Genomic DNA, 55214 nt, shown 5'->3' with positions numbered 1-55214 from the left:
CGCTGGAGACGGTCGCCGGGGACGTCCGCGCGGCCGGCGGGACCGCGGACACGGCCGTCGTCGACGCCCTCGACGAGCGGTCGGTCGAGGAGCACGCGGCCGCGGTCGTGGCGGAGGCGGGCCGGATCGACGTCGCGGTCAACGTCATCGCCGACGCCGACGTGCAGGGCACTCCGATGCTCGACATGACCGTCGAGGATTACCTGGCGCCGGTGGTGCAGTCGGTGCGGTCGAAGTTCCTCACCTCCCGCGCCGCCGGCCGGCACATGGCCCGCGACGGCGGTGGCGGCGTGCTGCTGTTCTTCGGCGGGTCCGGTGAGCCGCCGCGCGACTACTACCTCGGCGGGCTGCAGACCGCGTTCGAGGCCGTCGAGCAGATGCGCCGCCAGCTCGCCACGGAGCTGGCGGCGCACGGCGTGCGGGTGCTGACGCTGCGCACCGGCGGCGTGCCCGAGGTGATCCCGGCCGGCGTCCCAGGCCGCGACGCCATCGAGGCGAGCATCACCGGCCAGACCCTGCTGGGCCGGCCGGCGACCCTGGAGGACGTCGGCAACCTGGCGGTCTTCGCCGCCTCCGACCTGGCCCGCACGATGACGGGCACCGCACTGAACATGACCTGCGGCGCGATGCTCGACTGAGCCGCTACGCCGGTGCGGCCCGCCGTCGGGTGCGGCGGGCCGCCACCACGCTGATCACACCGGCGAGGAGCCCGGCGGTGACGTAGCTCAGCGTCCAGTTCTGCATGAACGCGTGGGCGCCGAGAGCGCCGTAGCACAGGAACAACAGGGCGACGAGGCCGAACGGCACCGCGAACGCCAGCCGCAGCGCGGGACCCGCCGGCGTCCAGGCCGGCGTGCCGAGCGCGGTCCAGCGGCGCGCCACGAGCAGGGCGGCCAGCAGCGCGACGCCGATGAGCGCCACGACCACGAACGGGAACCCCGGCCCACCGGCCGGCACCGTGTTGAGCTGGCTCCGGTAGAGCGCGGCGCAGTCCAGGCCGGGCGTGGCCGGCACCCACGGCCGCTCGCACATGTCCCGCTGGCTGCCGAACCGGTCGGTGGCGATCATCAGCTGTGCGAACGGCCGGCCGAGGAGCCAGGTGACGGTGCCGCTCACGCCATACCAGGCGAGGGCGGCGCCGATGACGGCCCACGCGCCGACGGTGAGCCTGCGCAGCGCCGCCCGCAGACCCGCCGGGGCGGGCCGGACGACCTGCCGGGCGATGTCGGTGGCGGCGCCGAACCTGGCGACGGCCTCCCGCTCGGCGGCCATCGGGTCGAGGCCGCGGGCGATGCCGTCCTCGGTCGCGGCGAGCAGGTGGGTCTCGGCCTCGGCGAGGATCCGGCGGCCGGGCGCGCCGGTGCCGGCCAGCCGGTCGAACATCTCGTCGAGGTACTCCTCGACCGGGTGCTGATCCCCGGTCATGCCGGCACCGGGCCTGCGGCGGTGCCGATCACGGACTGCACGCCGCTGACGAAGCTGCGCCACTCGCGCTGCTTCACGGCCCTGGCCTGCCGGCCGTCGCTGGTGAGCGCATAGACCCGGCGACGGCGGGGCACGGCCTGCTCCCAGTGGCTCACGACGAGACCGTCGCGTTCGAGGCGGTGCAGCGCCGGATAGACGGTGCCCTCCGGCAGGTCGAACGCCCCCTCGGAGCGGTCCCGCAGCGCGGCGATCAGGGCGTAGCCGTGCACCGGGCCGGCGTCGGCCAACACGGCGAGCAGCAGCAGGTCGAGATGACCCCGGACATCCATACCTAGGCAACCTAGGTATGAGTGTCGTCGATGTCAACTACTGTCGGACCGGTGCGGACCGCGCTCCTCGTCCTGGCCGGCGCCCTCGGTGGGGTGATCGGCACGGCGGGCGGGATCTCGTCGCTCATCACGTATCCGGCGCTGCTCGCCGCCGGCCTGGGCCCGGTGCAGGCGAACGTGGCCAACACCGTGGCGGTCATCAGCGGGGCCGTGGCGTCGGCGGCGGCGTCGCGGGAGGAGCTGCGGGTCCACCGGCGGCGGCTGCCGTGGTGGGTCCTGATCGCGATGGTCGGCGGCACCGGCGGTGCGGTCCTGCTGCTGGTCACTCCGCCGGGAGTGTTCGCGTGGATCGTGCCGTTCCTGATCGCGTTCGCCGCCGTGCTGGTCCTGGTGCGACCCGCGGTGGACAAGACCGCCGCCCCGGCGGCCGCCGCCGCGGGCACAGCGGCGGCCGGGTCCCGGAGCCGGCTCGCGACGGGACGCCCCGTCGCGACGTGGCGTCCCGTCGAGACCTGGCGGCTGGTCGCCGCCGCGGCGGCGCTGTTCGCGGTCTGCATTTACAGCGGTTACTTCGGCGCCGGGGCCGGCATCCTCACCCTCGCCATCGTGCTGCTGCTGGTCGATCCGGAGCTGGTCCGCGCCAACGCCGTGAAGAACGCCCTCACCGCCTGCGCCGGCGTCGTGCCCGCGGTCGTGTTCGCGGTCGTCGCCGACGTCGCCTGGTGGGCGGTCGTCCCCCTCGCTGCCGGCTCGGCCGTCGGCGGCGCGCTCGGCCCCGCCGTCACCCGCCGCCTCGACCCGCGCGTGCTGCGCACCGCCGTCGCCGTCATGGGTTTCGGCCTCGCCGCCTGGCTGCTGGTGCGGGCGGCCGGCGGGGCATGACGACGCACTGGGTCCTGCTCACCGCCGCCCGGCGCTGACCGGCGGCCGATCCTGGGTTTCGGCCTCACCGCCTGGCTGCTCGTGCGAGCCGCAGGCGGGGCATGACGACGGACCGGGTCGTGCTCACCGCCGCCCGGCGCTGACCGGCGGCCGATCCGGCGCACCGCCCGCTCGGCGCGCCGGATCGGCCGGGCCGGTCGGCCTCAGCCGGCCCACTCCTTGGCCAGCAGCTCGAAGGAGCGGACCCGGTCGGCGTGGTCGTGGGTGATGGTGGTGACCAGGAGCTCGTCCGCGCCGGTCACCCGCTGCAACGTGCGCAGCTGGGCGGCGACCTGGGACGGATCGCCGACGAACTGGGTGTCGAGGCGGTCCTGGACGAGGGCCTGGTCCTCGTCGGTCCACGGTGCCGCGGCGGCCTCGGCCGGCGTCGGATAGGGGATGGCGCCGGCGCCGGTGCGGATGCTGCGGACCCAGTGCCGGTACGGCGACGCGAGATGCCGCGCCTCCGCCTCGTCGGGCGCGACGACAACGTCGGCGGAGACCAGGACGTACGGGCGGTCCAGCACCGGCGACGGGCGGAACGCGGCCCGGTACGCCTCCACCGCCTCGAGCACGGTCGCGGGTGCGACGTGGTAGTTGGCGGCGAACGGCAGGCCCCGCTCCCCCGCGACGGTGGCGCTCTGCCCGGCGCTGGAGCCCAGGATCCACAGCTCGACCTTCGCGCCCTCGCCGGGCGTGACGTGCACGTCGAGGTCGCCGCGGGTGTAGGTGCCGGCGATGAGCGCCTGGATGTCGTCGACGACGTCGGCGAAGTCCGGCGCCGTCGCACCCGGCTGCTGCAGCAGCTCCGCGAACAGCGCGAAGCGCGGCTGCACGACCAGTTTCCCGAAGTCGAACGCCGGCGGGATGAGCAGGCCGTCGACGACCCGGGCCGGCTTCGGCGCCGGCGGCGGCCCGGCCAGCGCGGCCAGGGCCTCCGTGCGCCGCTGCCCGGACCGGCCGAGGCCGAGGTCGAACCGGCCGGGGTACACCGCGTCGAGGAGCCCGAACTGCTCCACCACCGACAGGGCCGTCTGGTGGCCGACCTGGACCGCGCCGGACCCGACCCGGATCCGGTCGGTGGCCGCCGCGATGAGGCCGATGAGCACGGCCGGCGCGGCGCTGGCGACACCGGCGGCGAAGTGATGCTCGGCGACCCAGAAACGCTGGTAGCCGAACGACTCGGCGCGCTTGGCGAGGTCGATCGTGTTGCGCAGGGCGGCGCCCGCGTCGCTGCCGGAGCTCAGCGGGGCCAGGTCGAGAATGGACAGTGGAACGGTCATGACGGCACCGCCAAGGGTGGGAACGGGCGACTGGGGATCTCACGGCGCAGCACGGGAGCGACCTCCGCCTGGAAGAGCTCGAGGGAGCCGCGGTGCTGCTTGTCGGTCAGCCCGTCGGCGTCGGCCTGCACGTGCATGACCTCGTGACCGAGCCGGGCGTGATACCGGTGGACCTTGTCGATGATCTGCTGCGGGCTGCCGACGAGGATCGAGCTGCGTTCGATCGCGTCCTCCAGGGTGTGGAAGACCGGCTCGACGCCGACGCGTTTGAACAGCTCCAGGCGCTTGTTGAAGATCGGCCGGTAGACGTCGATGGCGTCCTGGGACCGTTCGGCCACGTACGTCCCGGCGGAGCCGGCGCCGACGAGCGCCGTGGACGCGTCGTGGCCGTGGAAGGCGAGCCGTTCACGGTAGTACGCGACCAGCTCGGCGTAGGGCTCGACCGGGTTGGTGACGTTGGCGGAGAACAGCGGGTCGCCGTGCAGGGCGGCGAGCTCGACGGAGGCCTTGCTGGTGGCGCTGCCGTGCCAGATGCGGATCCGCGGCTGCAGCGGCCGCGGCCACGCCTCGGCGTCATCGAGGGACGGGCGGAACCTGCCCGACCAGGTGACCTTGTCCTCGCGCCACAGGCGGGTGAACAGCTCGTAGCCCTCGCGGTTGCGGTCCCACTGGTCGTCGGCGGTGACGTGGAACAGCTTCGCCTGCGCGGCGCCGTTGCCCTTGCCGACGATGAGTTCCAGGCGCCCGCCGGACAGGTTGTCCAAGGTGGAGTAGTCCTCGAAGGCGCGGACCGGGTCCAGCAGGCTCAGCGTGGTCACGGCGGTGAACAGCCGGATGACGCTGGTGCGGGCGGCGATGTGGCTGAGCACGACCGGCGGTGAGGAGGAGATGAACGGCCGCTCGTGGCGTTCACCGACGCCGAAGCCGTCGAAGCCGAGCTGCTCGGCGAGGACCGCGTTGTCGACGACCTCCCGCAGCCGTTCGCGGGCGGGTTTGTGGCCGTCGGTGACGATCAGGGTGATGGCGAGGAACTTCAACGCAGGACCCCTTCGGCGAACGTGTACGCCTCTTCCAGGTGCGGGTAGCCGGACAGGATGAACTCCTCGATGCCGACCGCGCGGTATTCGTCGATGCGGGCGGCGACCTCGGCGTGACTGCCGACGAGCGCGGTGCCGGCGCCGCCGCGGACCAGGCCGATGCCGGCCCACAGGTTGGGTGCGACGACGAGCCGGTCGCGGTCGCCGCCGTGCAGGTCGAGCATGCGGCGCTGGCCGACGGAGTCGAGGCTGCGCAGGCTCTCCTGGCGCTGCCGGATCGTCTCGTCGTCGACGCCGGCGATGAGCCGCTCCGCGTCGGCCCACGCCTGGTCGGCGGTGGCGCGGGTGATGACGTGCAGCCGGATGCCGAAGCGGATCGGCCGGCCGGCGGCGGCCCGGACCTTCTCGACCTTCTCCGCGACCTGCTCGACGGGTTCGCCCCAGGTGAGGTACACGTCGGCATGCTGGGCGGCGAGCTGGACCGCGGCCGGTGAAGACCCGCCGAGGTACACGGTCGGGATCGTCGGTGGCGGCTCGCGCAGCAGCCCACCCTCGATGTCGTAGTGCGCACCGTGGTGGTCGACCCGCGCACCGGTCCACGCGGCACGCACGACGTCGAGGAACTCCCCGGCCCGTTCGTAGCGGGCGTCGTGGTCCAGGGGGTCGCCGTAGCCGCGCTGCTCGGCGGCGCTGCTGCCGATGACGACGTTGAGCAGCAGCCGCCCCGCCGACAGCCGCTGGAACGTGGCGGCCATCTGCGCCGCGAGCACCGGGGTGATCAGCCCCGGCCGGAACGCGACGAGGAACTTCAGCCGGCGCGTCTCGGCGATGAGCGCGGCCGTGGTCAGCCACGCGTCCTCGCAGTGCACTCCGGTCGGGGTGAGCACGCCGGTGTAGCCGAGCTGGTCGGCGGCGCGGGCGATCTGGGTCAGGTAGTCCAGGGTCGGCGCCCGATGGGTCGCGGAGCGCGGCAGCGGCGTGGTGTCCTGCGCGCCGATGATCCCGCCGTGCGTGCCGGCGCCCACCGCGTGATCGTCGCCGCCGGTGGGGAGGAACCAGTGGAACACCGGATCGGGCAAGGTGTCAGACATGGTCGAGTCCGAGGTGCCCGCGCAGCGTCGTGGTGGTGTACTCGGTGCGGAACACGCCACGCTCCTGCAGCAGCGGCACGACCCCGTCGACGAACTCGTCGAGGCCGCCGGGCACCAGGTGCGGCACGAGGATGAACCCGTCGGCGGCGTCGCCCTGCACGAACTCGTCGATGGTGGCCGCAACGGTCGACGGGGTGCCGATGAACGTCTGCCGGCCGGTCACCTCGATGATGAGGTCCCGGATGCCGAGTCCCTTCTCCTCCGCGGTCGCCCGCCACTGCCGGGCGGTGGCCAGGGGGTCGTCGAAGAGGCGGGTGCGGCCCTTGATGATGGAGTCGTCGTCCAGGACCGGGTCGAAGACCGGCAGCGGCCCGTCGGGGTCGTGGTCGCTGAGGTCCTTGTTCCACAGCTGTTCCAGCAGCAGGATCGCGGTCTGCGGGCTGACCTGCTGCCGCCGGACGTGGTGCGCTCGTTCAGCGGCGTCGGCCAATGAGGAGCCGAGGACGAACGTGCTGGCCGGCAGGATCTTCAGCTCGTCGGGGCGCCGGCCGTGGCGGGCCATGCGGCCCTTGACGTCGGCGTAGAACGCCTTGCCGGACTCCAGGGTGCCGTGCCGGGAGAAGATCGCGTCGGCGTCGCGGGCCGCGAACTCGCGCCCCGGGTCGGAGTCGCCCGCCTGGATGATCAGCGGCCGGCCCTGCGGGCTGCGCGGCACCGTGAAATGACCGCGGATGTCGATGTGTTGTCCACTGTGGACGAATTCGCCGGGGTCGCCGGAACGGGTGAACCTCCCGCCTTCCCGGTCGGCGACGATCTCGGCGGCGGGCCAGGTGTCCCACAGTTCGCGGGCGGTGTGCAGGACCTCGGCGGCGCGGGTGTACCGGTCGGCGCGGTCGAGGTAGCCGCCGCGGCGGAAGTTCTCGCCGGTGAACGCGTCGGAGGAGGTGACCACGTTCCAGCCCGCGCGGCCGCCGGACAGGTGGTCCAGCGAGGCGAGCTTGCGGGCCAGCTCATAGGGCTCGTTGAAGGTGGCGTTGACGGTGCCGGTGAGCCCCAGGTGGGTGGTGACGGCGGCGAGCCCGGCCAGGACGGTGAGCGCGTCCGGGCGGCCGACCACGTCCAGGTCGTGGATGCGGCCGCGCTGCTCGCGCAGCCGGAGCCCCTCGGCGAGGAAGAAGAAGTCGAACTTCCCCCGTTCCGCGCTCTGCGCGAAGCGGCGGAACGAGTCGAACGCGATCTGGCTGCCCGCCGCCGGGTCGCTCCACACCGTGGTGTTGTTCACGCCCGGGAAGTGCGCCGCGAGGATGACCTGCTTCTTCGGGTTCGTCATGCGGTGACCTCCGTGCGGGCGTAGCGGTTCTGCGCGGCGGGCAGGCCGAGGTGCCCGCGCAGCGTGGTGGCGGTGTAGCCGGTGCGGAAGGCGTCCTCGGCCTGCAGCAGCGGCACGAGGTCCTCGACGATGGCTTCCAGGTCGGCGGGCAGCACGCCGGGCCGCAGCCGGAACCCGTCGATGCCGGTCTCCCGCCACGCCAGCAGCAGCTCGGCCAGGCCGGCGGCGTCGCCGGTGTAGATGTAGGCGTCGCTGGTGTACGCCGCGCCGTCGAGCTGGTCGAGGCGGGCCTTGCGGTCCGGGTCGAGGAACACCACGACGTCGGCGAAGACCTTGGCCGGTCCGAGCGAGCGGACCTCGGCGACGATCTCGGCCGCGTTCGCCACGCTGGTCGGCGTCACGTACAGGATGTCGGTGCCGAGTTCGTATCCGGCGCGGGAGTGGGCGAGGGCGGTGACGACCGGCTGGCCCTGCGGCGGGCGTGGCGTGATCGACGGGCCCTTGACGCTGAAGTGCCGCCCGGTGAAGTCGATGTAGTGCAGCTTGTCCCGGTCGATGAACCGGCCGGTGGCGACGTCGCGGATCTCGGCGTCGTCCTCCCAGCTGTCCCAGAGCCGGCGGACCACCTCGATGTGGTCGGCGGCCTCGGCGAACAGCTCCGCGATGTGCGCCTGCGTGGCGGGCTCGTCGAGGTGGTCCAGGTCGAACGGCGGGAAGCTGCGGCGGCCGAAGTGCGCGGCCTCGCCGGGGCGGCCGGACACCTGCGCCCGCCATCCGGCGCGGCCGGTGCTGAGGTAGTCGAGGGTGGCGAGCTGGGTGGAGACGTGGAACGGCTCGGTGTGGGTGACGGTCACCGTCGGCACCAGGCCGATGTGGGTCGTCACGGGGGCGACCCGGGCCGCGATGAGCAGCGCGTCGAGGCGGCCCTTGACGTGATCCGCCCGCCCGTCGAGCCCGTCGTAGCGGCCGGACTGCAGGCCGAGGGAGTCCTCGATGGTGACGAAGTCCAGCCCGCCGCCCTCGGCGAGGCGGACCAGGCGCAGCCAGTACCCCGGCGAGAACAGCTCATCAGGGAACGTCGACGGATCCCGCCAGGCGGCTGGATGCCACCCGGCGCCGTCCAGCGCGACGGCCAGGTGCAGGTGCCGACTCATGCCGGGATCCCTTCGGGGCGGTGTGCAGGGGCGTCCCAGTCGAGAAGCTCGTTGCCGGGCGCGGTGAACGTGGTGAAGTCGGTCGTGTCGCGGAACGCCGGCACCGTGTACAGGTCCCGGGCGTAGTCCCACAGGTGCGGGAAGTCGGCGAGGCCGGCGCCGTAGCGCACCAGCGTGACGAACAGCCGGATGTCGGCCTCGGTGATCGCGGGGCCGAGCAGGAACCGGCGGGTGGCGAGGCGCTCGTCGAGGGTGCCGAGCGCGTCGAGGAACGCGGTGCGGCCCGGCTCGTCGGTGCGGCGCACGCCGTGGTTGACGGCCGGGTTGAGCCACGCGTCGAGCTGCTCGATCTCCTCCCGGTGCGCCTCCGGGTAGGTGTCGATCACCGGCGTCGCGACGTGCCGGAAGCGGGTGGCGAAGTCGATCCCGATGCCCTTGAAGTCGTTGCTGACCACCCGGGCCGTGGCGCGGTCCCACAGCGTCGGGACCGAGACGTGGCCGTCGAAGTCCTCCTCGGTCGCGTCGTACGCCTGCCGCAGCAGCGTGAAGCCGTTGACCGGGTCGGGGCCGTACCGCTCCCGGAACGCCCAGCCGCGGCCGTCGCGGACGTTGTCGACGTAGGACACCGTGACGACGTCGCGGAGCCCGGCCAGGGCGTGGGCGATCGTCACGCGCTGCGACCACGGACAGAACCAGCCCGCGTAGAGGTGATAGCGGCCCGGCTGGGGGTCGTCGACCACGTGGCCGGCGAAGCGGTACAGCGGGCGGGGGTCGTCGGGCCGTTGCAGGATGCGGTACTCGCCATGGGCCGTCGTGTCGACGGGGCTGGCCAGACGGCTTGAGCGGGGCAGTTTCGGCATGGTGGTCCTCCGTGGATCCGGAGTGCGATAGCCGACTAATCCTACGTGCAAGATATGGAATTATCCAGAGGTACGTGAGATGGCCGACAGGACTGCCCATCGACCGTTGACAGTCACGCACAGCCACTGCTGCACTGGCCCGACGAGACGCCGCTGACCACCCGCGGCGCCGCCCGTCGCTTCGTCGCGAGCCTCCAATGAGGTCGCGAACTCCCACTGAGGATGTCCCATGCGTAGATACCTTGCGTCCCTTGCCGTCGCGGCCTTACTCCTCGGCGGGTGCAACGGCGCCGCCGCCGAGGACACCACCGCGGCCGCAAGCAGCGCGCCCGTCCAGGGCGGCAAGCTCACCTGGGCGATCGAAACCGAGCCGATCACCTTCAACCCGCACCAGTACGCCCAGGCCAAGGCCCGCCTGCTGGTATGGAACAGCTTCGAGGCCCTGCTCACCCACGACGACAAGGGCGGCTACCTGCCGTGGCTGGCCACGTCGTGGGAGGCGTCCGCCGACGGCCTCACCTACACGTTCAAGCTCCGCGACGGCGTCACCTTCCACGACGGCGAGAAGTTCGACGCCGCCGCCGTCAAGGCCAACCTCGACCAGCTGCTCGTCGCCGGCTACAACCCCAGCGTCGCCACCACCCAGCTGAAGAACTTCAAGGACGCCGAGGTCGTCGACGCGCAGACCATCGCCGTGCACCTCAAGCAGCCCGACGTACTCATCCTGGACTTCTTCGCCTCGCCCCAGGGCGCGCAGGTGTCACCGAAGTCCCTCAAGAGCCCCGACCTGAAGGCCGGCGGCCCGTCGGTCGTCGGCACCGGACCGTTCATCCTCGACCGCTACACCAAGGGTCAGGAGGTCCACTACAAGAAGAACCCGGCCTACGCGTGGGCACCGTCCAACGCCGGCCACCAGGGCCCCGCCTACCTCGACGAGATCACCTACCGGTTCCTCAAGGAGTCCTCCGTCCGCGTCGGCGCCCTGACCTCCGGCCAGGTCGACGTCATCGAGGGCGTGCCCGCCACCGAGCAGGAACTGGTCAAGAGCGACCCGAACCTGACCTTCGCCAAGCAGCTCAACAGCGGCACCGCCTACAACCTCTACTTCAACCAGACCCACGCGCCGTTCGACGACGTCCGGGTCCGCAAGGCGTTCCGCGACGCGGTCGACGTCGACGCCGTCCTGCAGGGCGTGTACCGCGGCACCGCGACCCGGGCATGGAGCATCCTGAGCCCGTCCAGCCCGTTCTACGAGGCGTCGGTCGAGAAGACCTACGGCAACAACCCCGCCCAGGCCAACAGCCTGCTCGACGAGGCCGGCTGGAGCACCAAGGACAGCGAGGGCTTCCGCACCAAGGACGGCAAGCGCCTCACCGCGCGGATCGTGCTGTCGGCACCGTTCGTGCGCGACAAGCGCGACATCCTCGCCCAGGCCGTGCAGGCCGCGGTGAAGCAGACCGCCGGCATCGACCTGCAGGTCAAGGTCGTCGACCAGGGCACCGCCACCGACGCGCTCGCCAAGAACGAGTTCGAGGTCTTCGACAACTCCCGCGCCGACACCGAGGCCGGCGCCGCGCTCAGCCTGATCGTGCCGAAGGGCGCCCCGATCAACCGGCACGGCTTCACCGACCCCGAGCTGGAGAAGCTGATCGTCGAGGCGCAGGCCAGCAGCGACCCGGCGAAGCGCAAGGCGGCGTACTCGACCGTGCAGAAGGTCTACACCGACCAGGCCGTTCTACTGCCGCTGTACGCGCCGGCCGACCAGGTCGCGGCGCAGAAGAAGGTCGGCGGGGTGGGCTTCGAGCCGACCGCGGGTGTGCCCGGCAGCGCCTACAACGTGTGGATCGGCAAGTAGCCATGCTGAAGCCGATGCTGAAGCCCGTCCTGCGGCGGCTCGGCAGTGGGGCGGTGGTCCTCTGGGCCGCCGCCTCCGCGGCCTACCTCGCGCTGCGGCTCGCCCCGGGCGACACCGTCGACACGCTCGTCGGCGACGGCCCCGACACCCCGCAGATCCGCGACCAGATCGCCAAGGACCTCGGCCTGGACCGGCCGGCGGTGGTGCAGTACGTCGACTACCTGTGGCGGCTGCTGCACGGCGACTTCGGCCGCTCGTACGTGCTGCAACGACCCGTCATCGACGTCATCGGCAGCCAGATCTGGCCGACGGTCAAACTGACCCTCCTCGCGACCGCGTTCAGCGCCGTCATCGCCGTCGGCCTCGCCATCGTCACCGCCGGCCGGGCCCGCTGGCTGCGCGGTCTCGTCTCCGGCATCGAACTGTCCATCGTGTCCGCGCCTGGGTTCCTCATCGGCATCCTGCTGCTGAGCGTCTTCTCCTTCCAGCTCGGCTGGTTCCCGGTCTCCGGCGACCGGGACGCCTCCGCGCTCGTGCTGCCCGCGGTGGCCCTCGCGCTGCCGATCGGCGGGCTGCTCAGCCAGGTCATCCGCGAAGGTCTCGAACGGGCCCTCGACGAGCCGTTCGCGGTGACCGCCCGGGCCCGCGGCCTGACCCGGTTCGCCCTGCTGTGGCGGCACGCGCTGCGCCATGCGCTGCTGCCGGCGGTGACCCTGGCCGGGACGCTGATCGGGTTCCTGCTCAGCGCCGCCGTCATCGTCGAGCGGGTCTTCGGCCGGCCCGGCCTCGGCGAGGTCGCCACCGAGGCGGTCGGCAACAAGGACATCCCCGTCGTCCTCGCTGTGGTGATGCTCGCCGCCGCCATCTACGTGGTGCTCAGCACCCTCGCGGACCTGGCGTACCTGCTCATCGACCCGCGCCTGCGGAAAGGCTGACCCCTCATGTCGATCGCCCTGCCCGAACAGGCCACCGCGCCGGCCGCGAAACCGGTCGCCCCGAACGCCCCGGCCGCACCGTCCCGCGGCCGCCGGCTGGCGCCGGGCCTGGTGGCCGCGGCGCTGGTGCTGGTGCTCGTCGGCATCGCCGCCGTGGCACCCAAACTGCTGACGGGCACCGATCCCCTGGCCGCCGACCCGTTCTCCGCGCTCGAGGCGCCGAGCGGAGCGCACTGGTTCGGCACCGACCAGCTCGGCCGCGACGTCTTCACCAGGGTCGTGCACGGCGCCCGGTACTCCCTGAGCATCGGCGTCGCCGCGACCCTACTGTCGGTGCTCGCCGGCGGGCTCGTCGGCCTGCTCGCCGGGCTGTCCCCGCGCGCCGTCGACGAGCTGCTCAGCCGCGCCCTCGACGTGCTGTCGGCGTTCCCGGAGGTGCTGCTCGCGCTGCTGTTCATCGCGTTCACCGAGCCGGGCACCCCGAGCCTCATCATGGCCATCGCGCTGGCGTTCGCGCCGCGGTACGGGCGGATCGTGCGGGCGCAGACGCTGCTGGTGCGCCGGTCCGGCTACGTCGAACAGGCCGTCACGTTCGGGCTGTCCCGGACCCGCCTGGTCTGGCGGCACATCCTGCCCAACGTCCTGGGGCCGCTGCCGATCCTCGCCACGATCGGCCTCGGCAGCGCGATCGTCAACGCCTCCGCCCTGTCGTTTCTCGGCATGGGCCCGCAGCCCCCGTCGCCGGAGTGGGGCGCGATGCTCGCCGAGAGCCGTAACTACCTGCGCGTCGCCTGGTGGGCGGCTATCCTGCCGGGCGCGACCCTCACCGTCACCGTCATCTCGCTGACCGCCGTCGGCCGGCGGCTCCAGCGCCGCTTCGAAGGAAGGCGCTGACATGGCACCGCTCGTCACCGTCACCGACCTGCACGTCACCTTCCCCGGCCCGGTGCACGCCGTGCGCGGCATCAGCTTCACCGTCGAACGCGGCGAGTGCGTCGCGATCGTCGGGGAGAGCGGCTCGGGCAAGAGCGTCACCGCCCGCAGCCTCGTCGGCCTCGCCGGCCCCGGCGCCGACGTGCGGGCGTCCACATTGGACGTCGACGGCCGCGACACCACCGGCTACACCGACCGGGACTGGCGCCGGCTGCGCGGCCGGGTCGCCGGGCTCGTCCTGCAGGACGCCCTCGTCTCCCTCGACCCGCTCAACACCGTCGGGCAGGAGATCGGCGAGGTGCTGCGCACCCACCGCGTCGGCACCGCCGCCACCCGCGACGCGCAGGTCACCGCGCTGCTCGACGCCGTGCACGTGCCGGAGCCCGCGGAACGCGCCCGGCAGTATCCGCACCAGCTGTCCGGTGGGCTGCGCCAGCGTGCCCTGATCGCCTCCGCGATCGCCGCCGACCCGGCGCTGCTCATCGCCGACGAGCCCACCACCGCCCTCGACGTCACCGTCCAGGCACAGTTGCTGCGCCTGCTCGCCGAGCGCCGCGCGGCGGGCTCGACGCTGCTGCTCGTCAGCCACGACCTCGCCGTCGTCGCCGGCATCGCCGACCGGGTCCTCGTCATGCGCGACGGCGTCATCGTCGAGCAGGGCCCGACCGAGCGGATCCTCACCGCGCCGGAGCACGACTACACCCGGATGCTCCTCGCCGCCGTGCCGACCGCCGCCTCACGCGGGCACCGGCTCAGCACCGCGACCCGCGAGCCGCTGCCGGCACCCACCGTCGACCCGGCACACACCGTCCTGCGCGCCGACGGCCTGCACAAGCACTTCGGCGCCCGGCACGCCGTCGACGACGTCAGCTTGACCCTCGCCCGCGGCGAGATCCTCGGCGTCGTCGGCGAGTCCGGCTCGGGCAAGACCACCGTCGCCCGCATCGCGCTCGGCCTCCTCGAACCCGACGCCGGCACCGTCCACCTCGGACAGACACCGTGGACCGGCGTCCCCGAACGGCGGCGGCGCCCGGACCGGCGCCGCCTCCAGGTCGTCTCGCAGGACCCGCTCAGCTCGTTCGACCCCCGGTACACCGTGGAGAAGCTCGTCGCGGAACCCCTGGACCTGCGCGGCGCCGCCCGCCGGGACCGGGTCGTGGAGCTGCTCGAACGGGTCGGTCTCGGCGCCGCGCACCTGCGCCGGCACCCACGGGAGCTGTCCGGCGGGCAGCGGCAACGCGTCGCCATCGCCCGCGCCGTCGGACCCCGGCCCGACGTCCTCGTCTGCGACGAGCCGGTGTCCGCCCTCGACGTGTCGGTCCAGGCGCAGGTCCTCGACCTCCTCGCCGACCTGCGCGCCGCCGACGGCACCGCGCTGCTGTTCATCTCCCACGACCTCGGCGTCATCCACCACCTCGCCGACCGGGTCCTCGTCATGCACGACGGCAAGGTCGTCGAGCACGGCCCGGTCGAGGACGTCTTCGCCCGCCCCGAACACCCGTACACGCAAACCCTGCTCGCCGCCCTACCCGTCCTCACCGCCTGACCAGAGGGATCAGATGCACATCCTCGACAACCCGGTGTGGGCCGCGCTCGGCGGCCCGCACCAGCGCTTCGCCGAGCGGGTCGGCGACGCCGCCCGCTACCAGACCGACGTCGCCCCGTTCATCACCGTCGCACCCGCCTCCGGCGCGAGCGTCTGGGCCGACGTGGCCGCGCTCGCCGGCGCCGGCGAGGTCGTCACCATCACCGGCACCGCGCCGCCACCGCCGGAGCACTGGGAGGTGGTCCTGGAGGTCGACGGCGTGCAGCTGGTCGATGTCGCGCTCGAGGCCCGGCCGGACCCGGAGGCCGTCGAGCTGACCGCCGCCGACGTCCCGGAGATCCTCGACCTCGTCGAACGCACCCAGCCCGGGCCGTACCGGCAGCGCACGATCGAGCTCGGCACGTACCTCGGCATCCGCCGCGACGGCAAGCTCGTCGCCCTCGCCGGTGAGCGGCTGCACCCACCCGGCTGGACCGAGATCTCCGCGGTGTGCACCGACCCCGCACACCGCGGCCAGGGCCTCGCGACCCGGCTGGTGCGGGCCGTCGCGCACGGCATCCGCGCCCGCGGCGAGCACCCGTTCCTGCACGCCGCCGCGACGAACACCAACGCCATCCGGCTGTACGAGTCGATCGGCTTCGAACTGCGCCGCCGCACCACGTTCCGCGCGGTGCGGGTCCCGTCGCTCGTGGGAGGTCCGGCCTGATGTTCTCCGCCATCGAGGTCGACGCCCCGGACATCGCGGCCCTGGAGCGGGCCGTGCTCGACGCGGAGCGGGCCGGCCACGCGTTCGTGACGTTCCCCGACTCGCCCCGGCGCCCCGGCGTGGAGGCGGGGGTCGTCGCCGCGTATCTGGCCCGCAGGACGAGCCGGATCGGGCTGGCGCCGACGCTGCACGCCACCACCACCGAACCGTTCCACCTCGCCACCCAGCTCGCCAGCCTTGACCACGCGTCGCTGGGCCGGGCCGGCTGGGTCGTCGGCGCCACCACGGACCCGGCGGACCTCGCCACCGTCGGCCGCACGGGGGCCGGCGACGGCGAGGTCGCCGACGTGGTCGACGTCGCCCGCCGGCTGTGGGACTCGTGGGAGGACGACGCGATCATCCGCGACGTCACCACCGGCCGGTTCCTGGACCCCCGGAAGGTGCACCACGTCGACTTCGAAGGATCCGGGTTCTCGGTCATCGGGCCGCTGATCACGCCGCGGCCGCCGCAGGGACAGGTGGTCGTGATCGGCGCCGACACCCTCGGCATCGCCCTGGACGTCGCCCTGGTCCGCGCCACCGACCCTGCCGAGATCGCCGACCGGGCCGCGCGGGCCCGGCACGCCGGCGCCGCGCTGGTCTTCGCCGACGTGCCCGCGTCGTTCGACCCCGCACTCGTGCGGGACGTGGTCGACGGGGTGCACTTCCGCGGCGGCTCCCCGCCCGTCCCGGAAAGCCGCGGCGCCCACGGCGCGACGCTGCGGGAGACGCTCGGCCTGCCCAGGCCCCGAAACCGTTATGAGGTAGCGGCATGACCCGGCTGCATCTGGGAGTGTTCTTCACCGGCGTCGGTCCCAACCTGCTGTGGACCGAGCCGGACTTCGCCGACCACACGCACATCGACACGTTCATCCACGTCGTGCGCACCCTGGAACGCGGCCTGTTCGACGCGTTCTTCCTCGGCGAGGGGCTGCGGGTGCGGGAGAACCGCGGCACCGTCTACGACCTCGACGTCGCCGGGCGGCCCGACGCCATCACGCAACTGGCCGCCCTGGCCGCGGAAACCACCCACATCGGGCTCGTCGCCACCCAGAACACCACCTACAACTACCCGGCCGATCTGGCCCGCCGCCTCGCCGGCCTCGACGCGGTCTCCGGCGGCCGCGCCGGCTGGAACATCGTGACCACCGACAACGCGTGGACCGGTGAGAACTTCCGGCACGGCGGCTGGCTGCCGCACGAGCGCCGCTACGAACGGGCCACCGCGTTCGTGGAGACGGCGAAGGCGTTGTGGCGCAACGAACGCGTCCACCTCGACACCGACCTGGTGACCCTGGACGCCACCGGAGCGGTCCCGCCGAGCCCGCAGGGACGGCCGGTGCTGTTCCAGGCCGGCGACTCCGACGGCGGCCGGGAACTCGCCGCCCGCCACGCCGACGTGGTCTTCTCCGCCAACACCGACTACGACAAGGCCGTCGCCTACGCCGCCGACCTCCGCGCCCGGCTGGCCCGGCACGGCCGGTCCGCGGACTCGCTGCGGATCCTGCCGGGCGCCTCGGTCGTGCTCGGCGACACCCTCGACGAGGCACGGGAACGCGCCCGGTGGATCACCCGCGAGCAGACCACCGGCCCGCGCGCGATCGCCTTCCTCGAGCAGTACTGGGGCAAGGACCTGTCCGGCTACGACCCCGACGGTCCCCTGCCGGACATCGACCCGGCCGACGGGGAACTGGACCCGTCCCGCGGCACCATCCCGATCGAGCTGCGCACCGGCAAGCTCGAACGCATCGCCGGCTGGCGCGCGCTCGCCTTCGACCGTGGCCTGTCGATCCGGGACCTGGTCATCGAGGTGACCCCGCGGCACAACACCTTCATCGGTACCCCCGGCCAGATCGCCGACGAGTGGACCCGATACGTGCGCGACCGCGCCGTCGACGGGTTCAACCTGCTGCCGCAACTGCTGCCCGGCACCGTCGAGGACATCGTGGACCGCCTGGTGCCCGAGCTGCAGGAACGCGGCGTCTACCGCACCGCGTACGAGGGCACCACGCTCCGGGAGCATCTGGAGCTGCCGCCGCTGTGACCGCGACCGGGGATGTACCCTCACGTGCAGTGCAGTGAGAGACCAGGCGGGGAGCACAGGTGGCCGCAGCAGCGAAGGACACCGGCGCAGAAGCGGCCGGCCAGGCGCGGGTCACGATCCGCCAGGTCGCCGTCCACGCCGGGGTGTCCGAGGCCGCGGTCTCCTACGCGCTCAACAACCGCCCCGGCGTCTCGGAGCAGACCCGGGCGCGGGTCCTCGCCGCCGCCCGGGACCTCGGCTGGGCACCCAACATCGCCGCCCGGTCCCTGGGCACCGCCCGGGCCAACGCCGTCGGTCTCGTCCTGGTCCGCCCGCCGCGGGTGATGATCGTCGACTCCTGGTTCACGCAGATGCTCAGCGGGGTCGAGGCCGAGCTCAACCGCAGCGACATCGCCCTGGTGCTGCACCTCGTCGACCACATCGACGACACCATCGACGTGTACCGCAAATGGTGGGCCGGCCGGCACGTCGACGGCGTCATCCTCACCGACCTGCGCAAGGACGACCCGCGCCTGGACGCGCTCGTCGAGATCGGCCTGCCCGCGGCCGTCATCGGCGGCAAGCCGGGCCTCGACGGCTGCAGCACCGTCGACGCCGACGTCGCCGGCACCGCCCGCGCCATCGTCGGCTACCTGCGGGCCCTCGGGCACCGCACGATCGCCCGGGTCGCCGGCACCGAGGAGCTGTTCCACACCGGGCAGCGCGACGCCGCGTACCTCGACGCGCTCGACCACTCCGGGCTCGACCGCACGCGGTACCGCGTCGTCTACACCAACTACAGCGCGGTGGACGGCATGCGCGCGATGCGGGAGCTGATGAGCGGCGCCGAGCCGCCGACCGCGGTCGTGTTCGACAACGACGTGATGGCCGCCGCGTCGCTGAAGGTGGCGCACGAGATGGGCCTGTCGGTGCCGGAGGACGTGTCGGTCGTCGCCTGGGACGACTCGGACCTGTGCCAGATCACCGTCCCGGCGATCACCGCCGTGCAGCAGACGCCGGCGCACCAGGCGGAGCTCGCCGCGCGGGCCCTTCTGGTCACGATCAACGGCGGCGGGATCAGCCACGTGATGCTGCAGCCGGGGATCCTGACGGCGCGCCAGTCGACCCGGCCGTTGCGCGCCGCCCGCACCGCCTGACGGTCGCAACCGCTTCAGCGCGCTACGGTTGACACCCTGAACATCTGCGTCCTAAGGTCATGCTTCGCCTACTTATCCGCTTCAGTGCGGGTCGTGATTACGGGAGCACACACATGCCTGTCCTGCGTCCTCTCCATGCCGGGTGGACTCTGCGCTCGGCCGGACCGGTGCCGCACGGCGACGGCCCCGTCCCGGCCACCGTGCCGGGTTGCGTGCACACCGACCTCCTCGCGGCCGGTCTGATCCCGGATCCGTACCTGGACGCGAACGAGCTGGACCTGGCATGGATCGGCCGCACGCCTTGGGTGTACGAGACGACGTTCGACGCGCAGGACGTGGCCGCCGACCGGGTGGATCTGGTCGCGCTCGGCCTGGACACGGTGGCGACGGTGACGCTCAACGGTGTCGAGCTGGGCCGGACCGCGAACATGCACCGTGGCTACCGGTTCGATGTGCGTTCGGTGCTGCGGCCGACCGGGAACCGGCTGGAGATCCGGTTCGACTCGGCCTACGAGTACGCCCTGGCGGTCCGGGATGCGGTGGGTGCGCGGCCGAATGCGTATGAGGAGCCGTTTCAGTACATCCGGAAGATGGCGTCGAACTTCGGCTGGGACTGGGGTCCGACCCTGGTGACGGCCGGGATCTGGCAGCCGATCGGGTTGCAGTCGTGGTCGGTGGCGCGGCTCGCCGAGGTCCGGCCGCTGGTGCGGGTCGACGGCACCGACGGGGTGCTCGACGTCCACGTGAAGGTCGAACGCGCCGCCGACACCCCGCTCACGCTGACCGCCACGGTCGCGGGCGTCACCGCGACCGCCACCCTGGCGCCCGGCGAGACGGAGGCGACCGTGCAAGTGCGGGTGCCGGACGTGCGGCTGTGGTGGCCACGCGGGCACGGCGCCCCGGACCGCTACGACCTCGATGTGACCCTGCACGACGACGCGTCGGTCCTGGACACGTGGCAGCGGCGCATCGGGTTCCGCACCGTCGCACTGGACACCACCGCGGACGCCGACGGCACCGCGTTCACGCTCCTCGTCAACGGCACGCCCGTGTTCGTGCGGGGCGTCAACTGGATCCCCGACGACGCGTTCGTCACCCGCGTCGACCGGGAACGCTACGCCGCACGGATCGGTCAGGCCCTCGACGCCGGCGTCAACTACCTGCGCGTGTGGGGCGGCGGCCGGTACGAAAGCGACGACTTCTACGACCTCGCCGACGAACACGGCGTCCTCGTCGGCCAGGACTTCCTCTTCGCCTGCGCCGCCTACCCCGAAGAGGAACCCCTCGGCTCCGAGGTCGCCGCCGAAGCCCACGAACAGGTCCTCCGGTTGATGTCGCACCCGAGCCTGGTCATGTGGGTCGGCAACAACGAAAACCTGTGGGGCTACCAGGACTGGGACTGGCAGGCAGCGCTCGCCGGCCGCACCTGGGGCGAGGGCTACTACCTGCGTGTCCTGCCGGGGATCGTGGCCGAGGTGGATCCGACCCGACCGTACTTGCCCGGCAGCCCCTACTCCGGCGACGCCGCCCTGCACCCGAACGACCCGGCGCACGGCACCACCCACATCTGGGACGTGTGGAACACCCACGACTACCGCCACTACGCCACCTACCGGCCCCGGTTCCTCGCCGAATTCGGCTTCCAGGCCCCGCCCGCATACGCGACCCTGCGCCGCGCGGTGTCCGACGATCCACTGACCCCGACCTCACCGGGCGTGCTGCATCACCAGAAGGCCGGCGACGGCAACGGCAAGCTGGCCCGCGGCCTGACCGGTCACTTCCCGGCGCCGGACGGGTTCGACGACTGGCACTGGGCCACGCAGCTCAACCAGGCCCGCGCCATCACGTTCGGCATCGAACATTTCCGCTCCCTGAAGCCGTTGTGCATGGGCACGATCCTGTGGCAGCTCAACGACAACTGGCCCGTCACCTCCTGGTCCGCCATCGACGGCGACGGACGCCGCAAACCCCTGTGGTTCGCACTGCGGCGGGTGTACACCGAGCGTCTGCTCACCGTGCAACCCCGCGACGGCGTGCCCACCCTCATCGCCGTCAACGACTCCACCACCGCATGGCAAGCCACGGTCGACGTCCGGCGGCTCACCTTCAGCGGCGACCCGTGCGCGAAGGCGACGCTCGTCCTCGACGTCCCCGCCGGCGGCACGCTCACCCTGCCGCTCCCCGCCGACGTCGTCACACCGGACGACCCGAGCCGCGAGGTGATCGTCGTGGACGGCGGCCCGGACCGCACCACCTGGTACTTCGCCGAGGACATCGACCTCAACTACCCGGCGGCGTCCACCGACGTCGTCGTGCACCCCACCGCGGACGGCCACACCGTCGAGGTCACCGCCCGCACGTTCGTGCGTGACCTGACCCTGTTCGCCGACCGGCTCGACCCCGCCGCCGAAGTCGACCGCCAACTCGTCACCCTCCTCCCCGGCGAAACGGTCACCCTGCACATCACCGGCGGCACCACCCTCCCCGCACCGGACGACCATGCGTGGCGCACCAGCCCGGCGCTGCGCACCGCCAACGACCTCACGGCCGGCTGACCTCGGCGAGGCGGCCGGCTAGGAACGACCGCTCGACGTCGTTGCCGCACAGGGCGAGGGCCTCCGTGTACGCGCCGGCGGCCTCCGGCAGGCGCCCGAGCCGCCGCAGGAAGTCGGCGCGGGCGGCGCTGAGATAGGCGTACGTGGCCAGCGCCGGCTCGTCGAGCAACGGTTCGAGCGCCGCCAGGCCCGCCGACGGGCCGTCGCGCAGACCGACGGCGACGGCCCGGTTCAGCTCGACCACCGGCGACGGCCACAGGCGCAGCAGCACGTCGTACAGCGCGACGATCTGCGGCCAGTCGGTCGCCTCCCACGACGGGGCCTCGGCGTGGACGGCGGCGATCGCGGCCTCGACCGCGTACCGGGTCGGTGCCTGCCGGCGCAGCGCCGTGGTCAGCAGGTCGGTGCCCTCCCGGATCTGCCGGGTGTCCCACCGGGAGCGGTCCTGCTCGGACAGCAGCAGCAACCGGCCGGCAGCGGTGCTGCGGGTGTCGCGGCGGGCGTCGGTCAGCAGCATCAGGGCCAGCAGCCCGGCGACCTCGGCGTCGTGCGGGACCAGCAGCCGCAGCACGCGGGCCAGACCGATCGCGGCGTCGACCAGGTCCTGCCGGACCAGGCGCTCCCCGACCGGCGCGGCGTGGCCGGTGGTGAAGACGAGGTGCACGACCTCGAGCACCGCGCCGACCCGCTCCGGCAGCTCCTCCGGCGACGGCACCCGGTACGGGATCCGGGCCGCGCTGATCTTCCGCTTCGCCCGGGTGACCCGGGCCGCCATCGTCGGCTCCGGCACGAGGAACGCCCTGGCCACCTCGGCGGTCGACAGCCCGCACACGAGCCGCAGCGTCAGCGCGACCTGCGCCTCCCGCGACAGCGCCGGGTGGCAGCAGGTGAAGATGAGCCGGAGCCGGTCGTCGTCCTCCCCCGGGCCCGGGGTGCTCTCCTCGGTCACCAGCAACGGCAGCGCCCGCCGCAGCGCGGACTCGCGGCGCAGCACGTCCAGGGCGCGGTTGCGGGCGACGGTGGTGAGCCACGCGCCGGGGCGGGCCGGGACACCGTTGGCCGGCCACGAGTGCAGGGCCTGCGCGTACGCGTCCTGGACGCACTCCTCGGCGAGGTCGAGGTCGCGGGTGAGCCGCACCGTCGCGGCGAGCACCCGGGCCCACTCGCGGCGGTGCGCCTCGGCCATCACCGCACCTGGGGCGTCGCTCACCCGTGGTCCACGATCGGCCGGATCTCGACGCCGCCGTGCCCGGAGGACAGCTCCGGCAGCAGCCCGGCGAGGGCGATCGCCGCGTCGAGGTCGGCCGCCTCGATCACGTAGAACCCGCCGAGCGCCTCCTTCGACTCCAGGAACGGCCCGTCGGTGATCAGCCCGGCGCCGCGCAGGGTGGTGGCGGTCGAGGACGCCTCCAGTTCGTGCCCGCCGAGGACGCGGCCGCCGGCCGCGGCGTTGAACGCCCGGTGACCCTCGCCCTTCGCCCGCAGCTCCGGCTCGGTCTCGGCGTCCCAGCGCTGCTCGTCGCCGTAGATGAGAATCAGGTACTTCGCCATCGTCCGTCCCATTCGTCCGGGGCCCGTGTCGTGCCCGTCTACCTGTACGACGTCCGGGGCGGCACGGATTTCGACAGTTCCCGGTACATCCCGCCGGCGAACACCAGCGGCGCGCCGGTGCCCATCGCGTCGAACGCGCGGACCTGGCCGACGCACACGTCGTGGTCGCCGGCCACGTGCACGGTCTCCAGTGTGCAGTCGAAGTACGCCAGCCCGCAGTCGAGCACGGGGCTGCCGGTGCCGGGTCCGGGGGTCCAGCCGGTGTCGCCGAGCCCCGGCGGGCGGGACGGGTCGGCGAACGCCGTCGACACCGCGCCCGAGCCGGCCGGCAGGACGGTGACCGCGAACGCGCCCGCCACCGGCAGCAGCGTCGCCGTCCGGCTGGACCGCCGCACACAGAACAGCACCAGCGGCGGCTCCAGCGACACCGTCGTGAAACTGTTGACCGTCGTGGCGTGGGTGATGTCTGCGGTACGCACAGCCACCACGGTGACGCCTGTGGGGAGCCGCCCCGCCACCGCCCGGAAATCCGCGATGAGGCCGGCGGGGCGCACGTCGAGGGCGGTCATGTCACCCCACCGCCGCGACGGACAGGGCCGCGGCGCGGTTCGCGCGGGCGATCGGGTCGTCCTCGATGGCGAGGGCACGGTCGAAGCAGCGGACCGCCTCCGTGGCATCGCCGAGCTCGAACATGGCGGCGCCGAGGTTCGTCCACGCGCCGGCCAGGGCGGGCTCGGCGAGCAGCGCCGCCCGGTAGTCGGCGACGGCCGCGGCGAGGTCACCGCTGTCGGCGGCGAGCATGCCGCGGGTGCACAGCAGGTGCGGCTGGCCAGGTTCCAGGTCGAGGCCGGCGGCGACGTCGGCGCGGGCACCGGCGGTGTCGCCGACCTCGTACCGCAGCGCCGCCCGGTTGACGTACGCGGCGAGGAAGTCCGGTTCGAGGTCGAGGACCCGGTCGAAGTCGGCGAGGGCCGCGTCGAGGTCGCCGAGCTCGGCGTACAGGTCGCCGCGGTTGTAGTGCGGTTCGACGTCCGGCAGGCCGTTGGCGATCGCGGCGTCGTAGTCGGCGAGCGCCTCGGCGAACCGTCCGAGGCGGCGCAGCAGCCCGGCACGCTCGGCGTAGTAGTCGGGGTGGTGCGGGTCGAGGCCGATCACCGCGGTGTACTCCCGCACCCCGTCCTCCGGTGCACTGCGGGCGATGAGCTGGGCCCGGTTGTACCGCAGCACCGACAGGTGCAGGTCCCGCTCACCGGCGGTGAACGTGGCCTGCATGCGTTCGATGCCGGCGTCGATGAGGCGCATCGCCTCGGCCGGGTCGCCGAGGTGCATGGCGATGAGGGCACGGCCGTTCTCGTTGAACGTGAGGTTGTACGCGCGGCGCCGGTCCTCCGGCAGCAGCGACGCGAGCGACACGGCGGTGTTGACCCAGGCGCTGGCCTTGCGCAGGTCGCGGCGGGCCTCGTCGAAGTAGCGGGTGTACAGCATGGCGCGGCCGTACGCGGCCTGCATGTGGACGCTGGGTGAGGTGGAGCGGGCGCAGGCCTCGTCGTAGAGCGCCATGGCCTCGTCGGCGCGCCCCATCGTGGACAGCGCGATGGTCATCTTGACGGTGGCGAGCCAGCACGCCTCGGGCTGGGTCGCCCAGTCGGCGAGGTCCAGGCAGCGCCGGCCCAGCTCGAGGACGGCGTCGTAGTGGCCGGCGAGGATGCAGTCGCCGAGGGCGTCGCTGAGCGCGGCGACACCGGCACCTGACGGGTCGCTGCCGTGCTCGCGGTGGTAGCAGATGGCGCCGAGCCGCAGCGACGGCTCGCCTTTCGCCAGAAGCTCGTCGGCGCGCCGGTCGTGCAGCAACGCCCGCTCGGCCGGGTCCAGCGTGGCGTAGGCCGCAAGGAGCACCGGGTCGTCGCTGACGCAGTCACCGTCCACATAGGACCGTGCCGGGTCGCTGGCCGGCGCGCCGCGCTCCGCGGCGTCGTGCACGATGGTGAGCAGGGCGGGGTCGATACGGCGGGCCAGGAGGGCGAGCCACTCGGCGTCGGTGCGGTCGGCCTCCTCGGCGTGCGTGACGACGAGCGTGCGGGGGCCGATGTCGGCGAGCACGGCCTGCAGCAGGTCGACGAGGCCGTGACCGATCTGGACGGTCCGCGCGTACGGGTAGTACCGGGTCCGCGACTCCGGTGACGCCTGCGACGTGAGGGTCTCCCGCTCGCACGTCAGCAGCGTCGCGAGCTCCGGCGCGGCGGCGAGGATCTCGATGTCGTGCGCCCGCACCAGCTCCGGGTGGGTACGCAGGAGACCGGGAACGATCTGCCGCAGGAGGGTACCGGCGGCGGTGAACGGTCCCCGCAGCCGCCGATGTGCGTCCACTGTGGACAAAATTGGTGACATGACGACTCCTTCAGGACTTGCGCGAGTTCACGGCTTGCGGGAGCGGCGGCGGTCGCGGACGGCGAGCGCGGCGGCGAGGACGAGCTGGCCGACGGACGCGACCAGGAAGAGCAGCGCGTCCCAGAACCGGGCCGTGGGCACGGCGGGATCGGTGACGGCGGCGACGGCGGTGCCGAGGAAGTGCCACGCGAGCGGCAGCGCCACGAACACGAGCACGGCGAGCATGGTGGCGTAGCCGATGGCGTACAGGGGTGCGTACCAGCGGGCGGCGGCGCGGTCGCGCGGGTCCCAGCGGGTCTCGGCGGCGAGCCGGTCGGTGCGCCCGAGCAGCCGCCACATCCGGTTGTGCAGCAGCTCCCGCGCTGTGGCGTGCAGGTCGACGCAGCCCAGGACGGTGGTGATGAGGTGGTACACGTCGGTGCGCAGGAAGAAGTACAGCTGGGCGACGATGCCGAGCAGGGACATGAACGCGATGGCGAGGCAGGCGCGGCCCGCGACCGGGATGCTGCCGTCCGGGTGCCGGGTCAGCCACGCCACGACGGTGAGCGCCGAGGCCGCGAGCACGTCGGCGACCACCCCGGCGAGGATCGGCAGGTACCGCTGCCGCCGCGGCACGACGACGAGCCCGTCGAGTTTCGTCTCGGCCACCAGGAAGTAGAGCCGGTGGCCGAGGTGCATCGAGGAGTGCAGGCCGAGCCGGCGCCCGGCGAGCAGGTGGAACAGCTCGTGCAGCACGACGAACGGCAGCTGCCCGAACAGCACCGTCAGCTCGACGATCAGCAGGTAGTCGGTGAAGAACACGTTGCCGCGGGCTGGTGCGAGCCGCGGGTCGGCGACGCAGACCGCGACGGCGGCGACGACGAGCGCCGCGTAGCAGGCCCAGGCGACCGGCGAGAACAGGGCCGCGCCGAGCCGCTGCCAGCGCGGCGGGGCGGTCTTCTCCCCCGCGCCGCCAGGGCTCAGGAAGTCCAGGTCCCGCAGGGTGTCGAGGAATTCGTCGATGTCGACGGGTTCGCCGTAGCGGTCGGTGTACCAGGCGGCGGCGTCCCGCGGTGGCCGGCCTCCGGCGAGCTCGCGGAGCAGCGCGGCGCCGTCGGGCGGGAACACGCCGTAGGAGTCGCAGTCGGTGCGGCCGACGACGACCCGGTCGCCCTCGTCGAGGTACCGCAGGTCGTGCAGCGCCACTGGGGCGTTCGGCATGGCAGATCTCCTCTGCTGGTGGGCTGGGACCCCGGCCGGGGGTGAGGGTGGGTTGCGCCCCCGGCCGGGTGTCCCGCGGTGTCGGCCTCGTCGGCCCTGCAACTCAGCCCAGGAACTCCGCACAGCAGCACATGCCGTAGCAGTAGTTGTTGCAGAGCCTGGTGAGCCGCACCGCGCCCGCCTTGCGGACCACGATCTTCTTCATCCCGGCGCCGGTGCCGGTTTCCGTGCTGATGTCCGTAGCGATCTGTGCCATTGGGATTCGCCTCCTCAGACGATATGCGTCACGTTGCGTGATGAGAATGGCACGCAACGTGACGACCATGAAGTCGCCCGGGTGACACTTCGACCCCGCCTAGCCGACAGCTACCAGCGGTCGTGATGCAGCGCCTCGACCAGCGGAATCCTGCTACGCCAGCCGTGCCGTTCGAGGTCCGGCACGGTCTCCAGGTGCGTCACCGGGCCAAGGCACAGCCACGCCACGGGACGGATGCCGTCGGGGATGCCGAGCAGGTCGCGGACGAACGATTCGCGGTAGAACGACACCCAGCCCACGCCGAGACCCTCCGCGGTGGCCGCCAGCCACAGGTTCTGGATGGCGAGGCAGACCGAGTAGAGGCCGGCGTCGGCGATCGCGTGCCGGCCAAGCACCGCAGGACCGCCACGGCCGGCGTCGTAGGTGACGACCACGGACAGGGTCGATTCCAGTACACCGTCGATTTTGATGCGTTGGAACGTCTCGATTGCCGGCCCGTCCAGGGTCGCGGCGAACGTCTCCCGCTCCTGCCGCACGTGGTCGTGGAACGCGCTGCGCAGGCCGAGATCGCGCACGAGCACGAAGTCCCACGGCTGCGACAGCCCCACGCTCGGCGCCGCGTGGGCCGCGCCCAGCACGCGGTCGAGGACCTCGGCGGGGATCGGCGCCCCGGTGAACTGGCCGCGCACGTCGCGACGGCGGTGCACGACGTCATACAGGTCGGTGCTCATGAGGGCAGGCTCCCGCTGCTCAGGCCGGCCCCGGCGCGGGGCAGGCGGTGAACGCGAGGCCGGTCTTCGGACTCTCGGATCAACGCCTGACCGTCCGCCTTCCCAGCCCGCAGGCCAGTGACCGCACGCCACGTTCGGCGTGCATGGACGGCAGCTCCCCGATCACCGCGGCGGGCCCGTGCCGGATTCACACCGGCTTCCCGATTCTCCCCGGTCGCCCGGGGCACCTCGCATCAGTTCATGCCGCCGCCGAGCTTAGACGCACAACCGGAAGTGCGTCGTGAGGCGGCCGTCCTGCAGGAGGTGGAACGCGAGGGCCGGCGGCGCCTCCGGGCGGTCCTCCGGCTCCCAGGGCAGCAGCATCGTCGACTCGACGCCCGGGGCGGCCAGGACCGGCACGCCGGCGAACGTGCTCACCGCGGCGGTGTGGACGTGGCCGCACAGCACGGCGACCACGTCCGGGTGCCGGCCGAGGACCTCGGCGAGCCGCCCGGCCCCGAGCTGGCGGACCTGGTCCGCGGCGGGCTTGCCGACCGGCACCGGCGGATGATGGCAGCACACGAACGCGGGCGTGCCGGCCGACGCCGCGAGGGTGCCGTCGAGCCAGTCGAGGGTGTCGTCGTCCAGCCAGCCCTCGGCGTGCCCGGGGACGCTGGAGTCGCACAGCGCGAACACCGCCCCGGCGACGGTCTCGACCCGGTTCACGGGACCAGTGGCCGGCTCCTCGTCGAGGAGTTCACCGCGGAACATGGCCCGGTCGTCGTGGTTGCCCGGGAGCGCCAGCACCGGCACGCCGAGCTGCTGGAGCTTGCCGAACACCGCGTACTCGGCGGCGAGGCCGTGGTCGGCGACGTCGCCGGTCACCACGATCGCGTCGAGCGGGCGCTGCAGGCCGGCGAGGTACGCGATGACCCGCTCGAACCGGTCCGGCGGCTTCGATCCGACGTGGAGGTCACTGAGATGGGCGATGAGCACCCCTGCTGGTTACCCCAGCAGCGCTGCGCTACCCGCCGACTCGAACGCGGCGCGCACGTCGTCGGGGCTTTCGGTGAAGTGTGCCCAGCTGTCGATGTGGACCGGCAGCACCGTCTTCGCGCCGAGGAGGCGGGCCGCCTCGAGCAGGCCGGCGGCGCCGAGGGTCAGGTCGGCGTCGCCGAGCAGCGGGGTGCGGGCCTTGCCGCCGAACAGGATCGCGACGTCCACGGCCGGGAAACGGTCGGCGATCTGCGCCACGACGCCCAGGGACGCGTTGTCGCCGCTGACGTAGACGGTCGGCAGGTCGTCGCCGTGCAGCACGAAGCCGGTGACGGGGCCGGTGAGGTGCTCGGTGCCGTCGGGGCCGTGCTGCGCCGGCACCGCGGTGACCCGCACGAGGCCGCCGCCACCGGGCCGGGACAGGTTGACCTCGGTCCACGGCGGCAGGCCGACCGTGGGGCCGCCCAGCCGGGCGGCCGCTGCCGGAGTGCTGAGCATCAGGGGTACCGACGCCGCGAAGGCCCGACCGGAGTGGTCGAGGTTGTCAGGGTGCTGGTCGTGGGACAGCAGCACGACGTCGACGGTGCCGGCGTCCGCCGGGGTGCCGGCCGCGGCCGCGGTCTTGGTCAGCACCCGGCTGCCGACGGCGTAGTCACCGGGCGGGTCGAACGTGGGGTCGGTCATGAACGTGACGCCGCCGACGGTGAACACCGCGGTCGGGCCGCCGAACCGGCGGATCTGGAAGGTCATACCGCCCAGTCTCCGGCCGGGCGCGGCCCGCCAGCAGTGGCTGGAACGCCATCCTCCGATACGATCAAGCCATGGACCGCTCACCCACGACGGTCGGGGTGCTCATCGGCGACGGCGCCCCGATGCTGGAGGTCGCGGTCGCGCCGCGGGTGTTCAGCGTCGCCGGCAGCGGCTTCGAGGTGCGCACCGCCGGGGAGCACCCCGGCCCGCTGTCGACGACCGCGGGCATCGCGATCAGCGCCCCGCATGCCCTCGACGACCTCGACGCGGCGGGCGTCGTCATCGTGCCCGGCTGGCGGCCGCCGGGCGGCGCCCCGGTCGCCCCGGGCATCCTGGACCGGCTGCGCCGCGCCCACGACGAGGGCGCCACCGTCGTCGGGCTGTGCATGGGCGCGTTCGTCCTCGCCGAGGCCGGCCTGCTCGACGGCCGGCGGGCCACCACGCACTGGCGGCACCTGGCCACGTTCGCCGCCCGGTTCCCGGCCGTCGAGGTGGTCGACGACGTGCTCTACGTCGACGAGGGCACGGTCGTGACCAGCGCGGGCAGCGCCGCCGGGCTGGACGCGTGCCTGCACCTGCTGCGCCGCGACCACGGCCCCTCGGTGGCCAACACCGCCGCCCGTGCCCTGGTCGTGGCGCCGCAGCGGGCCGGCGGGCAGGCACAGTTCATCGAGCGTCCGGTCCCCCAGCTCCGCGCCGGCGACGCGGTCGGCGACGCGATGCGCCACGCACTGGAGCACCTGGAGGACGTCACGCTCGACGTGGATCGTCTGGCCGCGGCGGTACATCTGAGCCGCCGCACGTTCGACCGTCGCTTCCGGGAGACGACGGGCTCCTCGCCGCTGCGCTGGCTGCTGCTGCAGCGGGTGCTGCGCGCCCAGCACGTGCTGTCCACCACGGACCTGGACATCGACTCGGTCGCCCGCACCTGCGGCTTCACCGACGGCGTCGCCCTGCGCCCCCACTTCCGCCGCCTCGTCGGTGTCCCCCCACAGTCCTACCGCGCCAGCTTCCGCGCCTCCTGACGCGGAAGGGTGCGGATGGCTTTGCCATTATACGGACATGGTCTTATGCTCATATCTTGGATTGCACGGACCAGACGTCGTTACGCTTCGGGCGTGGACAGGAGGAGCGACATGAGCCCAGCGGTTATCGCTGCCCACATGCCGGCCGCCATCAGTCTCGACGACGTTGCAGCCATGGCGGACGCGGATGAGCACCACCGCTATGAGCTCAGTCGAGAAGGGGTGTTGTCCATCCTGCCGCCGGCCACCCCAGAGCATGCGCTGATCGTGGCCAGGCTGGTTCGCTGGTTCTTCGTCAACGGGTTCGAGGACGAGCAGGTCACCACGGACTGCGGCATCGACGTCTGGGGCGGACGCCAGCCCGACGTGACGATCTGGGCGAAGGGGAAACCACCACGCCCGGCCCGCTCGAGCTATGCCGGCACCGACGGACTACTCCTGGTGATCGAGGTCGAGTCACCCGACAGCAAGGTGATCGACCGGGTGGTCAAACGCGACGAGTATGCGGCGGTCGGCATCCCCCGCTACTGGATCGTCGAGCGCGACACGGCGACCACCGTGCACGCCCTGATCCTGGAAGACGGCCGATTCGTCGCGGAGCACGAGCCGCGGCCGCTCGCATGGCTCGTGGACGGGCCGGTGCCGGAGCTCAGTTGACGGCGAGGGACAAGCTCGCCGGCGATGCGCCAGGCGACCAGGTCTCTGGAGTTTCGCAGTTTTGGGTGTGTGCCTCTCATCTGATGAGGTAGTCGAATATCGATTGATTTCGTTGGCGTGATCCCGAGCTCGCCCTCGAACGCCACCACGAATTCTGGCTGGAGAGGCTCGAAGGCTGCCGAGCGCACCACCACATCGGGCCTCCGCGTCCGCTTCGGGACCTACCCGAACCATGATCATGGGGTGATTCGTTTCCAGTTCAGGCCGTCGGTGGAGAGGTAAGCGGCGTCGACGGTGCGGGTGAGGTAGCCGCCGCCGGCGATGGTGTGCACCGGTCCGGCGTCGCTGCTTTCCGGGTTGGCGGGCAGTCCGGTGAGGGTGATCGGCTGGTATCGGTTGCCGTTGTCACGACTGGCGCTGAAGGAGGTGGTGTGGACGGTTTCGCTGGGCACGTTCGCGATCACGTGGCTGCCGTCCTTGGTGATGAACGAGTTGCCTGCGCCGTATGACCACGGTGCGGTGCCCTGCCGGTCGACCCACTGCCAGGTCGAGCCGCCGTCGCTGGTCCGGTACACGTGTGCGCCTCCGCGTGGCGAGCCGCTCATGAGCACGACGTATCCGGTGATGCCGTCGAGGGTGGTCGGATACACGGATTCGCTGCTTTGGGGTGCGGCGTTCGGGTGGTCGGTGAAGGAGTGCACCGACCAGGTCCGCCCGGCGTCGCTGCTGACGGCCAGGACTGGTCGCTCGTCGGACTGCTCATCGGTTCCGCTGATCCACAGCGTGTTCGGGTTCGGCCGAGCCGTCCGCCCAACGAAATACTGTCCGGGCGGTTGGTTGGCCAACGGCGCGATGTGTCCGGCCTGCGGATCCACCACCCACATCCGGCATGTCTGCCGGTAGTCCTGTCCGGGCTGGCCACCACAGTCGTACCGGATCCAGCCTTCGGCCGGCACCGCCGCAACCGCAGCGGTCTGCACGGTGATGTCCTTCCAGGTCCGGCCGCCGTCGACGCTGACCGTCCCCGGCTCGATCAGACGCGGCTGGGCCGACGACCCGGACGATGGGAGCGGCCCGCGGACCGACACGCCATCGAGCTGGACAACCTCGGGTGCTGTGGCGAGCACCCGCTCCGCCCGGACGTCCCGGCTGCGCATCGTCCAGGAGCGGCCACCATCGTCGGAGCCCACCAGGTCTTGCGTGCACAACTGCGGCCCCGCCGGGCAGGAGGCGACGATCGCGTACAGGTGCGTGAGGTCGCCCGCGGCGACCGACAGTACCGCGCCGTCCCGGGTCCGCTGACTGGCATCGCCGATTCCCGCCCCCCGTTCGAACCCCCGGTGGTCGGAGTTGGCCACCGCGACCGAGCCGACCGCGATCAACACCGCGGCGAGCATGCCGGCACCGCCCCGTGCGAGTGTCCGCCGCCGGCGCCGGCGCTGCCCCGACGCGTACAGGACTTCCGCAGTCAACACGCTCGGTGGCGCGGACCTGGCGGTGGCGTCGTGAAACAGTTCCCGGATGTCGGTCATCACTTTCCCTCCAAGTCGATCACCAGCGGCCACCCAGCCCCGACGGGCCCCGGCTCCGACCCGGCCGCAGGGCGGTCCCCCGAACTGGCATCCGCCTCCTCGCCCGGCTCGTGGACCGGCGCGCCGAGCAGCTCACGTAGCAGCGCCAAACCGCGCGATGTCTGGCTCTTGACGGTGCCAGCCGAACAGCCCAGAACCTCGGCGGTCGCTGCGATGTCAAGGCCCTGGTAGTACCGGCACACCAACACCGCCCGCTGCCGCGGCGGCAACCGGCGCAGCGCCGCGACGAACGTCAGCCGGTGGGCCACCGTCTCCGTGTCGTCCGCGCTACGAACAACATCAGGCACGTCAGCGACCCGCCGTTCCCAACGCCGCCACGCCCTGCGAGTCTCCGCGAGATACGCCCGCACGAGGCAGGTACGAACGAACGCATCCAGGGCCGCCGGATCGCGCACCCGCTGCCAACCGGACGCCAGCCGGACGAAAGCGACCTGCGTGAGGTCGTCCGCCCAGTGCCAGTCGCCGCACAGCAAATAGGCCGCCCACCGGACCGCATCACGACGGGCCGCGAAGTACTCAGCGAACCGACGCTGCTCGCTCGGGTCATCATTCACCACGGCAACCTCCTCACCTACCAGGTGCCCACCCACCCAGCCAAAGGTTGAGCGACCCGACAACATTGAGCCCTTCCAGCCTCATGATTCGTGGTGGCGTTCGAGGGCGAGGACGGCCTTGGCGACGGTGCCGACGCGTTCGGCGCAGCTGCCGACCTCGGCGAAGATCCGCCACGCCTTCCGGGTGGCGAAGCCGCGTTCGCGCCGGGTCCGCGGATGCTGTTGACCGTCCGGTTACGGGCCCCGCTGTGCCTCTTGCGTCAGGCTGATTGAGAGCGGCGTCGCGGTCACGGCGATAGCGTGCCTGGCAGGATCATGGCCATGGACAGCTCGTCGAGGAACGTGCCGTCGATCAGCAGGCAGTCCACGCGGCGGCCTTCGTGGACGAAGCCCATGCGCTCATACAGGACGACCGCCCGGTGATTGTGGGCCATCACGTTGAGCTCGAGCCGGTGCAGGCCGCGGGCGGCCGCCCAGCGCTTCGCCTCCTCCAGCAATCTGGTGCCGACGCCTTTGCCGCTCGCTTCGGCCAGGACACCGATGATGACGTGGGTCGTGGACCGGTTCCGCCGGAACTTTCCGCCGGCCAGCTCCACATATCCGGCCAGCTCGCCGGGCCGGCCGGCCACGATCACCACTGAGTTCTCCGACCGGCTCACGTCCTCCAGATGACGAGCCAGCGTCTGCGTCGAGGTGTCCCGCTCGTCCGGCTCCAGGAGCATGAACGAGGTCTCTTCGTCCAGGCGCTGCTTCAGCCGCATCAGCGCCACCGCGTCGTCCGGCCCGGCGATGCGCAGGACCGGCCGGCCGGTGTCTTCGTCGTCGCTCACGAAGCCATTTTGCCCCGATCCTGGCACCGAGCGGCACGGCGCAACACGACCCGGGACGCGGCGGGGTCGGCTACGGGTTGACGGTGAGGACGAGTTTGCCGGTGGTGCGGCGGGCGAGCAGGTCCTCGTGGGCGCGGCGGGCGTCCTCCAGAGGGTAGGCGGGCCGAGCTGCGGGCGCAGGACGCCGGTCGCGGTCAGGTGCAGCAGCTGGGCAAGGGGGCCGTGGAAGGCGTCGGGGCGGGTGAGGACGGGGCGGAGCCAGAAGCCGGCGACCGCGATGCTGCGGTTGGCCAGGTCGGCGGGGTCGACGGGTGGGCGGCCGCCGCGGGAGGCGTCGCCGTAGGTGACCAGGCGGCCGAGTGGGGCCAAGGTCGCCAGGGCGGCGGTGAAGGTCGGGCCGCCGGTGGACTCCAGGACGACGTCGACGCCGGCGCCGTCGTTGGCGGCCAGGACGCGGTCGGTGTAGCCGTCGGGGGCACTGTCCACAGTGGCATCAGCGCCGAGGGACGCGGCCAGGGCGCGTTTCGCGGGGGTGGACGCGGCGGCGATGATCCGGCCGGCGCCGAGGTGGCGGGCGAGCTGCACGGCGAGGGTGCCGACGCCGCCGGCGGCCGCGTTGACCACGACGGTGTCGCCGGGGCGCAGGGCGGCGCTGCCGTGCAGGAGGTGCCACGCGGTGAGGCCCTGCACCAGCAGGGCGAGGGCCGGGCCGTCGGCGACGACGTCCGGCACGTCCACGACGTCCACTGTGGACACGGCGGCGCGGGCCGCGTAGCCGCCGCCGGCGAAGGTGAGTGCGGCGACCCGGCGGCCGTCGGGGGTGCGGCCGACGACCTCGGTGCCGGGGATGAACGGCAGGGTCTGGCCGCCGCTGTAGGTGCCGGCGGTGCGGGACGTGTCGGCGTAGTTGATCCCGGCCGCGCTCACGTCGACGAGCACCTGGCCGGGCGCGGCGACGGGGTCGGGGGCGTCGGCGGGCACGAGGACTTCCGGACCGCCGAAACGGTCGCAGCGGATGGCGCGCATGATCCCAACCCTACGAGGCGCTACGAGGTGACCAGATCCAGGATCCGCTGCCAGGCGTCCGTCGCAGGGCCCGGGCGGTAGGTGGGCGGGCCGGGCAGCAGGAAGGCGTGCGGGGTGTCGGGGTACACGACGATCTCGTGCCGGACGCCGGCGTCGCGCAGGGCCGCGCCGACGGTGCTGACGTCGGCGGGCGGCACCACGTGGTCGTCGCCGCCGACGAGGAACAGCAGCCGGCCGGTGATCGCGGGGGTCAGGGTCACCGTCGGCGACGGGCGGCTCAGGGCGATCCGGGTGTCGGTGAGCCAGCCCGGGTACAGCACCGCGGTCGCCGCCAGGCCGAGGCGGGCCGCCGCGAGGTACGCGACGTGCCCGCCCATGCTCAACCCCACCATGCTGACCCGGGCCGGGTCGCCGCCCAGGACGTCCACGGCTTCGGCGACGTCACCGACGGCCTCGTCGCGGTCCAGGGCGTGCAGCAGCTCGAAGCCGCGGGCCCGGCCGGCGTCGTCCTGGGTGAGTTCGACGCCGGGTGCGGTGCGGTGGTAGAGGTCCGGCACGGCGACCAGGCAGCCGGCCGCGGCGAGCCGGTCGGCGAACGCGCGGACCGCCGCGTCGACGCCGAAGAGCTGGTGGCCGACGACGACCCTGTGCTGCGCGCCGCCGGACGGCGGCCGGGCGAGGTACATGCCGGCCACGCTAGCCAGCGGGAATCAGCCGCGACCAATAGCGGCGGCGATGGCGGCGATCAGGCTTCGGATGGCACCTCGCGGAGCTTGCCGGTGGCGACGTCGTAGACGAAGCCGCGGACCGAGTCCTTGCGCGGGATGAACGGGTCGTCGAGGATGCGGCGGACCGACTGGCGCACGTCGTCGTCGAGGTCGCTGAACGCCTCCGCGGACCAGGACGGCTTGATGCCGACCTCGGCCAGGATGCCGGCCTTGAACTCGTCGTCGGTGAAGGTGAGCATGCCGCAGTCGGTGTGGTGGATGAGGACGATCTCGCGGGTGCCGAGCAGCCGCTGGCTGATCGCGAGGCTGCGCAGCTCGTCGGCGGTGATGACCCCGCCGGCGTTGCGGATGACGTGGGCGTCGCCCTCGGCGAGGCCGAGCAGGCCGTACGGGTTGAGCCGGGCGTCCATGCACGCGACGATCGCGATCTGCTTCGCCGGTGGCAGCGGCAGGTCGCCCTTGGTGAAGCCGGCGGCGTAGCGCTCGGCGTTGGTGAGCAGCTCATCGGTGACGGTCATGCCCGTGCCATAAACCCATTACTCAGATGGGAATAGTGTCCTACTTACTCAATCCCCGGCACGGTCCAGAGTGGCGAAGATCAGGGCGAGCACGGCCAGGCCGAGGCACAGCGCCGCGCCGTGCGCGAGGGCGGTGCTGTGGCCGGGCGCGGTGAGGAAGATACCGCTGACCGCGGCGATGCTGACGCTCGCGGCGAGCCGCTGCGACAGCTGCAGCAGCGCGGCGCTGAGCCCGTTGGCGCCCGGCGGCGCGTGGTGCAGGGTCAGCGCCTGGTTCGGGGCGATGATGAACCCGCCCGCGGCGCCGGTGACGAGCTGGCTCGCGGCCAGGGCCCACACCACCTGCCCCTCCGGCACCAGCTCGACCGCGGCGAGGGCGGCGGCGATGCTGCCGACGGCGACGCCGAGGGCGATCGTGGTGCCGCGCCGGCGCAGGCCCGCGGTGAACGCCGACGTGACGGTGAAGCCGACCGCGCTCGGCAGCGCGATGGCGGCCGCGGCGAGTGGCGCGTAGTGCAGGCCGTCCTGCAGGTACAGCGACAGCACCAGGTTGAGGGCGAGGGTGGCGCCGAAGTAGCACATGGCGACGAGGATGCCGAGCACGTAGCCGCGGCTGCGGGTCAGCGACGGCAGGAGGATCGCGGTGCGCCCCTTCGCCGTCCAGCGGCGCTCCCAGGTGACGAACGCGACGGCGCCGGCGGCCGCGACGGGCAGCCACCACCATCCGCCGGCGGCGCCGGCGAGGGGCAGCAGCGCGGCGAGCGTGGTGCCGGCCAGCAGCAGCAGGCCGCCGAGGTCGAGGTCGCCGGTGCGGCCCTCGGGTCGGCGGGCGGGCAGGACCCGCAGCGCCAGCGGGATCGTCACCACGGCGAAGGGCAGGTTCGCCAGCAGGACCAGCCGCCAGCCGAGACCGGGCCCGGCGACCTGCAGCACCAGGCCGCCGAGCAGCGGGCCGAGCATCCCGGCGACCCCGCCGACGAACGCGTAGGCGCCGAGCGCGCGGGCCCGGTCCCGGCCCCGGAACAGGTCCTGGAACAGGCCGATGATCTGCGGGTTGACCACGCCCGCGCCGAAGCCCTGCAGCAGTCTCGCCGCCGCGACGACCCAGCCGTGCTGCGCGGACGCGGCGGCGATCGCACCGGCGGCGAACAGCGCGAGGCCGCCGACGAACAGCAGGCGCCGGCCGTACATGTCGCCCAGGCGCCCGGCGGGCACGAGCGCGAGCCCGAACGTCAGCGAATAGCCGGCGAGGATCCACTGCAGCGAGGCGGTGCCGGCGTCCAGGGACCCGCGCAGCGCGGGCACGACGACGTTCAGCACCGACTGGTCGAGCAGCGTGGTGAACCCGGCACCGAGGCAGACCGCGACGACCCACCGCGCCGCACCGGTCTTGACCGGCACCGGAGCGGTGGTCAGCGACACCCGGCGATCGTATACCTATTTTTCCGATCGGAAATAGGGTCATATTTGTCACGCCGTAAGATCCGGGTCCGTGACGGTGCAGGGTGTACTCCTCGACCTCGACGGCACGCTGCTCGACCACGAGGGCGCGGTGACGGCGGCGCTGCTGCGGTGGCTGCCCACCATCGGGGTCGAGCCGACCGCGCCGGTCCGGGCGTTGTGGGCCGCGGCCCAGGAGCGGCATCTGGTGGACTGGCGGGCCGGGCGGATCACGTTCCAGCAGCAGCGCCGGCGCCGGGTCAGCGACCTTCTGGCCGCGGCCGGCCGGGTCGCCGCGGACGACGCCGAGCTCGACACCCTGTTCTCCGGGTTTCTGGAGGGGTACGAGCAGTCCTGGGCGCCCTATACCGACGTCGTCCCGGCGCTGGAGGAGCTACGCCGGGCCGGACTGCGCACGGCGGTGCTGACCAACGGCATCGAGGCGCAGCAGACCGACAAGCTGGCCAGGATCGGGCTCCTCGACCGGGTCGGGCCGGTCTTCACCGCCGAGACGCTGGGGTTGTTCAAGCCCGACCCGGCGGTGTTCGCCGAGGCGTGCCGGCGCTGGGGACTGCCGCCCGGCGCTGTGGTGAGCGTCGGCGACCGGCACGACCTGGACGTGCTGCCCGCCCGGGCCGCCGGGCTGCGTGCCGTGCACCTGGACCGCGACGGGGCCGGGCCGCACGACGAGCCGCACCGGGTCGCGTCCCTCGCCGAGCTACCGGGGTGCCTGCACGCGGCCGCCTGAGACCGCGGACGCGGACGCGAGCAGCGCCAGCTTCTCCGCGTCGGCGGTGCCGGCGTCGGGGTGGTAGACCACGAGCATGATGCCGTCCGTCCCGCTGATCAGCAGCTTCTCCCGGTTCAGGCGGATCTCGCCCACCTGCGGATGGTTGAACGGGATCACCGCGCCGGCCCGCGGGCGCACGTCGTGGCGCGCCCACAGCTGCCGGAACAGCGGGCTGACCAGGGACAGCTCGCCGACGAGCTCGATGCAGCGCGGATCGTCGGTGTCGGTGCCGACGGCCTGGCGGAAACCGGCGACCAGGCCGGCGGCGGCCGTCTCCCAGTCGGGGAACAGGGCCTGCTCGGCCGGGTCGAGGAACACGTCCCGCAGCCGGTTGCCGCCCGGGACGAGGCGCGGCGAGAGGGCCGTGGCGAGCGGGTTGGCGGCGAGGACGTCGAGGTAGCGCCCCTCGACGAACGCGGGCAGCGGGAGCATCGCCACGAACTTGGCCGTGCTCGGCGGGACGGCCTCCTTCCGCGGCCGCGGCCGGCGGCGGGGCTTGGCGGCGGCGAGGCCGAGCAGGTAGGCCCTGGTGTCGTCGTCGAGGCGCAGGACCCGGGCAAGAGACTCCAGGACCTGCGCCGACGGGCTGCGGTCGCGCCCGCGCTCCAGCCGCAGGTAGTAGTCGGCGCTGATGCCGGCCAGCATCGCGACCTCCTCGCGGCGCAGCCCCGGCGTCCGCCGCACCCCCACGACCGGCACGCCCGCGTCCTCGGGGCTGACGAGCTCCCGGCGGGCGCGGAGGAACGCGCCCAGCAGGTTCGGCTCCTCGCTCATGCCGCCAACGGTAGGCCGGAAGCACGCCCCGTGAGGGGGTCCTGCCGGACCCCTGGCTGGCCGGGGCTCTGGCTCGGCCCGCCCGGGCGCCGGACCGTGGTCGCATGACCAACAACCAGCAGCGGGTACTCGTCACCGGCGGATCCGGTTTCATCGCCGGGCACTGCATTCTGCAGCTGCTCGACCAGGGCCACCTCGTGCGCACGACCGTGCGTTCGCTGCGGCGCGAGCGCGAGGTGCGGGCCGTGCTCGCCGACGCCGGCATGGTGCACGGCGACGCGCTGAGCTTCGTCGCCGCCGACCTGACCAGCGACGCGGGCTGGGCCGAAGCCGTCGACGGGTGCGATTACGTGCTGCACGTGGCGTCGCCGGTACACCTCGGGAAGGTCAGGCACGATGACGACCTTGTCGTCCCCGCCCGCGAGGGCACGCTGCGGGTGTTGCGCGCCGCCCGCGACGCCGGCGTCCGGCGGGTCGTGCTGACCTCGGCCTTCCACGCGGTCGGCTTCGGCCACCCCCACACCGATCGCACGTTCACCGAGGACGACTGGTCGGTGCTGGACGGGCCGGGCGTGGACGCGTACGGCCGGAGCAAGACCCTCGCCGAGCGCGCCGCGTGGGACTTCATGGCCGCCGAGGGCGGCGCGCTGGAGCTCACCACGATCCTGCCGGTCGCCGTGATGGGGCCGGTGCTGGGCGGGGACGTCTCCGGAGCGAACCACATCGTGCAACGGATCCTCGGCGGGCAGCTGCCGGGCTACCCGAACCTGTGGATCCCGATCGTCGACGTGCGCGACGTGGCGCGGGCACACGTGCTGGCCATGACCGCGCCCGGTGCTGCCGGGCAGCGGTTCCTCCTCGCCGGCGGCCCCGCGGTCGCGATGCGGCAGATCGGCGCGATCCTGAAGGCGCACCTCGGCGACGCCGCCGCCCGGGTGCCGGCCCGGACCATCCCGGACCTCGTCGTGCGGGTCGCCGCCGTGTTCTCCGCGGAGTTCCGCCCGGTCGCGGCCGACCTGCACTTCGTCAAGGAGGTCTCGACCGAGAAGGCCCGCCGGATGCTGGGCTGGCAGCCGCGCGCGTCGCAGGACGCCATCGTCGCCGCCGGCGAAAGCATGGTCGCGAAGTCGCTCGTCAGGAACTGACCCCGAGGTGGCGGTCGAGGAAGTCGAGCACGGTGGCGGTCAGCTCCAGCCGATGGTCGGAGAGGGCATGGTCGGTCGGGAACACCACGTGCTCGAGGCGCAGACGCGGGCGCGCCCCGTACACCTGGACCAACGGATGATGATGCACCTCTGGCGGGGCGACGGGGTCGCGGCCGGTGCCGACGAGCAGGACCGGGCGGTCCTCGAAGGCGGGTGCGAGGCCGGCGAGGCGCCACGCTGGACCGGCGGCCATCATCTCGCTGACGAGGGCCTCGCCGCTGGTACCGCGCAGCGCGAGCAGGTCGCTGCCGAACGCCTCGACGCACTCCGCCCGGGTCGCGGGGTCGGCGCACAGCTCGGCGGCGGCACCGAGGTCGAAGCCGGCCACCGAGACGGCCGCGCGGACGGCCGGGTCGGCGGCGGCCGTCATCAGCGCGGCGAACCCGCCGAGGCTGTGCCCGGCCACCGCCACCCGCGACGGGTCGAGGCGGTGCGTGGCGGCGAACGCCTCGGCGCGGACGGCGGCGACGACCGTGGTGGCGTCGGCCAGGACGTGCCGCCAGGCGTAGTCGCCGCCCATGCCCCACGAGCCGCGGTAGTGGAAGACGAGCGCCGCGTAGCCGGCCCGGCGCAGGGCCTGCGCGAGGTCGAAGTTGCGCTCGTTGCCGGGGAAGCCGTGCAGGAGCACGACCACTGGGTGCGGGCCGGGGCCGGCGGGCAGGTGCAGCACGCCGGCGAGGGTCTCGCCGCCACTGGTGAAGGAGACCGCGGGGGTGCTCGCGGCCGGGACCGTCGTCATCGTCGGGACGCTAGCACAGGGATCGAACCGGTCGGTACCATCTGTGGCGTGCCAGTCGCCAAGGGAAGCGCGATCGACCCGGCCCGCACCCGCGCCGGCATCCTCGCCGCCGCCACTGAGCTGCTCTACCGGCGGGGGCTGGACGGCGTCGGCGTGGCCGAGCTGTGCGCGAGCGTCGGGGTGTCGAAGGAGACGCTCTACCGGCACTTCGGCTCGAAGGACGGCCTGGTCGATGCAGTGCTGCGGGAGCGCAGCGACCGGGTGACACGGTGGCTGGCCGACGCCGCGGCCGCCGCCGGCGACGACCCGTGGGCGCAGCTGGCGGCGGTGTTCGACGCGCTCGGGCGGTGGCACGCGGAGCCGTCCTTCCGCGGCTGCGCGCTGCTCAACGCGGCGACCCAGTGGCACGAGGGCACCGCCCGGGCCACCGCCGCGCGTCACCTGGACCGGCGCCTGGACCTGCTCACCGGGATCGCCCGGCGGGCCGGCGCGCGCGACCCGGCGACGACCGGCCGGCAGCTGCTCGCACTCGTGGTGGGCGCCACGGTGCTGGCGGATCTCCACCCCGGGCCGGGCGCCACGGGGGCGGCCGGAGACGCCGCGGCGGCGCTACTTCGAGCGGGTTGTCCAACGGTGTCCAACGATGGGCGATCGACGGGCATCACATCGACAGAATGACGGTATGGCGGCGGCTCAACTAGTACATGACGAACTGTATTGGAACTATCGGGAACAGACCCGGACATCCGGGATGCTCGTGCGCACCGGACGGTTACGCGCCTGGCGCGAGGACAACGGCCGATTACTGGCCATGCTGACCGTCCAGCCGTACTTCGAGGACTACGGATGCACGATCCCGGCACAGGTGCGGGAGCGGTTCCCGTTCTCCGGGCGGCTCGTGGACGTGGTGTCCTATGAGCCGGGCTGGTGGGGCGGCAACTGCCGCTACCACGTGGCCGACCCGGCGTACGCGGCCGTGCAGCGATGGATGTACATCGACGCGCGGACCATCGCCCGCCGGCTCGGCCCGGCGTTCCAGATCGACGACGAGGCGGACACGACGTTCGGCCAGCTCGGCGCTTGACCCTTCACACGCGGCTTGCACGGGGGGCCGCCCACCTTGGCGTAAATATCGGGCAAAACGCCATGAAGGCCGCGGAGCGTCCGTAGCGTTGGGTTGATGAGGATGGTTCACAGGCTGGCTGCCGTTCTGGCCGCCGTCGCGGTGACCGGTTCCCCGGCCACCGCCGCCCACGCCCAGGCTTCCGAAGACCTCCGGCCCGCGTTGCTCACGCCGGCCGACCTGCCCGAAGGATTCGTGCCGATCGCGGCCGCCACCAGCGACGACGGCGCGGTCACCGTCGGCGGCAACTTCCCCGGCTGCCCGTCCCTGGACCCGGTGACCGGCGACGGCACCACGGCCGCCGCCGTCACCTACAGCAAGGGCGTCGTCGGGCCGTACCTGACCCACGCGCTCGTGCACTTCCCGGCCGGCGGCGCCACAACCGCAATGGACCGGCTCGCCGACGCCGTCACCACCTGCAAGTCCTTCAGCCAGGAGCTCGCCGGCATCACGGTCCGCTTCACGCTCGCACCGGCGCAGGTGCCGGCGACGCTCGGCGAACGCGCCTTCGGGGTGCGGGTGACCGGCGACACCGACTTCGGCATCGCGGTCACCGCCGACATCGTCGCGGTCCGCCGCGGCGAGTTCGTGCTGTGGCTCAACGACATGACCGTCGGCACCACCGGCGCCGGCCTGGTCGGCACCCTCGCCAAGGCCGCCGCGGACCGCTGCGCGCAACGCGTCACAGGCTGCTGACGGCTCATGGGCCGCGACGCGCGGCGCGTCACACGCCGCTGACGACTCATGGGCCGCCGCGCGCAGCGCGTCACGCGTTGCTGACGGCGAGCACGACCTTCCCGGCTGAACGGCCGGTGGCAACCCGCTCGTGCGCCTTCGCGACCTCCTCGAGCGGCAGCACGGCGTCGACGACGACCCGCAGCTCGCCGCGGTCGACGAGATCGACGAGGGAGCGCAGCCCCGCGTGGTCGGGCTGCACGAGCAGGAACCCGGCCCGGCGACCCTGCCGCCGCGCCTCCTCGGCCAGGTACACCTCGGCGGGCGAGGCGAGCGCCACCAGGACGCCGCCCGGGCGCAGCACACCCAGGGACCGCGGGCCGTACTCGCCGCCGATCGGGTCGACCACGACGTCGACGTCGGCGACGACGTCCTCGAACCGCACCGCGGTGTAGTCGATCACCTCGTCCGCGCCGAGTCCGCGGACGAGGTCGTGCTTCGCGGCGCTCGCCGTACCGATGACATACGCGCCCCTGGCCTTGGCGATCTGCACGGCGAGGTGCCCGACACCGCCGGCCGCCGCGTGGATCAGCACCCGCTGGCCCGGCCGCACGTCGGCGGTGTCGACGACCGCCTGCCACGCGGTGAGCCCGGCCAGGCCGAGCCCGGCGGCCTCCACATGCGACAGTCCGGCCGGCTTGCGGGCCAGGTGCCGGGCCGGCGACGTCACGTAGTCCGCGTAGGTGCCGGCGGCCTCCGGCAGCCGCGGCATGCCGAACACCTCGTCGCCGGGCCGCAGCCAGGTCACGCCGAGGCCGACCGCCGCGACCACCCCGGACACGTCCCAGCCGAGCCGGACCGTGGTGCCGAGCAGGCCGCCCGTGCTGCGGTGCCACAGGTCGGTGGGGTTCACCCCGGTCGCGTGGACCCGCACCAGGACCTCCGAGACCCCCGGCTCGGGCCGGTCCACCTCCACCACCCGCAGCACCTCGGGCCCGCCCAACGTGTCCTGACCAATCGCGCGCATCGCGTTGTCTCCCATGCGCCCAGCCTCGCCGCGACGACCGCCACATTCGAGTGGCCACATTGCCAGTATGTGCAAGGATCTGGCCATGGCCGCGCACCGTGTCCTCGTCCTCGCCCTCGACGGGGTGTATCCGTTCGAGCTGAGCATCCCGAGCCGGATCTTCGGCACCGCCGGCCCGCTGTACGAAGTGGTGACCTGCAGCCTCGACGGCGCCCCGGTCCGCACCGCCTTCGACTTCAGCGTCGTCGTGCAGCACGACGCGGCCGCCATCGACACCGCTGACACGCTCGTCGTGCCGCCGTTCGTGTGCGCGCCCGACGGACCCCGCGACTGGCTGCCCGCTCCCCTGTCGGCGGCGCTGCGGCGGCTGCGACCCGGCGCGCGGATCGTGTCGATCTGCACCGCGTCCTACGTGCTGGCCGCCGCCGGGCTGCTCGACGGGCGCCGCGCGACCACGCACTGGAACGACGCGGAGCACTTCCAGCGCACCTTCCCCGCCGTCGACGTCGACGCCTCGGTGCTGTTCATCGACGACGGCGACGTCCTCACCGCCGCCGGCGCGGCCTCCGGCATCGACGTGTGCCTGCACCTGATCCGCCGCGACCACGGCAGCGCCGTCGCCAACCGGGTCGCCCGCCTCTGCGTGGTGCCGCCGTGGCGCGAAGGGGGCCAGGCGCAGTACATCGACCGGCCAGTCCCGGCACCGGCCACCGCGACCACGGCCGCGACCCGGCAGTGGGCCCTCGGCCGCCTGGACCGGCCGATCTCGCTCACCGAACTGGCGGCGCACGCGCAGATGAGCGTCCGCACGTTCTCCCGCCGCTTCCGCGAGGAGGTCGGCATGACCTCGGGGCAGTGGCTGACCCGGCAGCGGATCGAGCACGCCCGGCGCCTCCTGGAGACGACCGACCTGCCGGTGGACCGGGTCGCCGCGGAGGCCGGGTTCGGCACCGCCGCCTCCATGCGCCAGCACCTCGCCACCACGATCGGCGTGCCGCCGATGGCCTACCGCAACACCTTCCGCGCCACCACCGCACCAACCTGACACCGCGGCCCAGCGCGGCGGGGCGGGCGCGGCGGGGCGGGGCGGGGCGGCCGTCCGTTACAGGCGCAGGCCGGACTGCACGGCGAAGACGACGAGCTGCGCACGGTCGCGGGCGTGCAGCTTCAGCATCGCCCGGCTGACGTGGGTGCGGACCGTGGCGGGGCTGACCACCAGCGCGGCGGCGATCTCGTCGTTGGACCGGCCGGTGGCGACCCACGTGACGATCTCCCGCTCCCGCTCCGTGAGCCGGTGCAGCTGCGGATGCGGCACGGGCGGCGGCGACGCGGCGGCGCCGAAGCGCTCGATGACGCGGCGGGTCACCGACGGCGACAGCAGCGACTCCCCCGCGGCGACGACCCGGACCGCGCGCAGCAGCTCCTCCGGCGGGGCATCCTTGAGCACGAAGCCGCTCGCCCCGTCGCGCAGCGCGGTGAAGATGTACTCGTCCAGCTCGAACGTGGTGAGCATGACGACCCGTACCGTGGCGAGGGCAGGGTCCGCGGTGATCTGCCGCAGCGCCGCCAGCCCGTCGAGGACCGGCATCCGGATGTCGAGCAGGACGACGTCGGGCAGGCAGCGGCGTACCGTCGCGACCGCCGCCATGCCGTCGGCCGCCTCGGCCACGAGGTCCACATCGGACTCGCCGTCGAGCAGGGTCCGCAGGCCCATGCGGACCAGGGCCTGGTCGTCGGCGACCACGACGCGGATCACGCCGGCTCCAGCGGCAGCCGCGCCGCCACCGCGAACCCGCCACCGGCGCGCGCGGCGGCGTCGAGGGTGCCGCCGAGGCGTTGCGCCCGGGTCCGCATCCCGGCGATCCCGCTGCCCTCGGCCACGGCGCCCGCCGCCCGCCCGTCGTCGGAGACCTCCACGACCAGGTCGTCGCCGTCGCGGGCGATCCGCACCCGGGCGACGACCGCGCCGGCGTGCCGCAGGACGTTGGTGAGGGCTTCCTGCAGGATGCGGTACGCGGCGACGTCCACCTCCTGCGGCAGCTCCCCCGCCCAGATGTCGGCGACGACCGCCAGCCCGCCGGACCGGATCCGTTGCAGCAGCACCGGCGCCTCGGCCAGCCCGACCGCCGGCCGGCGCGGCCCGTCGTCGCCCGCCCCGCGCAGCAGTCCGAGCTCGGCGCGCATCCCGTCCAGGGCGTCGCGGCTGGTCGCCCGGATCGCCTCCAGGGACTCCCGGGCCTTGCCGGGTTCCCGGTCGAGCACGTGCAGCGCGACCCCGGCCTGCATCGCGATGACGGCCAGCCCGTGCCCGACGGCGTCGTGCAGCTCGTGCGCCATCCGCATCCGCTCGTCGGCGACCACCCGCTGGACGTTCGCCTCGTGCACCTCGGCGAGGGCGTCGCGGCGGGTCCGCACGTTCAGCCCGATCGCGCCGGGCAACGCGACCGCGAGCAGCACCAGCAGCGGCCAGCTGCCCGCGTCGCCGTGGTACGGCAGGCCGAAGCGGAGCTCGCCGGCCACGTACACGGCCAGCCCCAGCGCGACGTTCGCCGGCACCGATCGTCCCGCCGGCCACGCCACGGCCACCCCGGCCGCGGCGACCGGGACCGCGACGAGGATCGGCCCGACCGGATACCCGGCGGCGAGATACGCCACCACGGCGGCACCGGCTCCGGCGAGGGTCACCGCGGGCAGCCGGCGCAGCGCGAGCGCGGCGACCGCCGCGACCACGACGAGCAGGTAGGCGACCGGGTCGGGCGAGCGGGTCCAGCCGATCTCGCCGTCGCCGGCGTCGCCGGTGCCAAGCAGCCCGGCCCCGGCGATGAGCAGCGCCGGCCACGCCACCCGCCACATCGTGCGCAACGCCCCGGACCACATCGGCCGAGGATACGTCGATTTGCGTACGCGAGGTGCCGTCCGCACGCTGACGCCCCGCCGCCCGCCGGCGCCGATGCTCGACCCATGACCGAGACGATGGTTTCCACCGACCGGCTGACCCGCCGCTACGGCCCGCGCGCCGTGGTCGACGGCGTCAGCCTGACCGTCCACAAGGGAGAGGTGTACGGCTTCCTCGGCCCGAACGGCGCGGGCAAGACGACGACGCTGCGCATGATCCTCGGCCTGGTCCGCGCCTCGTCGGGCACCGCGACCGTCGCGGCGAAGCGCACCGGCGCGCTCATCGAGGGGCCGGGGTTCTTCCCGTACCTGTCCGGCCGGGACAACCTGCGGGTGCTCGCCCGGCACCGGGCCCTGCCGGACACCGCCGTGGACACCGCGCTGGACCGGGTGGGGCTCGACGGGGGTGGGGCGTTCCGCACGTACTCCCTCGGCATGAAGCAGCGGCTCGGCGTGGCGGCGGCGCTGCTCGGCGACCCGGAGCTGCTCGTCCTCGACGAGCCGACCAACGGCCTGGACCCCGCCGGCATGGCCGGGATGCGGGGCCTGCTGCGCGACCTCGCCCAGGAGGGCCGCACCGTGCTGCTGTCCAGCCACCTGCTCGGCGAGGTCCAGGACATCTGCGACCGCGTCGGCGTCATCAACGGCGGGCGGCTGGTCGCGGAGAGCACCGTGGCCGCGATCCGCGGCACCGCCACCCTCTTCGTGCGGGCCGAACCGCTGGACACGGCCGTCGCCGTCGCCGCGCGGGCCGGCCTGGCGGTCTCCGTCGCCGACGGCGGCCTCCGGTGTGCCACGGAGGCTCCGCCGTTGGTGCGGGCGCTCGTGCAGGCGGGAGTTCTGGTGTACGAGGTGCGCACCGTCGAGCGCTCCCTTGAGGATGTCTTCTTCGACCTGACGGAGGTTTCGGCGTGAACGCGGAGCTGCTGCGGCTGCGCAAGTGGCCGGTGCTGTGGGTGCTGCTCGGTGTCGGGCTCGCCCTGGACCTGTTGTTCGGCTATGTCTTCGACTACCTGTCCTACCGCACCGGCAGCCGCCCGGTGAGCGAGGACGGGCCGCTGCTCGCCGGCCTGCTGCCCGCCGGCGTGCCGGTGACGACCGTGGAGGGCATGCCGATGTTCGGCGGGGCGATCCTGCTGATCCTCGGCGCGCTCGCGGCCGGCAGCGGCTACGGCTGGGGCACCTGGAAGACGGTCCTCACCGTCGCGCCGTCGCGGCTCTCGGCCCTGCGGGGTCTGCTCGCCGCGCTCGGCGTCGTCGTCGCGGGCCTGGTCACGGCGATGTTCACGGCCAACTTCGCCGCCGCGACCCTGATCGCCGCCGCCGAGTCGCGATCCCTTGCCCCACCGGGGTTCGCGGACCTCGCCCGGGCCGCCGGCGGCGCGCTGCTGATGCACGGCATGTGGGCGGCGTGCGGGGTCCTGCTCGGCATCCTGGCCCGCGGCCCGGCCCTGGCCGTCGGCCTGGGCATGGTGTGGACCCTCGCGGTGGAGAACCTGCTGCGCGGCACCGGCAACGTCCTCGCCCCGGTCGGCGCGGTCGCGGACCTGTTGCCGGGCACCGCGGCGGGCTCCCTCGCCGGCGCCCTGGGCGCGACCCCCTTCACCGACAACGGCACCCCCGGCGTGCTGTCCACATTGGACGGCGGCCCGGCGGCGCTGCTGCTCGCGGCCTGGACGGTGCTGTTCGTCGTGTCGGCCGGAGTGCTGCTCACCCGCCGGGACGTCACGTGACCGCCCGGCCGACGGCGGCCCGGTACGCCGCCTCGAAGCGCTCCGTCTCCGCGATCCAGCGCACCCGGTCCCGGTCCTGCGGTGGCATCCGCTCCAGCAGCCCGGCCGCGACGTCGTCGGGCAGCGCGGCCAGGATCCGGCCCGGTCCCCAGCCGCCGGTCATGGTGGCGAGGGTGAGCGCCGCGGCGTCGGGGTCCATCGCGGTCAGGAACTGGGCGGCGACGTCCGCCGGCCGCCACTGCAGCTGCTGGGCCGCCCGCAGCCGTGGCATCAGGGAGAGCCGCGCCGCGGCGTCCTCGGCGTGCATCAGCAGCAGGACCTGGTCGCGCTTCGGGCGGGGGAACCGCACCGCGGCCACGGCCGGCGGGATGGCCGCCAGCAGTTGCGCGGCCAGGGTTTGCGGCATCGAGTTGAACATCCACGCCGCCGAGTGGACGTCCATCGCCGCGATCGCGGCCGCCACCGTGGCGACGTCGCCCATGGCGGCCGCGATCCGGGCCGCCGGCGCGGGTTCGAGCGCCTCGAACACCGCGGCGAGATCTTGTGCGTCCAACGCGGCGAGCTCCGCGGCGGCCTCGGCGGCGGGGAGCGCGGCAAGCTCCGGCGCGGGCCGCGGATGGGTGATCGGCACGCCGTGCGTGCGCCGCCAGCGCCGCCACGCCCGGTCGGACGTCGTGCGCTGGTCGGGATGCTCGACGCTCCACAGGACGTGCCGGGCGTGCACGGCGGCGGCCCGATCCGGCCGACCGCCCGCCTCGCGCAGACGGTCACGCAGCGCAGGGCTGTCGAGGTACTGCGCCAGCGCGTGGAACTGCCCGTCCATGCGGCCGCGGCGGGGCCGGTGCACGACGTCGAGCAGCAGGTCCTCCAGTTCGGCGCGCACCGCAGGTGACGCGCCGTGGCGGACGAACCCGAACACGGCCGAGTACATCCACGGCCAGCGGGGCAGCACGCGCTGCCAATCGGCCGGGAACCGCTCCTCCCATTGCAGCCGCAGCAGCGCGTACGGCTCGAGCCGGCGCAGTTCGTCGCCGGTCAGCTCGGTGTGCTCGGCGACGAAGGCGCTGGCCGGGTCGGCGAGGGTGCCGGTCGGCAGGGACTGGTAGCGCCGCCACAGCAGCGTGAGGTGCCGCCGCACCGCCGCCTCGCGCACCGCGGCGTCGTCGGCGACGAGGTCGAAGACCCAGGCGTAGGCGTCCAGCGCCCGGATGTCGAACCGTTCCAGCACCGGGTCAGGGTCTCACTCGGACAGCAGCGAGGAGACCTGCGGGGAGAAGGTGGCGTGCAGGACGAGGGCGGCGCCGCCGACGACGGCGGAGTCGACGCCCAGCGGGGACAGCGCGACGTCGACGATGCGGATGTGCCGGGCCAGGGGGCGGGTCGCCAGCGCCCGCACCACCGCTTGACGGAAGCGGGCCTCGACGTGGCGGATGCCGTGGCCGCCGAGGATGACCAGGTCGACGTCGACGATGTTGACGACGTTGACGACGACGGTGGCGAGGTGCTCGGCGGCGGCGTCGATGACCGCGGCGGCAAGGGGGTCGCCGGCCGCGGCGGCGAGGCAGATCGCCGGGTGGTCCACGGCGAGCGGATCTTTGCGGTACACCTCGGCGAGCGACGATGCGGGCGGGTCGGCGGCGGCGAGCAGGCGGTGCGCGGCGGCGACGATCGCGGGCGGGTTGACGAGGCTCTCCAGGCAGCCGCGGTTGCCGCAGTAGCAGCCGGGCCCGTCGGCGGCGACCGAGGTGTGGCCGAACTCGGCGGCGTTCATCGAGCCGCCGCGATGCACCTGGTGGCCCAGGACGAGGCCGCCGCCGACGCCGGTGCCGAGGTGGAAGTAGGCGAAGTTGGCGACGCCGCGGCCGGCGCCGGCCCAGCGCTCGCCGACGGCGGCGGCGGTGGCGTCGTTGTCGAGGGTGACCTCGAGGCCGGTGGCGGTGGCGAGCATCTCCTTGATCGGCACGCGGCTCCAGTTGGCCAGCTGCGGCGGGGAGATGACCATGCCGACGTGCTGGTCGATGGGGCCGGGAGCGGCGAGGCCGAGGCCGAGGACCTGGCCGCGCTGGACGCCGGCGTCGGCGAGGACCTCGTCGACGAGCTCCGCCATGGCGGCGGTGACGAGCGCCGGGTCGGCCGGGCTGGGGGTGGGCCGGCGGGCGGTGACGAGCGGGCGGCCGAGCAGGTCGACGACGACGGCGGCCAGCTCGACCGGGTCGAAGTGCAGGCCGACGACCCGGCCCGCATCGGCGTTGATGCGCAGGACGGTGCGGGGCTTGCCACCGTTGGACGTGCGGGCGCCGTCCTCATGGACGATGCCCTCGTCGATCAGGCGACGGACGATTCCAGACACGGTCTGTGGGGTGAGCCCGGTGTGCTGTGCGATCTCCACGCGGCTGACACCGTCGGCGAGCTGAATCTGATCCAGCACCACAGCCCGGTTGTATTGTCCTACTTTAGGGAGATTGGTCCCTACCTGTCGCACGCGTTCTCGCCTTCTCGCCGTTCCTCATCACATCCTCTCCCAGGACGTTGACTTTGTAAAACAATTTGATTTAGGCTCGGACACACGCAGCTAACCGCCCGGACACGAGGCAGCGACTCTCGCCCCGCTCGCGACGCCGCGTCATTACCGGATTGTTACCAACCAGTCCAGCTGGCGGCTTTGCAAAGTCTGCGATCTGAAATAAGTTGGTCGCCACAACAAATGTGCCAACTGGCGTTCCCCCGGAGGCAACATGACGAGCAGCGCTCCGGTCTTGCTGGAGATGCGGTCGATCACCAAGGAGTTCCCCGGCGTCAAGGCGCTGGCCGACGTCAACTTGGTGGTCCGTTCCGGCGAGATCCACGCCATCTGCGGCGAGAACGGTGCCGGCAAGTCCACGCTGATGAAGGTCCTCAGCGGCGTCTACCCGTATGGCTCCTACAGCGGTGACATCATCTACCAGGGCACCGAATCGCGCTTCCCGGACATCCGCAGCAGCGAGCACGCCGGCATCGTGATCATCCACCAGGAGCTCGCGCTCGTGCCCGGCATGTCCATCACCGAGAACCTGTTCCTGGGCAACGAGCCCCGCAAGTTCGGCGCGATCGACTGGCAGGCCGCCAACAAGAAGGCCTACGAGCTGATGGCGCTGGTCGGCCTCAAGGAAGACCCCGACACCCTCATCAAGGACATCGGCGTCGGCAAGCAGCAGCTCGTGGAGATCGCCAAGGCGTTCGCCAAGGACGTGCGGCTGCTCATCCTCGACGAGCCGACCGCCGCGCTCAACGAGAACGACTCCCGGCACCTGCTGGACCTGCTGCGCGGCTTCAAGGAGCGCGGCATCACCTCGATCATGATCTCGCACAAGCTCAACGAGATCGAGGCGATCGCCGACACCATCACGATCCTGCGCGACGGCAAGACCATCGAAAGCCTCGACGTCAAGGACGACGGGGTCAACGAGGACCGCATCGTGCGCGGCATGGTGGGTCGCGACCTCAACAGCCGGTTCCCTGACCACACGCCCAACATCGGCGAGGTGTTCTTCGAGGTCCGCGACTGGACGGTCCGGCACCCGATCTCCGCCGACCGCCTGGTGTGCAAGAACTCCAGCTTCAACGTGCGCCGCGGCGAGATCGTCGGCTTCGCCGGCCTGATGGGCGCCGGCCGCACCGAGCTCGCGATGAGCATCTTCGGCCGGTCCTACGGGACCTGGCTGTCGGGGCACATCTTCAAGGACGGCGAGGAGATCGAGCTCAAGACGGTCGCCTCGGCCATCAAGCACGGCCTGGCGTATGTCAGCGAGGACCGCAAGGCGATCGGCCTCAACCTCCTCGACGACATCAAGACGTCGATGGTGGCGGCCAAGCTGTCGAAGATCTCCCGCAACGGCGTGCTCGACCAGGTCAAGGAGCACACGTTCGCCGAGAGCTACCGGCAGAGCCTGCGGGTCAAGACCCCGACGGTCGACGAGGGCGTCACCAAGCTCTCCGGCGGCAACCAGCAGAAGGTCGTCCTGGCGAAGTGGATGTTCACCGACCCGGACCTGCTGATCCTCGACGAGCCGACCCGCGGCATCGACGTGGGCGCCAAGTATGAGATCTACGGCATCATCCAGAAGCTCGCCGACCAGGGCAAGGGCGTCATCGTCATCTCGTCCGAGCTGCCCGAGCTGATCGGCCTGTGTGACCGGATCTACACAGTGTTCGAAGGCACCATCACCGGCGACGTCGCCCGGCGTGACGCCACCCCGGAACTCCTCATGAAGCAGATGACCTCTACGAAGACGATGCCGACTACGAAGAAGATGCCGACGCCATGAGCCGAATCAAAGACCTGCAGAAGAACCTCTTCGGAGGCACGACCTCCAACGCCCGCCAGTTCGGGATGATCTTCGCGCTGGCGGCGGTCGTCCTGTTCTTCGAGATCAAAACCGGCGGCCTGACCCTCACGTCCCGCAACCTCATCGCGGTCGTGAGCCAGTATTCGTACATCCTGATCCTGGCCATCGGCATGCTGATGGTCATCGTGGCCGGTCACATCGACCTGTCCGTCGGCTCGGTCGCCGCGTTCGTCGGCATCATCGTGGCCAAGGCGATGCAGGAATGGAACCTGCCCTGGTGGCTGGCCATCCTGCTGGGTCTGGGGGTCGGCGCGGTCGTCGGGGCGTGGCAAGGCTTCTGGGTCGCCTATATCGGGGTGCCAGCCTTCATCGTCACCTTGGCAGGCATGTTGCTGTTCCGAGGCGGCAACCAGTACATCGGCAACGCCGACTCGGTGCCGGTGCCGAAGGCCTTCCGGGAGATCGGCGCGGGCTACCTGCCCGAGGTCGGACCGTCGAGCATCCCCTACAACAACCTGACGCTGCTGCTCGGCCTGGCCGCCTGCCTCGCCGTCGCCTACCGGGAGTACCGCGCCCGGCAGACCCGCGTCGCCATGGGTGCCGAGCCGACCCCGGTGTGGGTGTCGCTGATCCGCCTGGCCGTGATGCTCGGCGTGATCATCTTCGCCACGCTGCGCTTCGCCGGCGGCCCCCGCGGCACCAGCTTCCCGGTGTCCGGCATCATCCTGACCGTCCTGGTCATCGCATACGCCTTCTTCACCCGAAACACGGCCGGCGGCCGCTACATCTACGCGGTCGGCGGCAACGCCCGCGCCGCGGAGCTGTCCGGCGTGCGGCTCAAGCGGGTCAACTTCTTCGTCATGATGAACATGTCGGTCCTGGCCGCACTGGCCGGCATGATCTTCGTGGCGCGCTCCGCAGCCTCCGGACCGCAGGACGGTCTGAGCTGGGAGCTGGACGCCATCGCGGCCGTCTTCATCGGTGGCGCGGCCGTCTCCGGCGGTCTCGGCACGATCAGCGGTTCGATCGTCGGTGGTCTGGTCATGGCCCTGCTCAGCAACGGCCTGCAGCTGACCGGCACCGGCTCCGACATGGTCCAGATCATCAAGGGTCTGTTCCTGCTCGCCGCCGTCGCGTTCGACGTCTACAACAAGAGCCAGGGTCGCTTCTCGATCATCGGGTCGCTAAGTAAACCCTTCCGCCGGGAGTCAACCGGAGGTCCGTCCGCACCATCCGGAACCGGACAAGAGGCCGCCAAGACCCCGGTGGCCGGCTGACGCCCTGTCCCGCCCCAACACCCGCACCTCCATCCGAAGAAAGGCAATCCCAAACATGCGCAAGTTCCTCACCAGGAGCCTCGCCGTCAGCGCGGTCGCTCTGCTGGCGCTCAGCTCCGCCGCCTGTGGCGACTCGGACCGCGACGCCGGCAGCAGCCCGACCGGTGCCGCCAAGGGCTTCGCCGCCGACTCCCTGATCGGTGTCGCGCTGCCGTCGAAGACGTCGGAGAACTGGGTGCTCGCCGGTGACCTGTTCACCAACGGCCTCAAGGACGCCGGCCTCAAGTCCGACGTGCAGTACGCCGGCGCGTCGACCACCGTCGCGGACCAGCAGGCGCAGATCTCCGCCATGGTCACCAAGGGCGCGAAGGTCATCGTCATCGGCGCCACCGACGCCGCGCAGCTCTCCACCCAGGTCAAGGCGGCCAAGGACGCCGGCGCCAAGGTCATCGCCTACGACCGGCTCATCACCAACACGCCGGACCTGGACTACTACGTCGCGTTCGACAACTTCAAGGTCGGCCAGCTGCAGGGCCAGGCCCTGGTGGACGGCATGAAGGCCAAGAAGGCGACCGGCCCCTGGACCATCGAGCTGTTCTCCGGCTCGCCGGACGACAACAACGCCGGCGTGTTCTTCAACGGCGCGATGGACGTGCTCAACCCGCTGATCGCCAAGGGCGACATCATCGTCGGCTCGGGCCAGAAGGACGTCAAGCAGACGGCCATCCAGGGCTGGAAGGCCGAGGGTGCGCAGTCGCGCATGGACTCGCTGCTGACCTCGACCTACACCGGCACCAAGACCCTCGACGGTGTGCTCTCCCCGAACGACACGCTGGCCCGCGCGATCATCACCTCGATCAAGGGTGCCAACAAGCCGCTCCCGATCGTGACCGGCCAGGACTCCGAGGTTGAGTCGGTCAAGTCGATCATGGCTGGCGAGCAGTACTCCACCATCAACAAGGACACCCGCAAGCTGGTTGCCGAGACCATCAACATGGTCAAGGCGCTGCAGGGTGGCAACGAGCCGACCATCAACGACACCAAGTCGTACAACAACGGCTCGAAGATCATCCCGTCGTTCCTGCTCGCGCCGGTCATCGTGACGAAGGCCAACGCCGCCGAGGCGTACGCCAACGACCCGAAGCTCTCCCCGCTCACCAAGTAACCACAGGCACCTGACGTCGTGGGGGGCCCCAACAACCCCAGCCCGGGCCCCCCCGAGCGGAAACACCGGGTTTAGCCCCCGGGGCG

At 72.7% G+C, this 55214-nt stretch carries 55 protein-coding genes and 1 riboswitch (1 of these 56 only partly in view); of the genes, 25 read left to right on the top strand and 30 right to left on the bottom strand.

Annotated elements, in window-relative coordinates; all coding sequences use genetic code 11:
* Positions 1–638 carry the 3' portion of an SDR family oxidoreductase gene (locus AB0K00_RS17870; RefSeq protein ID WP_363522029.1) on the top strand. It extends 121 nt beyond the left edge of the window, so only the last 638 of its 759 coding nucleotides appear in the window; its start codon lies off the left edge, out of view; it ends in the stop codon at positions 636–638.
* Positions 639–642: 4 nt separating this feature from the next.
* Here the strand turns inward: AB0K00_RS17870 and AB0K00_RS17865 are convergent, their stop codons facing one another.
* Together AB0K00_RS17865 and AB0K00_RS17860 are read right to left on the bottom strand one after the other, a co-directional pair.
* Positions 643–1425, bottom strand: a complete 783-nt coding sequence (locus AB0K00_RS17865; RefSeq protein WP_363522027.1) for a permease prefix domain 1-containing protein — start codon at positions 1423–1425, stop codon at positions 643–645.
* Positions 1422–1754, bottom strand: a complete 333-nt coding sequence (locus tag AB0K00_RS17860) for a helix-turn-helix transcriptional regulator (RefSeq protein WP_363522025.1) — start codon at positions 1752–1754, stop codon at positions 1422–1424. The genes AB0K00_RS17865 and AB0K00_RS17860 overlap by 4 nt, the downstream gene beginning before the upstream one ends.
* A gap of 51 nt (positions 1755–1805) precedes the next feature.
* Here AB0K00_RS17860 and AB0K00_RS17855 point away from each other — a divergent pair, with 51 nt between their 5' ends.
* The gene (locus tag AB0K00_RS17855; protein ID WP_363522023.1) at positions 1806–2636 is read left to right on the top strand and encodes a sulfite exporter TauE/SafE family protein; all 831 of its coding nucleotides are present in this window, start codon (positions 1806–1808) and stop codon (positions 2634–2636) included.
* A gap of 203 nt (positions 2637–2839) precedes the next feature.
* Here AB0K00_RS17855 and AB0K00_RS17850 read toward each other — a convergent pair whose 3' ends face one another.
* Genes AB0K00_RS17850 through AB0K00_RS17825 form a run of 6 tightly spaced genes read right to left on the bottom strand, consistent with a single transcriptional unit; the run spans position 2840 to position 9430 of the window.
* Positions 2840–3958 carry an MsnO8 family LLM class oxidoreductase gene (locus AB0K00_RS17850; RefSeq protein WP_363522021.1) on the bottom strand — a complete coding sequence of 373 codons (1119 nt, stop codon included), beginning with the start codon at positions 3956–3958 and terminating at the stop codon, positions 2840–2842.
* On the bottom strand, positions 3955–4995 hold the full coding sequence (locus AB0K00_RS17845; RefSeq protein WP_363522019.1) for an LLM class flavin-dependent oxidoreductase: 1041 nt from the start codon (positions 4993–4995) through the stop codon (positions 3955–3957). The genes AB0K00_RS17850 and AB0K00_RS17845 overlap by 4 nt, the downstream gene beginning before the upstream one ends.
* A complete protein-coding gene (locus AB0K00_RS17840; protein ID WP_363522017.1) occupies positions 4992–6086 on the bottom strand; it encodes an LLM class flavin-dependent oxidoreductase in 1095 nt (364 codons plus the stop codon). The genes AB0K00_RS17845 and AB0K00_RS17840 overlap by 4 nt, the downstream gene beginning before the upstream one ends.
* Positions 6079–7416 (bottom strand): NtaA/DmoA family FMN-dependent monooxygenase, encoded by a 1338-nt coding sequence (locus AB0K00_RS17835; protein WP_363522016.1) that lies wholly within the window; start codon positions 7414–7416, stop codon positions 6079–6081. The genes AB0K00_RS17840 and AB0K00_RS17835 overlap by 8 nt, the downstream gene beginning before the upstream one ends.
* Positions 7413–8570 carry an LLM class flavin-dependent oxidoreductase gene (locus AB0K00_RS17830; protein WP_363522015.1) on the bottom strand — a complete coding sequence of 386 codons (1158 nt, stop codon included), beginning with the start codon at positions 8568–8570 and terminating at the stop codon, positions 7413–7415. Before AB0K00_RS17830 ends, AB0K00_RS17835 begins: the two co-directional genes overlap by 4 nt.
* On the bottom strand, positions 8567–9430 hold the full coding sequence (locus AB0K00_RS17825; protein ID WP_363522013.1) for a glutathione S-transferase C-terminal domain-containing protein: 864 nt from the start codon (positions 9428–9430) through the stop codon (positions 8567–8569). Before AB0K00_RS17825 ends, AB0K00_RS17830 begins: the two co-directional genes overlap by 4 nt.
* A gap of 229 nt (positions 9431–9659) precedes the next feature.
* On the opposite strand from AB0K00_RS17825, the gene AB0K00_RS17820 reads away from it, so the two are divergent.
* The 9 genes from AB0K00_RS17820 to AB0K00_RS17780 all read left to right on the top strand — a co-directional run bounded on the left by AB0K00_RS17820 (position 9660) and on the right by AB0K00_RS17780 (position 21179).
* Entirely contained in the window at positions 9660–11285 is a 1626-nt protein-coding gene (locus tag AB0K00_RS17820) for an ABC transporter substrate-binding protein (protein ID WP_363522012.1), read from the top strand.
* 14 nt (positions 11286–11299) lie between these two features.
* Positions 11300–12220, top strand: a complete 921-nt coding sequence (locus AB0K00_RS17815; RefSeq protein WP_363522010.1) for an ABC transporter permease — start codon at positions 11300–11302, stop codon at positions 12218–12220.
* A 6-nt stretch (positions 12221–12226) separates the two neighbouring features.
* On the top strand, positions 12227–13114 hold the full coding sequence (locus tag AB0K00_RS17810; RefSeq protein WP_363522008.1) for an ABC transporter permease: 888 nt from the start codon (positions 12227–12229) through the stop codon (positions 13112–13114).
* A 1-nt stretch (position 13115) separates the two neighbouring features.
* Positions 13116–14699 carry an ABC transporter ATP-binding protein gene (locus AB0K00_RS17805; protein ID WP_363522007.1) on the top strand — a complete coding sequence of 528 codons (1584 nt, stop codon included), beginning with the start codon at positions 13116–13118 and terminating at the stop codon, positions 14697–14699.
* A gap of 13 nt (positions 14700–14712) precedes the next feature.
* Entirely contained in the window at positions 14713–15405 is a 693-nt protein-coding gene (locus AB0K00_RS17800) for a GNAT family N-acetyltransferase (protein WP_363522005.1), read from the top strand.
* On the top strand, positions 15405–16220 hold the full coding sequence (locus AB0K00_RS17795; RefSeq protein WP_363522003.1) for an LLM class flavin-dependent oxidoreductase: 816 nt from the start codon (positions 15405–15407) through the stop codon (positions 16218–16220). Before AB0K00_RS17800 ends, AB0K00_RS17795 begins: the two co-directional genes overlap by 1 nt.
* Positions 16217–17488: an LLM class flavin-dependent oxidoreductase gene (locus AB0K00_RS17790; RefSeq protein WP_363522001.1), complete on the top strand. Its 1272-nt coding sequence runs from the start codon at positions 16217–16219 to the stop codon at positions 17486–17488. The genes AB0K00_RS17795 and AB0K00_RS17790 overlap by 4 nt, the downstream gene beginning before the upstream one ends.
* Positions 17489–17547: 59 nt before the next feature.
* The gene (locus tag AB0K00_RS17785; RefSeq protein ID WP_363522000.1) at positions 17548–18624 is read left to right on the top strand and encodes a LacI family DNA-binding transcriptional regulator; all 1077 of its coding nucleotides are present in this window, start codon (positions 17548–17550) and stop codon (positions 18622–18624) included.
* A gap of 113 nt (positions 18625–18737) precedes the next feature.
* Positions 18738–21179, top strand: coding sequence for a glycoside hydrolase family 2 protein (locus tag AB0K00_RS17780; protein WP_363521999.1), 2442 nt, complete (start codon positions 18738–18740; stop codon positions 21177–21179).
* On the opposite strand, the gene AB0K00_RS17775 is transcribed toward AB0K00_RS17780, so the two are convergent.
* The 9 genes from AB0K00_RS17775 to AB0K00_RS17735 form a co-directional block, all read right to left on the bottom strand.
* A complete protein-coding gene (locus AB0K00_RS17775; protein ID WP_363522147.1) occupies positions 21166–22365 on the bottom strand; it encodes a DUF6596 domain-containing protein in 1200 nt (399 codons plus the stop codon). The genes AB0K00_RS17780 and AB0K00_RS17775 overlap by 14 nt on opposite strands.
* A gap of 20 nt (positions 22366–22385) precedes the next feature.
* Complete coding sequence (locus AB0K00_RS17770; RefSeq protein WP_363521997.1) at positions 22386–22730, bottom strand: YciI family protein; 345 nt, start codon at positions 22728–22730, stop codon at positions 22386–22388.
* A gap of 38 nt (positions 22731–22768) precedes the next feature.
* Entirely contained in the window at positions 22769–23299 is a 531-nt protein-coding gene (locus AB0K00_RS17765) for a flavin reductase family protein (RefSeq protein ID WP_363521995.1), read from the bottom strand.
* Between the two features lies 1 nt (position 23300).
* Positions 23301–25118 carry a tetratricopeptide repeat protein gene (locus AB0K00_RS17760; RefSeq protein ID WP_363521993.1) on the bottom strand — a complete coding sequence of 606 codons (1818 nt, stop codon included), beginning with the start codon at positions 25116–25118 and terminating at the stop codon, positions 23301–23303.
* 27 nt (positions 25119–25145) lie between these two features.
* Entirely contained in the window at positions 25146–26318 is a 1173-nt protein-coding gene (locus AB0K00_RS17755) for a hypothetical protein (RefSeq protein WP_363521992.1), read from the bottom strand.
* A 103-nt stretch (positions 26319–26421) separates the two neighbouring features.
* Entirely contained in the window at positions 26422–26574 is a 153-nt protein-coding gene (locus AB0K00_RS17750) for a hypothetical protein (RefSeq protein WP_363521990.1), read from the bottom strand.
* Between the two features lie 110 nt (positions 26575–26684).
* Positions 26685–27305 (bottom strand): 5,6-dimethylbenzimidazole synthase, encoded by a 621-nt coding sequence (gene bluB / locus AB0K00_RS17745; protein WP_363521988.1) that lies wholly within the window; start codon positions 27303–27305, stop codon positions 26685–26687.
* A 39-nt stretch (positions 27306–27344) separates the two neighbouring features.
* A riboswitch (cobalamin riboswitch) is annotated at positions 27345–27551 on the bottom strand.
* A 9-nt stretch (positions 27552–27560) separates the two neighbouring features.
* Positions 27561–28280: a metallophosphoesterase gene (locus tag AB0K00_RS17740; protein WP_363521986.1), complete on the bottom strand. Its 720-nt coding sequence runs from the start codon at positions 28278–28280 to the stop codon at positions 27561–27563.
* 9 nt (positions 28281–28289) lie between these two features.
* Entirely contained in the window at positions 28290–29030 is a 741-nt protein-coding gene (locus tag AB0K00_RS17735) for an MBL fold metallo-hydrolase (RefSeq protein ID WP_363521984.1), read from the bottom strand.
* Positions 29031–29101: 71 nt separating this feature from the next.
* Here AB0K00_RS17735 and AB0K00_RS17730 point away from each other — a divergent pair, with 71 nt between their 5' ends.
* Together AB0K00_RS17730 and AB0K00_RS17725 are read left to right on the top strand one after the other, a co-directional pair.
* Positions 29102–30055, top strand: a complete 954-nt coding sequence (locus AB0K00_RS17730) for a helix-turn-helix domain-containing protein (protein ID WP_363521982.1) — start codon at positions 29102–29104, stop codon at positions 30053–30055.
* 138 nt (positions 30056–30193) lie between these two features.
* The gene (locus tag AB0K00_RS17725; protein ID WP_363521980.1) at positions 30194–30712 is read left to right on the top strand and encodes a Uma2 family endonuclease; all 519 of its coding nucleotides are present in this window, start codon (positions 30194–30196) and stop codon (positions 30710–30712) included.
* A gap of 236 nt (positions 30713–30948) precedes the next feature.
* Here the strand turns inward: AB0K00_RS17725 and AB0K00_RS17720 are convergent, their stop codons facing one another.
* Together AB0K00_RS17720 and AB0K00_RS17715 are read right to left on the bottom strand one after the other, a co-directional pair.
* Positions 30949–32244, bottom strand: a complete 1296-nt coding sequence (locus AB0K00_RS17720; RefSeq protein WP_363521978.1) for a sialidase family protein — start codon at positions 32242–32244, stop codon at positions 30949–30951.
* Positions 32244–32861 (bottom strand): SigE family RNA polymerase sigma factor, encoded by a 618-nt coding sequence (locus tag AB0K00_RS17715; protein ID WP_363521976.1) that lies wholly within the window; start codon positions 32859–32861, stop codon positions 32244–32246. The genes AB0K00_RS17720 and AB0K00_RS17715 overlap by 1 nt, the downstream gene beginning before the upstream one ends.
* An 87-nt stretch (positions 32862–32948) precedes the next feature.
* Here AB0K00_RS17715 and AB0K00_RS17710 point away from each other — a divergent pair, with 87 nt between their 5' ends.
* Positions 32949–33131, top strand: coding sequence for a hypothetical protein (locus tag AB0K00_RS17710; RefSeq protein WP_363521975.1), 183 nt, complete (start codon positions 32949–32951; stop codon positions 33129–33131).
* 14 nt (positions 33132–33145) lie between these two features.
* Here the strand turns inward: AB0K00_RS17710 and AB0K00_RS17705 are convergent, their stop codons facing one another.
* From AB0K00_RS17705 to AB0K00_RS17690, 4 genes are read right to left on the bottom strand one after another with little or no spacing between them, the layout of a single operon-like run.
* On the bottom strand, positions 33146–34714 hold the full coding sequence (locus AB0K00_RS17705; protein ID WP_363521973.1) for a GNAT family N-acetyltransferase: 1569 nt from the start codon (positions 34712–34714) through the stop codon (positions 33146–33148).
* 20 nt (positions 34715–34734) lie between these two features.
* Positions 34735–35400 (bottom strand): dienelactone hydrolase family protein, encoded by a 666-nt coding sequence (locus AB0K00_RS17700; protein WP_363521971.1) that lies wholly within the window; start codon positions 35398–35400, stop codon positions 34735–34737.
* A 59-nt stretch (positions 35401–35459) separates the two neighbouring features.
* Complete coding sequence (locus AB0K00_RS17695) at positions 35460–35960, bottom strand: carbonic anhydrase (RefSeq protein WP_363521969.1); 501 nt, start codon at positions 35958–35960, stop codon at positions 35460–35462.
* Between the two features lie 48 nt (positions 35961–36008).
* Entirely contained in the window at positions 36009–37382 is a 1374-nt protein-coding gene (locus AB0K00_RS17690) for an MFS transporter (RefSeq protein WP_363521967.1), read from the bottom strand.
* Between the two features lie 70 nt (positions 37383–37452).
* On the opposite strand from AB0K00_RS17690, the gene AB0K00_RS17685 reads away from it, so the two are divergent.
* Positions 37453–38148, top strand: a complete 696-nt coding sequence (locus AB0K00_RS17685) for an HAD family hydrolase (RefSeq protein WP_363521966.1) — start codon at positions 37453–37455, stop codon at positions 38146–38148.
* Here the strand turns inward: AB0K00_RS17685 and AB0K00_RS17680 are convergent.
* Positions 38119–38964, bottom strand: coding sequence for a helix-turn-helix transcriptional regulator (locus AB0K00_RS17680; RefSeq protein WP_363521965.1), 846 nt, complete (start codon positions 38962–38964; stop codon positions 38119–38121). The two genes, AB0K00_RS17685 and AB0K00_RS17680, sit on opposite strands and share 30 nt — an antisense overlap.
* A gap of 104 nt (positions 38965–39068) precedes the next feature.
* Here AB0K00_RS17680 and AB0K00_RS17675 point away from each other — a divergent pair, with 104 nt between their 5' ends.
* A complete protein-coding gene (locus AB0K00_RS17675; protein ID WP_363521964.1) occupies positions 39069–40109 on the top strand; it encodes an aldehyde reductase in 1041 nt (346 codons plus the stop codon).
* Here AB0K00_RS17675 and AB0K00_RS17670 read toward each other — a convergent pair.
* Positions 40099–40908 (bottom strand): alpha/beta fold hydrolase, encoded by an 810-nt coding sequence (locus AB0K00_RS17670; RefSeq protein ID WP_363521963.1) that lies wholly within the window; start codon positions 40906–40908, stop codon positions 40099–40101. The genes AB0K00_RS17675 and AB0K00_RS17670 overlap by 11 nt on opposite strands.
* 48 nt (positions 40909–40956) lie before the next feature.
* Between AB0K00_RS17670 and AB0K00_RS17665 the strand changes: the two genes are divergently transcribed.
* From AB0K00_RS17665 to AB0K00_RS17655, 3 genes are all read left to right on the top strand, one after another.
* Complete coding sequence (locus AB0K00_RS17665) at positions 40957–41586, top strand: TetR/AcrR family transcriptional regulator (protein WP_363521961.1); 630 nt, start codon at positions 40957–40959, stop codon at positions 41584–41586.
* Positions 41587–41659: 73 nt separating this feature from the next.
* On the top strand, positions 41660–41992 hold the full coding sequence (locus tag AB0K00_RS17660) for a hypothetical protein (RefSeq protein WP_363521960.1): 333 nt from the start codon (positions 41660–41662) through the stop codon (positions 41990–41992).
* Positions 41993–42088: 96 nt separating this feature from the next.
* Entirely contained in the window at positions 42089–42727 is a 639-nt protein-coding gene (locus AB0K00_RS17655) for a hypothetical protein (RefSeq protein ID WP_363521959.1), read from the top strand.
* 70 nt (positions 42728–42797) lie between these two features.
* Here the strand turns inward: AB0K00_RS17655 and AB0K00_RS17650 are convergent, their stop codons facing one another.
* Entirely contained in the window at positions 42798–43733 is a 936-nt protein-coding gene (locus AB0K00_RS17650) for an NADP-dependent oxidoreductase (protein WP_363521957.1), read from the bottom strand.
* An 85-nt stretch (positions 43734–43818) separates the two neighbouring features.
* On the opposite strand from AB0K00_RS17650, the gene AB0K00_RS17645 reads away from it, so the two are divergent.
* Positions 43819–44778 carry a helix-turn-helix domain-containing protein gene (locus AB0K00_RS17645; protein WP_363521955.1) on the top strand — a complete coding sequence of 320 codons (960 nt, stop codon included), beginning with the start codon at positions 43819–43821 and terminating at the stop codon, positions 44776–44778.
* 57 nt (positions 44779–44835) lie between these two features.
* Here AB0K00_RS17645 and AB0K00_RS17640 read toward each other — a convergent pair whose 3' ends face one another.
* Positions 44836–45489 (bottom strand): response regulator transcription factor, encoded by a 654-nt coding sequence (locus AB0K00_RS17640; protein ID WP_363521953.1) that lies wholly within the window; start codon positions 45487–45489, stop codon positions 44836–44838.
* Positions 45486–46610, bottom strand: coding sequence for a sensor histidine kinase (locus AB0K00_RS17635; protein ID WP_363521951.1), 1125 nt, complete (start codon positions 46608–46610; stop codon positions 45486–45488). The genes AB0K00_RS17640 and AB0K00_RS17635 overlap by 4 nt, the downstream gene beginning before the upstream one ends.
* Positions 46611–46694: 84 nt before the next feature.
* On the opposite strand from AB0K00_RS17635, the gene AB0K00_RS17630 reads away from it, so the two are divergent.
* Positions 46695–47543, top strand: a complete 849-nt coding sequence (locus AB0K00_RS17630) for an ABC transporter ATP-binding protein (protein ID WP_363521948.1) — start codon at positions 46695–46697, stop codon at positions 47541–47543.
* Positions 47540–48361, top strand: coding sequence for an ABC transporter permease (locus tag AB0K00_RS17625; RefSeq protein WP_363521945.1), 822 nt, complete (start codon positions 47540–47542; stop codon positions 48359–48361). Before AB0K00_RS17630 ends, AB0K00_RS17625 begins: the two co-directional genes overlap by 4 nt.
* Here AB0K00_RS17625 and AB0K00_RS17620 read toward each other — a convergent pair.
* Together AB0K00_RS17620 and AB0K00_RS17615 are read right to left on the bottom strand one after the other, a co-directional pair.
* Entirely contained in the window at positions 48354–49589 is a 1236-nt protein-coding gene (locus tag AB0K00_RS17620) for a hypothetical protein (RefSeq protein ID WP_363521942.1), read from the bottom strand. The two genes, AB0K00_RS17625 and AB0K00_RS17620, sit on opposite strands and share 8 nt — an antisense overlap.
* Before the next feature lie 12 nt (positions 49590–49601).
* Positions 49602–50792 (bottom strand): ROK family transcriptional regulator, encoded by a 1191-nt coding sequence (locus AB0K00_RS17615; RefSeq protein WP_363521939.1) that lies wholly within the window; start codon positions 50790–50792, stop codon positions 49602–49604.
* 304 nt (positions 50793–51096) lie between these two features.
* Between AB0K00_RS17615 and mmsA the strand changes: the two genes are divergently transcribed.
* From mmsA to AB0K00_RS17600, 3 genes are read left to right on the top strand one after another with little or no spacing between them, the layout of a single operon-like run.
* Positions 51097–52665 (top strand): multiple monosaccharide ABC transporter ATP-binding protein, encoded by a 1569-nt coding sequence (gene mmsA / locus AB0K00_RS17610; RefSeq protein WP_363521936.1) that lies wholly within the window; start codon positions 51097–51099, stop codon positions 52663–52665.
* The gene (gene mmsB / locus AB0K00_RS17605; RefSeq protein WP_363521933.1) at positions 52662–53963 is read left to right on the top strand and encodes a multiple monosaccharide ABC transporter permease; all 1302 of its coding nucleotides are present in this window, start codon (positions 52662–52664) and stop codon (positions 53961–53963) included. Before mmsA ends, mmsB begins: the two co-directional genes overlap by 4 nt.
* Before the next feature lie 55 nt (positions 53964–54018).
* Entirely contained in the window at positions 54019–55128 is a 1110-nt protein-coding gene (locus tag AB0K00_RS17600) for a sugar-binding protein (RefSeq protein WP_363521931.1), read from the top strand.
* Positions 55129–55214: the final 86 nt, after the last annotated feature.

The sequence above is a fragment of the Dactylosporangium sp. NPDC049525 genome, from assembly GCF_040676755.1.
Taxonomy (GTDB): domain Bacteria; phylum Actinomycetota; class Actinomycetes; order Mycobacteriales; family Micromonosporaceae; genus Dactylosporangium.
The sequence above is the reverse complement of the archived record's forward strand: the minus strand, read 5'-3'. Positions and strand labels throughout refer to the sequence as shown.

What these genes read in the sequence shown, in the direction of transcription:
- AB0K00_RS17865 (WP_363522027.1), bottom strand. Translation starts at nt 1,425, where the DNA reads ATGACCGGGGATCAGCACCCGGTCGAGGAGTACCTCGACGAGATGTTC.
- AB0K00_RS17860 (WP_363522025.1), bottom strand. Translation starts at nt 1,754, where the DNA reads ATGGATGTCCGGGGTCATCTCGACCTGCTGCTGCTCGCCGTGTTGGCC.
- AB0K00_RS17850 (WP_363522021.1), bottom strand. Translation starts at nt 3,958, where the DNA reads ATGACCGTTCCACTGTCCATTCTCGACCTGGCCCCGCTGAGCTCCGGC.
- AB0K00_RS17840 (WP_363522017.1), bottom strand. Translation starts at nt 6,086, where the DNA reads ATGTCTGACACCTTGCCCGATCCGGTGTTCCACTGGTTCCTCCCCACC.
- AB0K00_RS17835 (WP_363522016.1), bottom strand. Translation starts at nt 7,416, where the DNA reads ATGACGAACCCGAAGAAGCAGGTCATCCTCGCGGCGCACTTCCCGGGC.
- AB0K00_RS17830 (WP_363522015.1), bottom strand. Translation starts at nt 8,570, where the DNA reads ATGAGTCGGCACCTGCACCTGGCCGTCGCGCTGGACGGCGCCGGGTGG.
- AB0K00_RS17825 (WP_363522013.1), bottom strand. Translation starts at nt 9,430, where the DNA reads ATGCCGAAACTGCCCCGCTCAAGCCGTCTGGCCAGCCCCGTCGACACG.
- AB0K00_RS17820 (WP_363522012.1), top strand. Translation starts at nt 9,660, where the DNA reads ATGCGTAGATACCTTGCGTCCCTTGCCGTCGCGGCCTTACTCCTCGGC.
- AB0K00_RS17815 (WP_363522010.1), top strand. Translation starts at nt 11,300, where the DNA reads ATGCTGAAGCCCGTCCTGCGGCGGCTCGGCAGTGGGGCGGTGGTCCTC.
- AB0K00_RS17810 (WP_363522008.1), top strand. Translation starts at nt 12,227, where the DNA reads ATGTCGATCGCCCTGCCCGAACAGGCCACCGCGCCGGCCGCGAAACCG.
- AB0K00_RS17805 (WP_363522007.1), top strand. Translation starts at nt 13,116, where the DNA reads ATGGCACCGCTCGTCACCGTCACCGACCTGCACGTCACCTTCCCCGGC.
- AB0K00_RS17800 (WP_363522005.1), top strand. Translation starts at nt 14,713, where the DNA reads ATGCACATCCTCGACAACCCGGTGTGGGCCGCGCTCGGCGGCCCGCAC.
- AB0K00_RS17795 (WP_363522003.1), top strand. Translation starts at nt 15,405, where the DNA reads ATGTTCTCCGCCATCGAGGTCGACGCCCCGGACATCGCGGCCCTGGAG.
- AB0K00_RS17790 (WP_363522001.1), top strand. Translation starts at nt 16,217, where the DNA reads ATGACCCGGCTGCATCTGGGAGTGTTCTTCACCGGCGTCGGTCCCAAC.
- AB0K00_RS17780 (WP_363521999.1), top strand. Translation starts at nt 18,738, where the DNA reads ATGCCTGTCCTGCGTCCTCTCCATGCCGGGTGGACTCTGCGCTCGGCC.
- AB0K00_RS17775 (WP_363522147.1), bottom strand. Translation starts at nt 22,365, where the DNA reads ATGGCCGAGGCGCACCGCCGCGAGTGGGCCCGGGTGCTCGCCGCGACG.
- AB0K00_RS17770 (WP_363521997.1), bottom strand. Translation starts at nt 22,730, where the DNA reads ATGGCGAAGTACCTGATTCTCATCTACGGCGACGAGCAGCGCTGGGAC.
- AB0K00_RS17765 (WP_363521995.1), bottom strand. Translation starts at nt 23,299, where the DNA reads ATGACCGCCCTCGACGTGCGCCCCGCCGGCCTCATCGCGGATTTCCGG.
- AB0K00_RS17760 (WP_363521993.1), bottom strand. Translation starts at nt 25,118, where the DNA reads ATGTCACCAATTTTGTCCACAGTGGACGCACATCGGCGGCTGCGGGGA.
- AB0K00_RS17755 (WP_363521992.1), bottom strand. Translation starts at nt 26,318, where the DNA reads ATGCCGAACGCCCCAGTGGCGCTGCACGACCTGCGGTACCTCGACGAG.
- AB0K00_RS17750 (WP_363521990.1), bottom strand. Translation starts at nt 26,574, where the DNA reads ATGGCACAGATCGCTACGGACATCAGCACGGAAACCGGCACCGGCGCC.
- bluB (WP_363521988.1), bottom strand. Translation starts at nt 27,305, where the DNA reads ATGAGCACCGACCTGTATGACGTCGTGCACCGCCGTCGCGACGTGCGC.
- AB0K00_RS17735 (WP_363521984.1), bottom strand. Translation starts at nt 29,030, where the DNA reads ATGACCTTCCAGATCCGCCGGTTCGGCGGCCCGACCGCGGTGTTCACC.
- AB0K00_RS17730 (WP_363521982.1), top strand. Translation starts at nt 29,102, where the DNA reads ATGGACCGCTCACCCACGACGGTCGGGGTGCTCATCGGCGACGGCGCC.
- AB0K00_RS17725 (WP_363521980.1), top strand. Translation starts at nt 30,194, where the DNA reads ATGCCGGCCGCCATCAGTCTCGACGACGTTGCAGCCATGGCGGACGCG.
- AB0K00_RS17720 (WP_363521978.1), bottom strand. Translation starts at nt 32,244, where the DNA reads ATGACCGACATCCGGGAACTGTTTCACGACGCCACCGCCAGGTCCGCG.
- AB0K00_RS17705 (WP_363521973.1), bottom strand. Translation starts at nt 34,714, where the DNA reads ATGCGCGCCATCCGCTGCGACCGTTTCGGCGGTCCGGAAGTCCTCGTG.
- AB0K00_RS17700 (WP_363521971.1), bottom strand. Translation starts at nt 35,400, where the DNA reads ATGTACCTCGCCCGGCCGCCGTCCGGCGGCGCGCAGCACAGGGTCGTC.
- AB0K00_RS17695 (WP_363521969.1), bottom strand. Translation starts at nt 35,960, where the DNA reads ATGACCGTCACCGATGAGCTGCTCACCAACGCCGAGCGCTACGCCGCC.
- AB0K00_RS17680 (WP_363521965.1), bottom strand. Translation starts at nt 38,964, where the DNA reads ATGAGCGAGGAGCCGAACCTGCTGGGCGCGTTCCTCCGCGCCCGCCGG.
- AB0K00_RS17675 (WP_363521964.1), top strand. Translation starts at nt 39,069, where the DNA reads ATGACCAACAACCAGCAGCGGGTACTCGTCACCGGCGGATCCGGTTTC.
- AB0K00_RS17670 (WP_363521963.1), bottom strand. Translation starts at nt 40,908, where the DNA reads ATGACGACGGTCCCGGCCGCGAGCACCCCCGCGGTCTCCTTCACCAGT.
- AB0K00_RS17660 (WP_363521960.1), top strand. Translation starts at nt 41,660, where the DNA reads ATGCTCGTGCGCACCGGACGGTTACGCGCCTGGCGCGAGGACAACGGC.
- AB0K00_RS17655 (WP_363521959.1), top strand. Translation starts at nt 42,089, where the DNA reads ATGAGGATGGTTCACAGGCTGGCTGCCGTTCTGGCCGCCGTCGCGGTG.
- AB0K00_RS17650 (WP_363521957.1), bottom strand. Translation starts at nt 43,733, where the DNA reads ATGCGCGCGATTGGTCAGGACACGTTGGGCGGGCCCGAGGTGCTGCGG.
- AB0K00_RS17645 (WP_363521955.1), top strand. Translation starts at nt 43,819, where the DNA reads ATGGCCGCGCACCGTGTCCTCGTCCTCGCCCTCGACGGGGTGTATCCG.
- AB0K00_RS17635 (WP_363521951.1), bottom strand. Translation starts at nt 46,610, where the DNA reads ATGTGGTCCGGGGCGTTGCGCACGATGTGGCGGGTGGCGTGGCCGGCG.
- AB0K00_RS17630 (WP_363521948.1), top strand. Translation starts at nt 46,695, where the DNA reads ATGACCGAGACGATGGTTTCCACCGACCGGCTGACCCGCCGCTACGGC.
- mmsA (WP_363521936.1), top strand. Translation starts at nt 51,097, where the DNA reads ATGACGAGCAGCGCTCCGGTCTTGCTGGAGATGCGGTCGATCACCAAG.
- mmsB (WP_363521933.1), top strand. Translation starts at nt 52,662, where the DNA reads ATGAGCCGAATCAAAGACCTGCAGAAGAACCTCTTCGGAGGCACGACC.
- AB0K00_RS17600 (WP_363521931.1), top strand. Translation starts at nt 54,019, where the DNA reads ATGCGCAAGTTCCTCACCAGGAGCCTCGCCGTCAGCGCGGTCGCTCTG.